Raw genomic sequence first — 57,671 nt, 5'->3', positions numbered from 1 at the left:
CGCGGCTCGGCTCAACCATCCGAACATCGTGGCGATTTACCAGGTGGGCCGCCAGGGAGAACAGTACTATATTGTCATGGAATACCTGGACGGTGTTTCTCTGGGCAGCCTCATGAAGCCGGGGCAAGGCCAGGGGGCGGAAAGAGTCGTCCAGTGGATAACCCAGGTCTGTGACGGTCTCGATTTTGCTCACCAACGCGGGGTGATTCATCGGGATATCAAACCCGACAACCTGATTCTCCTCAAGAACGGCACCGTGAAGATCACCGATTTTGGAATCGCCAGGCTCGAGAAATCCGAAATGGTGAGAACAAAGGACGAGACCTTCATGGGAACGATACACTACTGCTCGCCCGAGCAGTTGAGAGAGTTCCGCAGTATAGACAGAAGGACGGACATCTACTCCACGGGTGTGGTCTGCTATCAGCTCCTGACGGGCAGGCTCCCCTTTTACGGGGGTTCCATCGCCGAGACTATCGACAGGATCCTGAAGGTGGAGCCTGAGCCGCCGGGGAGGATCGTCCCGGGGATTCCGGTGAAGCTGGAGCGGGTTGTGCTCAGATGTCTTGCCAAGAACCCTGCCGATAGGTTTCAGACCGCCGGCGAGCTCAGAGAGGCCCTCTCGGAATCGATCGTGCCCGAAGCAGAGGGTGCCTGGCGGGAGGTCAGAGGGGCTGCGGTATCCAAGAGCCGGACCTGGAAGCCGGTCTTCTTCAGGCTCTCCATGACCATCGGGCTTATCCTGATGCTGGCCACCTTCCTTTTTGGCTATTTTGTAATCGAGTCGAAGAGGGGCATACTCCAGAGGGAAGCCTCCATCCGGGGGCGCCACATAGCCTACCTTCTCTCCCTCCTTTCAAATGACGCTGCCATTGGGAGAGATCCGAGTCTTCTCGGCCGGTATGTCGAGGAGATAGGAAGAGATGCGCACCTGGTCTTTGTGGAGTTGATGAGGGGGAATCAGGTGGTGGCAGGGTATCATGCGGAGCACGTGACCCCCGAGGAGGATGTATTGATGATTTCCTATCCTCTGGCAGTGGACAAGCCGGAGGAGGAGGGCCTGAAGATCGGGTTTTCGAAAGCCGCAATGAACCGGCAAATCAGGAAGATAAAGGTATCAGTGGGGCTGGCACTCGGGGGGATTCTTGCCTTTCTTGTGGGTGTCTCCATTGCAAAGCGATTCAGATTTGCCGAAAGGGCATGAGGCGGAGGTTCCGCGCATTGCTCAGCGGGGCCGGCTCTGGCTGCGGAGATATTGACCGAGGAGGGCCAGGTCTTTATCCGAGGTGTTCTCAAACGCCAGGCCCATCTCGTAGGCCTGGTCGTGCTGGGGATTGCAGTAAATAACCCGTGCCTGGGATTCGAACCGTTCGCTCCCTATCCTGAGAGAAACATGGAGGATCTCGCTCTTCCCGACAGGGAAATCCGTCCTTATCTTCATACCCCCGATGCTTATATTCAGGGTTTCTGTGATCGCCTCGATATCGAAGCTCTTGTAGGCAACCAGATGGGTGAGTTCCAGCCGCCTGTGTTTTCTCCGTTCTGTCTCACAGACCAGGTTCATTCCTTTTGTTCCTCCCCGGCTGCCTGGTTTTTTCAAGATAGAGCCGGATGATTCCCTTGTTGCGCTCAGAGATCTCTTTGAAGCTGATTCCCGACCGGAAATAGCCCGATTCTTCTTCCTTGCTGTAGACCACGGTGCCCTGGGCTCTGATCTGGCATTCTCCGATGACGATGGTTATCTCGAGCTGGTCACCTCTGGTGAGGGGATCCTTTGTTCTTATACCGATGCCCTCCAGCCCGAGGTCGAGGGGAACGGCATCCTTGTTGCCCAGTCTGTCTCTGTACAGGAAGATCAGGACGGGATCCTTGATACGGCGGGATCTTCGTCTATCTCGTCTCTTTGGCATGGCGAGCCCGGCAGAGAACAGCCGCTCCGCGGAGATAGGCCGGCTGGGTCTGACGGTTCCGGCGTCCTTCGGGGCGATATCGAATGAAATCCAATACCTTGTTCTCCCCCTGGAGCCCCGTGGGGGGGAGAATATTCATTCTGCTGTTTAGCAAGGTCTATGCCAGGTTTCGAGCGATCCCGAGGGATCGAAAGGAAGATGGAAGCGCCGGAGAAGTGAGAAATCGGGAGACAGGCTCTCACTGCCCCGTGCTGAGAGGCCAAGGGCAGAAGGACGAGGCGGACCTCGTGCAGGGTGAATCTCTTTGGAATCCTTTGAGCTAAGGGATCCCGTGAATCGGGAAGACCTCCTCCCTTATGAAAGAGAGGGCTTTTCTAACCTGGTCTTTTGCCTTCTCCTTGACCGGCCCTACTGTCGGGTGGGGCTGGTCCCGGAGGCTTCCAACCTCCTGCTCGGGCCCGAACATCATGCCTCCCACCAGCCCGGCAAATTCGTCTTCCGGTTCCACGCCGTTGAGAACCGACCAGGCAAGGGTCCAGCACCGGGCCGTCCGATAGACGTCATAGCCGCCCCCGCCCAGGGCCAGGATCCTTGGGCAGAGGGTGCTGAGAATCCTCACCGCTTCCTGATAGCCGTTGTTTGTCAGTCTGAGATGGGTGAGAGGGTCGGAGATCTGGGTGTCGGCACCGAGTTCCGCCACAAGGATGTCCGGCTGGAAGGCCGAGACCAGGGCAGGTACGACTTCCCGGAAAGCCGAGAGAAACACTTCATCATCGGTCCCGGGGGCAAGGGGTATGTTCACGGTAAAGCCCCGCCCCCTTCCCTTCCCGATTTCACTCGTTTCACCGGTACCAGGGTAAAGGGTTTTGCCGCTCTCATGGAGGGAGATGACAAGGAAACGATCATCCTCGTAGAAGGCCTCCTGTACGCCGTTACAGTGGTGGGCATCGATATCGACGAAGGCGACCCTGAACCCGCGGCCCAGGAGTTCCCGGCCCACCACGGCGACGTCGTTTATGTAACAGAACCCTTCGGCCCGGCTTTGTCTGGCATGGTGGAATCCCCCTAGAGGATTGAAGGCGACCTCGATCTGCTTTCTCGCGATGAGATCGGCCCCGAGGAAGGTACTGCCGCAAGTCATGAGAGACCATTCATAGATGCCGGGCAGGATTGGATTGTCTCGAGTCCCGAGACCGTGGGCGAGTATTTCGAGGCTGACCCTTCCGAGGCTGGCCTCCTTGAGAAGTTCAAGGTAATGCGGATCGTGGAAGAGGGTCAATATCTGGGGATCTATGGGGCCGGCGCTGAGAACCTCCATCCAGGGATAGTTGAGGACCCCGTACCTGGTACATAGGTCGTATGCCTTGATGGCTCTTTCGGGTTTGTAAGGGTGGTCGTATCCGAAGTCGAACCGGCCGAGTTCGTGAGAATAGATAAAAGCGGACTTCAAGCCCACTCCTCCTTCCTGCCTTGTACGGGGCATGGCCAGGCCGGCACCGGCTCCCGGATGAGAGCAACTGGTTCCTGAAAAGGCCGCCTGCCAAAACCGATCCCCTATCCGAAGGCTGCTCAGCTGGCCTCCCCGGTCGCCGAACCACCGGGTACCACCAAGGCAAAAATAGCACAATCCTGCCGGTTTCGCTATCGGCCCCCCCGCAGGCCCTCTCAAGAAAAGGAACCTCCCGGAGCCTGCGGGGGCATGATCCTTTCCGGGTTGCCAGGCGGAGGTACTCCGCCGCTTCCGCAAAGTCGCCCGGGGACAGGGGTTGTTCTCCGAAGGTCAGGAAATCCGGCTGCTGTTTTGATTGATTTTTTCTTGGGTTTCGAGTAAACAAGATCCCTCAGGGAGGGATACGGGGAGGGGGAGGCTGGGTCGTCTTGAATGCATCCTGGGAGGAGTCGTATGAAGTACTCGCCAGAGGGACATCCCATAGAGACAGATCATGCGGGAAGGATCCTTACTCCGGATGATCCGGTGATCCCTTTTATTGAAGGGGATGGTGTGGGCCCTGACATCTGGAAGGCTTCGGTTCGAGTCTTCGACGCAGCGGTCAGGAGGGTCTACGGTGAAAGGAGGAGGGTCGTGTGGCTGGAGGTTCTGGCGGGCCGAAAGGCTTTCGACAGAGTAGGTACCTGGCTGCCCGATGAGACGGTGGAGACCATCAGGCATTACGGGATAGGGATCAAAGGCCCGTTGACGACCCCTGTGGGGAAGGGGTTCCGGAGTCTGAACGTCTCTATCAGGAGGATCCTGGATCTCTACGCCTGTGTGAGGCCGATCAGGTATATTCCCGGGGTTCCGAGCCCTGTGAAGAACCCGGAGCGGGTCGACATGGTCGTCTTTCGAGAGAACACAGAGGATGTCTACGCCGGCGTTGAGTGGAAGGCTGGAACCCGAGAGGCCGGGCGAGTCATCGATTTCCTGAACCGGACCATGGGAGAGCGGATAAGGGCTGAGTCGGGAATCGGGATCAAACCTGTGAGCGCCTTCTGCTCCAAGCGATTGGTGAGAAGGGCGATCGCCTATGCTGTCGAAACGGGGAGGCCCAGGGTAACCCTGGTTCACAAGGGGAACATAATGAAATACACCGAAGGGGCTTTCAGGGACTGGGGCTATGAGGTGGCGGCAGAGGAGTTCCCTCAGGTGACCGTGACAGAGGAAGAGGCCATGACCAGATTCGGAGGAGATTGCCCGGCGGGAAGGATCTTGGTAAACGATCGAATAGCCGATTCCATGTTCCAGCAGGTCCTGCTCAGACCCGAGGATTACTCTGTCCTGGCCACTACCAATCTGAACGGAGACTATCTGTCGGACGCCCTGGCAGCACAGGTCGGGGGGATAGGCATGGCCCCGGGATCCAATCTGGGGGACGGGATCGCGGTCTTCGAGGCGACCCACGGAACGGCTCCGAAGTATGCGGGCAGGGACATGGTCAACCCCGGTTCCCTGATCCTCTCGGGCGGCATGATGTTCGAGTATCTCGGCTGGACCGAGGTCAGCCGGACGATCGAGAGGGCTCTGGCGAAAACCGTCGAGGATGGGTTCGTTACCTATGATCTCGCTCGGCAGATGGAGGGGGCCCGGCAGGTGAAGTGTTCCGAATTCGCCGACAGAATCATGGAGAACATGGAATAGCGCCCCAAGGGGATCCTCCTGCCCGCTTGTCCGAAAGGCCGAGGAGTTCGCCGGCCGCGAATCTCCGGAGGATCACCGCTCACCTTTCAGATGATCGGGACCGCATCCGAGACGTCCCTCTGGGACGGAAACTCTCTTCTGAGTCTCTCGATATCATCCGCCTCCATGTTCCAGCCGAGGGCACCGAGGTTTTCCCTCATGTGCTCGATCCTCCTCATCTTTGAGAGAGTAACCACGTTTTCTTGTGAGATCAGCCAGTTGATGGCGATCTGTGCAGGCGTCTTGCCGTACTTCCTGCACATCTCATCCATGAGAGGAGTTCCTTTTTTCGAGAGTATTCCCTTCTGGACAGGTCTCCAGGCGACGAACATGAGGTCCCTGGTCTGACAAAAGTGGAGGAGTCCCTTTCTTTCGGGTTCTCGGAATATGAGATTGAAATGGAGCTGGTTGACCACGATCCTGCTTCGGGTTTTTGATTGGGCCTCCTCCAATCTCTCAACGGAGAAGTTGCTGACCCCTACGCTCCGGATCAGCCCCTCCTGTACCAGGGTATCCATGGCCGCCATGGTCTCCTCAACGGGGATCTCGGGATTGGGAGAGTGGACCAGGTAGAGGTCGAGGTAGGAGGTGGAAAGTCTCTGGAGGCTCGCCTTGGCAGATGCGATGACATCCCCGTACCTCAGGTGCTCGGATCCGACCTTGGATACGATGAAAAGCCTGGATCTGTCGAAATCTCTGATGGCCCGGCCCACCAGCCTCTCAGCATGGCCTTCGGCGTACCTCTCGGCCGTGTCGATATGAGTGATTCCCATGCGGACGGCTGTCTTGATCGCCTCAATATCGGCCGCATCGTCATTGCCGGGATCGCGTACAAAGTCGCCGCCCATCATCCAGGTTCCCATCCCGAAGACGGGCATCTCGAACCCGGATTTGAGTTTTTTTGTCGGTATGTTCAGAGGCCGGTCAGCCATCTCTCTTCCCCCCGCTACCTGCTTCCATCTCATGGGCCCAATGGTCGACGACTCCGGCCGGCGAATAGACGAAGATCATGATCGCGTCCTCCTCGCCCACATTCTCCAGGGCATGCTCCGAATCGGGCTCGATGTAGACTCCGCTGACCGCTTCGACGGTTGTCTCTTCAGAGGCCACCACGAGTTTGGCCCTCCCCTTGACCAGGATATAGATCTCCTCGTTGGAATGAGTATGTGGCGGGATAGTACCCCCGGGGCGGATAACCACATAGCCTGCAGTGAAGTTCTGCGTAGGCAACAGATCCCGGCCGGTCAGAACCCGGGTCACCCGGCCTGTCGGGAAGGCCATTCCCTCGAGCTCGCTCAGTTTTACGATCCTCATTCTCCTACCTCCGATCAGGAGACTCCGATTGCGAGAATCCTTGACTGGCTGTGGTTTGCAGGTATTATATAACAAATCGGGACAGGAAGAACAGAAATTCCGGATTTTTCGGTCACAGGCAGGAGCCGTTGCCGGTCCTTCCAAGAGGTGGCAGGGGGGCAGGGGGTTGTTGCTGCCGTGGTCCGGTGGAGGAGACCGATGCGTGAAGACTCTCTCCGAGTAAGGAGCGTTTCCGGAAAGGAGCTGAATTTCAAGGTCTATCGGGTTCACACCCTCGTGGTCGGCAGTGGAGCGGCCGGGCTTAACGCAGCAGTCCAGGTTGATCGGGCGGGTCTGGAGGACTTGCTGATTCTTACCGAGGGGCTCGACAGGGGAACCTCGATCAATACCGGCAGCGACAAACAGACATACTACAAGCTGGGATTGTACGGATCTGACAGGGACTCGCCTATGGATGTTGCGGAATCGATCTTTGCGGGGGGCAGCATGCACGGCGATCTGGCCCTGGTCGAGGCGAGCCTCTCGGCCAGAGCTTTTCTCCACCTGGTCGATCTGGGCGTGCCTTTCCCGAGGGACCGGTTCGGGCAGTTCGTGGGATACAAGACTGATCACGATCCCCGGCAGCGAGCCACATCGGTGGGCCCTTATACGTCGAGGGAGATGTGCAGGGAGCTGATTCGAGAGGTGCGGCGGCGGAGAATTCCTGTCCGGGAAGGGCGGGTCGTGGTTGCCCTCCTATGCCTCGGAGAAGAAGACGAGAAGCGAGTGGCCGGAGCGATTGCTCTGAATCTCGAGAATTCGTCGGGGCGGATCGGGGATTGGCGAGAGGTTTTCGAGATCTATGCGGGCGAGAATGTGATTTTCGCCACAGGGGGTCCTGCCGGCATCTACAAGACACGGGTCTACCCGGAGAGTCAGACCGGGGGCATAGGCCTGGCCCTCTTGGTAGGGGCAAAGGCGAACAGCCTTCCAGAGTCCCAGTTCGGCCTGTCATCCATAAAGTTCAGGTGGAATGTTTCCGGGAGCTACATGCAGGTCGTTCCCAGGGTGTTCAGCACCGGGCCCGAGGGATCAGGACCTGAGGAGGAATTCCTCAGGCCCTACTTCGATTCTGTGGGTGCCATGAGCAGCGCCGTTTTTCTCAAAGGGTATCAATGGCCCTTCGATGCGGCGAAGATCGTGGGGGGGTCGTCTCTTATCGACGTCCTGGTTTACATCGAGACTATTGTCAAGGGCCGGCGCGTTTTTCTCGATTTCAGGAAGAACCCCGAGGGATTCAGCCTGGAGGAGCTGAGCGACGAGGCGCGCCAATACCTTTCCAAGTCCCGGGCGGTGGCCGATACCCCCCTCGAACGGTTGAAGGCCATGAATCAACCCGCCGCCGACCTTTACAGGGATCATGGTATAGACCTTGAGAGGGAGCCATTGGAGATAGCGGTCTGTGCCCAGCACAACAACGGTGGTCTGGCCGGCAACATCTGGTGGGAATCGACCAATATCAAGCATCTCTTTCCGGTGGGAGAGGTGAACGGGTCGCATGGGGTCACCCGGCCGGGTGGTTCCGCCCTCAACTCCGGGCAGGTGGGAGGATTCCGGGCGGCCGAGTACATTGCAAACCGTTACAGGGAATGGACCCTCCCCGTGGATCTGTTCAAGGACAAGGCCAGGAGCGAACTTTCGGATATTTTGAGGTGGATTGAGAAAGGGAGAGCCACAACGGTGGATTGGAAGGTGGAACGGGATGAGTTCCAAATGAGGATGACCCGGGCGGGTTCCCATGTAAGATCTCTCCAGGAATTGCGCCGGGCCGTCTCCGAGGCGTGGGGCCAATGGCGTACGATGGAATCGAGGGGATGCGGTTTCGAGACCTTGGGGGATCTGGCCGAAGCTTTGAGAAACCGGCAATTGTGCTACGCCCATGCCGTGTATCTCGAGGCGGTTCTCCATGCCGTTGAGAGTGGAGTCGGCAGCAGGGGTTCGGCTATGGTCCTCGACAGGGATGGTACGGCGGTTCATGAAAAGCTCCCTGACCGGTGGCGGTTCGCTCCGGAGAACCCGGAGTTTCGCGGGAGAGTCCTCGAAACAGTGGCAAGGTCCGGCGACAAGGTCGAGAACAGATGGGTCGACCGGCGGCCCATACCTCAGGCAGAGGGGTGGTTCGAGACCGTATGGGCGGCTTTCAGGGAGGGTGAGATCTACGAGCCGGGAGAGTAGAGGATATGACCGAGGCCCCGGCTTCCCGGGGAAAGGCACAGGACAGCCGCCTGGAAGCGTGGGCGTGGAGCGTGTTCGTGATCGTGGAACGTGTTCGTGGAGCGTGATCGTGTTCGTGGAGCGTGTTCGTGGAACGTGATCGTGTTCAAGGAGGGGGGACGAGGTGGGTTCGAAGACTTTACAGGATGCGTTCGACTATCTCTTTTTGTACAATACCCGGAGAGAAGACATAAGCGAGGGAAGGGTGCCGGTCATCGTCCGGGGTGAAGGCAATTCCGTCTATGACGAGGAGGGGAACTGCTACCTGGACCTGATCTCGGGGAATACACGGGCGAGCGGCATCGGATACGGCCGGCAAGAGGTGGCCCAGGCCATGTACGACCAGGCCGTAAAGATGCACTATTTCTCTCCCTCGAATTTCATCACCCTTCCAGCGGTGGAGCTGGCCAAGAAGCTGGCATCATTCCTCCCAGGGGAGCTTGCCACCACCTGTTTTGTCTGCGATGGATCCGAGGCGGTTGAAACGGCCTTCAAGATTGCCAAGCAGTACCACTACTACGAGGGAAGGACCAAACGCTTCAAGATCATTTCGCGTCATAACGCCTACCACGGGCAGACCATGGGCGCCTTGAGCGCCCTGGGCTTCCTCCATCCCATGCGGCATGTCATGGCCCCCCTGGTTCCGGGACACAGCTTTCTCATCCCTCCCTACTGCTACAGATGCCCTCTGAACCTGACCCATCCTGCCTGCGACCTGGCATGTGCGGATGCCCTCGATTCTCTGATCCAGTTCGAGGGGCCGGACCTGGTAGCCGCTTTCATAGCGGAAACGGTCATGCAGGCAATGGGCGCGCTTCCACCCCCTGAAGGGTATTTCGACCGGATCCGAGAGATCTGTGACCGGTACGGTGTCCTGCTCATCATCGATGAGGTCATAGTCGGCTTCGGCCGGACAGGCAGGATGTTTGCGGCCGACCACTATCACATCCGGCCCGACATCATGACCATGGCCAAGCAGTTGACAGGGGGATACGCCCCGCTCGGAGCGACCAGTACGACCCGGGAGATCGCCCGGGCCATCCCGACTTTCCTGCACATTCACACCTACGGCAACCATCCGGTCAGCTGTGCGGCCGCTCTGGCCAATATCGAGGTTCTCCAGCGGGAAAACCTCGTTGCCAACGCGGCCCGGATGGGCGAGTACCTGCTGGAGGGGCTCAAAGACCTGGAGAGACACCCCATCGTGGGTGAAGCACGGGGATTGGGTTTGTGGTGCGCTTTGGAGATAGTCAAGGAGAAGAAGAGGCGCCTTCCTTTCCCCCCTGAAGATGAGATTCCCTTTCGGTTGAGTCTTGCCGGCCGAAAACACGGGGCCATTTTCAGGAGCATGGGAAACGCCCTGGAGTTCGCCCCGCCTCTCACTATTACCCGGAAGGAAGTCGAACAGGGGGTGGGAACCATCGACCGGGCCCTTTGGGAGGTGGAAAACCGCCTCGGACTGTAGTTCTACCTGAAGATGGGCTGGTCTCTCCCTCATCCGTGCCTTGCCGGCTAGAGGGATCTCAGGTGGAATCCTCCATCCACGTTGATTATCTCTCCAGTAGAAAAGGGAAGGCACCCCTCCACCAATGCAACGACCGCCTTTGCCACGTCCTCCGGGGTGCCCCATCGTTTGATGGGTGTTATACCCTCTGCAATGAGACGGTCGTATCTTTCACGTACCGGGCTGGTCATATCGGTCTTGATGATGCCCGGCCTGATTTCATAAACCCTTATGCCGAATTCGGCGAGCCTTATGGAAAACAGAGCGGTCATCATGGAGAGGCCGGCCTTGGACACGCAGTAGTCTCCTCTGGAGACAGAGGGTGTATACGAGTTGAGCGACCCCATATTGATGATCATGGGATTCCGCAGGGGATCATCCCTTTTCTGCTCGATCATCCAGTTGGCCACGGCCTGTGTCAGAAAATACGGGCCTTTGAGGTTTGTATTGATGAGACGGTCGAAACTCTCCTCGCTCGCCTCCAGGATGTCTTCTCTGGGTTTAGGAGCCACGCCGGCGTTGTTCACGAGAATGTCGAGTCTGCCGAACTCCTGTCTTATCTGTAGGACGAGGCGCCTTCGGTCCTCCTTCTTTGCGATATCGGCCTGGATGTAGCGGCAGGGACATCGATTTGCCTCGATCTTCGCGATCGCCGCTGCGGCCTCGGATGGGGGGGAAACCCCATTGAGAATGATTGTGAAACCGAGCTCGGATAAGGCCTGGGCGATGCCCAGTCCGATCCCTCTCCGGGACCCTGTTATCAGGACCAGTTCTTGTGCTCGCCTCGAGTCGAGCGCCTTCCCGTTCACTCTGTCCGCCTCCTTATCATCCCCCGATGGCCTACGGGGCGATCCCCCTTTCAAGAAGGCTTCTGGCGATGATTATGTGCTGGATCTCACTGGTTCCCTCGTAGATCTGCGTGATTTTGGCATCCCGAAAGAGCCGTTCCACCCTGTGATCGTTGAAGCAGCCGTAAGCGCCGTGGATGTCCAGGGCGGCCCTGGTATGCCTCACAGCTACCTGGGAGGCAAAGAGTTTGGCCATGGAAGCATGCATTACCGCAGGAATGCCCTTGTCCTTGAGCCGTGCTGCATGGATGATCATCGCTCTGGCGGCGAAGATGTCGACGGCCATGTCGGCGAGCTTCCATCGATTCGCCTGAAAATCCGATATGGGCCGGCCGAACTGTTTCCGCTCTGCCGCAAACTCCAGTGATTCTTCCAATGCCGCTCTGGTAATTCCCACCGCGAGGGCGGCTATGCCGATGCGCCCCTTCTCGAGGACGATCATCATGTTCCTGAAACCCTCGCCCTCATTGCCCAGCAGGGCGTCCCGGGGTATGGGGCAATCGTCAAAGGCCAAGTCGGACAGTTGAGACGCCCGCTGGCCCAACTTGTGCTCTTTCTCACCCCTGGAGAAGCCGGGTGAACTCGACTCCACTATGAAGATTCCCATGCCCCGATGGCCCACCGAATCTTCCTGCGATCTGGCCAAGACCAGGGCGAAGTCACAGATAGGCCCGTTGTGGATAAGGGTCTTGCTTCCACTGAGCACGTAACCCTCAGGGGTTTTACGTGCCCGTGTGGTGATCGACGCCAGGTCCGAGCCTGCATCGGGTTCAGTAAGGGCAAAGGAGACCTTGGTCTCCCCCCGCAGGAGGGGCACGAGGAAGCGTCTCTTTTGCTCGGGAGTTCCAAGCTCAGACAGTAGAGTCGAACAGAGCTCCACGAGACCGCACTGATCCGCTATCGACGCATAGCCCCAGCCGAGTTCTTCCATGACCAGGGCATAGGATACCGTATCCAGGCCGGCCCCGCCCCAATCCCTGGGGATGGTGATCCCCAGAAGGCGTTGCTGTGCCATCTTCTTATAGAGTTCTTCCGGGAAGCGGGAGTCTTCATCGAGTTCCCTGGCAAGGGGGATAACCTCCCGCTGGGCGAAACGGCGTGCCTTCCCGCGTATTCTTCTCTGTTCCCTGGTCAGCGGCCAGGCGTCTATACTTGAATGCATAGCTCTCACCATGGTATCGATCCGGGATAGCGTCTCACATGAGCGGACTGATCAGAATCTTCACGTATCTTTCCGGGTGTTTTTCCAGGAGTTCCACGGCTTCGGTGAAGCGCTCCATGGGCAGTACCGCTCCAATAAGCGGTTTCGCCTCGACCTGCCCGGTCTCGAGAAGCCGGATCGCCTCCGGGAAGTCCTCAACGAAGTAAGTGCGGGATCCGACAACGTTCAGTTCTTTGGAGAAGACCCCCTGGTAAGGAATGGCCAATGTGGGTTGGTGCGGCATGGCCACAAGCACGAGCCGTCCGTCTGGCCGCAGCATCTCCTCACTGGCAGCCAGCGTCTCCTGTGTGCCCACCACATCGAGGACCCCGTCCACTCCATCTCCTGTCCTGCGGACAAAGGAGATTGGATCCGTCTCCAACGGGTTGCAGACCTGGTCGATTCCCAATCTCCTGGCCAGGGCCCTCCTTTCCGAGATGGGCTCGGAAAGAACGACCTGAGAGGCGCCATAGGCCTTGGCGACTTGAGCAGCGAGAAGCCCGATGGTTCCACCCCCGATCACCACCACCCTGGCTCCCCTGTCGAGTCCGGCCCGGCGGTTTGCATGAACGGCGACTGCCGTGGGCTCCACCATGGCTCCAACCTCATCCTCTATCGACGCCGGCAGGGTGAACACCCTCTGGTGGTGGGCTACGATACGCTCCGCAAAGTATCCTCTGGGTCTCAGGACGCCTTCGGTCCTGGCCTCGGGACAATGAGGGATGCGCCCCGCCTTGCAGGCGTCGCATTTTCCACAACCGTAGGCAGGGAAGACCGTTACCCTGTCACCCTCCTTCAGGGTCGAGTCTGCCGGGGCCCGCAAAACCTCTCCCATACTCTCATGGCCGGGCACTATGGGGTAAGGGACAAAAGGATTCCCTCCCCGGAGAAGAAGCAGATCGGTGCCGCATATGCCGACGAAGCGGACACGGATCTCCACTTCGTCCGGCCCAGGGGCGGGCTCTTCCACGCTTTGGAGAGAGAAGTCATTCGGGCCTTTGAGTACGATTGCTTTCACGAGCGGCTTCCTGTATCGCCCCGCCTTGTGGCGGCCGGGGGACAGCTCATAGGGATCAAGGCTCCCTGAGCACTTTCATCACTGTCTTTCCCTTCAATACGGCTTTTCCATCCTGGTTTGTAGAGAGGGCCTCGAAGACGATCTCGTTTCTTTCCGGGATCTTCTCGGTTACGGTCAACTCCGTCCTGATGGTGTCGCCAAACATCACGGGTGCGACGAACTTCACGTCATAACGGTAGGACACACCGCCCGGAGGGGGGATATGGCTGTTCATCTTGCCCATGACCGTGGAGACGAAGCCCACCAGGAGGGCCCCGTGGACAATCCGGGTTCCGTACCTGGTTTTCTTGGCGAACTCTTCGTCCATGTGAATCCCGTGGAAATCCCCGGTAAGTCCGGCAAACAGATAGGTGTCGGTCTCGGTAACCGTCTTGGTGAAGTGTTCCTTCAAGCCGATCTCCACTGCATCGATACCCTTCTTCTCCTCCATTCATTCCCTCCATGGCTCACGTTGTTTGAGTCCCATCCTCTCGGATCGGAAGATGGCCGGATCCATTTCCCGCAGTTCCCTGGCCGTTTGGAGTTCAAAACCGACGTTGGGGAGGATATCCCTTGCCGGCTCCAGCCCAGGAGCAACCTCTATGAGAACGGGTCCCTGAGGCTCGAGGCGGAAGACCGCTCTTTCCGTGATGTACACCACCCGTTGGCCCTTCTTCCTGGCAAGCCGGCCGTTGAAAGTTACCTGCTGAACCTCGTCCACGAATTTCCTGGTCCTGCCCTCCTGGAGGATGGTGAGCCGTCCTCCATCCATCCGCGCCTTCAATCCCCCGGCGGTCAAAGTCCCACAAAAGACAATGTTTCTGGCATTCTGAACGAGATCGATGAACCCTCCTACACCGGCGAGCACATGGGGAAGATCGCGGAGCTTGGTGACGTTCACGTTCCCCTCTCTGTCCACCTCGGCAAAAGAGAGGAACACGAAGTCGGGTCCTCCTCCATCGATGAAATCGAACTGATTCGGCGATTCCAGGAGAGCCCTCGGGTTGATCGATCCTCCGAACTGGATGCCGCTGTACGGTATACCCCCTATGCTGCCGTGTTCCGTGGTAAAGGTGAGCTTATCGAATACCTCCTCCTCCAGGGCGACCTGCGGGACCAGGGACGTGACGCCGAAACCGAGGTTGACCACATCACCGGCTTTCAGCTCAAGCAGGGCCCTCCGGACAAGGATCCGCTTCAACGTATCGATGGGGACCGGCTTGAAGGCATCCCATGGGATTCTCAGCTCGCCGCACGCGGCAGGATCGTGATCGACGCCGGTTGTCAGCTTCTGCTGTTCGTCCACGACAATGGCGTCGACGAAGATGCCCGGCACGCGGACCAGTTGTGGATTCAGGGTCCCCGAAGCGGCCAGTCTCTTCACCTGGGCGATCACCTTCCCACCGCTGTTGTGGGCGGCCATGGCGAGAGCCAGGACATCGGAGGCGGAGTATTCATGCTCCAGGGTTATATTACCCTCCTTGTCCGCCGTTGTTCCTCTTATCAGAGCCACATCGATCGGGAAGGAAGGGAAGAAGAGATACTCCTTCCCATGGAGTTCGATGACCTCCACCAGGGCGGGTGGGGTTGCATCGTTCATCCTCCCCCCCTCGCGCCGGGGATCCACACAGGTTCCGAGGCCCACCTCCGTTATGATACCGGGCCGCTTTGCCGCGATCTCGCGGTGGAGGTGCATGAGGACGCCCATAGGAAAATTGTAGGCTTCGACCCTGTTGTGGACGATCATTTCGTATATTTTGGGGGGTGGTTCAGAGGATCTCGCAACCGTGTAGGATCCTCCGATCAATCTCTTGATCATCCCTGGATGGGCTATGTGGTCCAGACCCTTGATGTCGTAGCCGTCACCTACAGCAACCGGAAAGACGACGGTGAGGTCTCCCGGCGAACCCTCGTCGAGGAACCTCTTGCCGAGGGCTGCCAGCACCTTGTCGGGGGTCAGAGCGGCGGATATCCCGCAAACCGTGATCGTATCCCCTGTTCTGACCATGTGGGCAGCCTCTTGGGCTGCCGCGACCTTCTTTTCCATCACCCCATCCTCCCTTTTCTTGCTTTCTTGGCCGCAGGACCGTAGGTCCAACCCCGCCGCGGCAAAGGGCGAATAGCCCTGGGATCCCGTTGCGCCCGGGAGAGGTCTTCCTAGCCGGATAGCTTCCTCTCCTTCACCTCTTTCCCGTAGAAGCCGAGATCCTGAGAAAACCTTTCCGCTGCCTCCTTGAGAGACCCTGCAAACTTGACAAGCCTCTCCGGTTCGGATCTGTTAGTGGGTACGGCTATGCTCATGGCCGCTACGGTCCTGCCCGTCAGATCCCTCACCGGACATGCCACACAGCATATTCCGGGGGTGGCCTCCTCTTGGTCTGTAGCCACGCCGGAGGCTCGGACTGCCTCCAGCTCCCTCTCCAGGGCCCCCAGATCTGCGATGCTCCTGGGCGTCGATCTGACCAGTCCCCGGCCCTGCTCGTAAAGCTGGAGCAGATCCCTTCTGCTTAGGTCGGAGAGCAATACCTTGCCCAGAGCCGTGCAGTTAGCGGGGCGACGATCTCCGAGTCGTGCACCGATCCGGAGCGGTTTTGATGACTCCCTGACATTGACGTAGAAGACCTCGGTCTTCTCCAGGATGGCGAGATTGACCGTCTCATCGTAGAGGGAATGAAGCTCAGCCATGTAACGGCTTCCGATGGTAATCAGAGGGAGCTGTGCCCGGAGCCTGTTGGATAGCTCCAGGAACTTGAAGCCCAAGCCGAACCGGCCGTCAGAGGACTCCTGCCGGACAAATCCAGAGGACTTCAGGGTGGACAGGATCCGGTATGTCGTAGTTATCCCGAGGGAGAGTTCCCGGGCCAGGACCTGTGGCTTAGCCGGTCCGTCGCCCAGCCTCTCGAGGATCCGAAGGGCCTTGGCGAGAGACCTTATGTGGTATGCCGGAGCATCGAATGGAGCGGGTTTTCTCATCACAGGGTCCTCGAAGATCGATCGCCGGAGGTTGGGATTCATCCGCCTTCGGCAGATCCCCCGGGGGCTCTCCTTTCTTCTTGTCCCCTCAAATGGAAACAGAGGGCATTGAGTGCCCTCTCATAGTCGAGCCGGGCATGAAGGTTGGTATGGATCGAAGCCCTTACAGCCTCCTTTGCCAGCCTTAAGACTTCCAAAGGGTTCTCCGCGATCTGCCGGGCGAGCTTTTCCGTTTCCGATTCCAAGAGGTCAGGGGTAACCACCTCTTCGACCAAGCCGATCCGTTTGGCTTCCACGGCCGGTATGGGTCTTCCCGAAAGGATCAACTTCATCGCCATCCCTTCCCCCACCAGCCGACCGAGAACCTGCGTACCCCCTCCGCCTCCGGGGAGCCAGCCCAAGCGCACCTCCGGAAAGCCCAGTTGGGCATCCTCAGAGGCGATCCTGATGTCACAGGCCAGGGCGAGTTCCAGGCCACCTCCGAGGGCGTAGCCCCTGATCATGGCTATAACAGGCTTTGTGATCTTCCTGATCGTATTTGCAGCTTCGATCCTCCGTCGAAGCTCCAGGGGCGCCGTCTCCCTGAGTTCGGTGAGGTCCGAGCCCGAGCAAAAGGCCCGGTCTCCTGCTCCTGTAAGGATGACGACCCGAAGGGTGTCATCCCTCTCCACCTGGTCAACCGCCTCGATCAGTTCCGAGTTCATCCGACTATTCAAGGCATTCAGTTTTTCCGGGCGGTTCAGGGTGATTTTGGCCACCCTGTCTCTTGAGGCGAGCAATACACCCTTCATCTGGACCATCCCCCTCTCATCCATGCCTCCGAACCTTACCGGACCGCTCTGCAGAGAGTTGCAACGCCTACCCCTTGACCGCTCCCATGCCCCAGCCCTGGATCAGGAATTTCTGGACTATCAGGAAGAAGATGAGAGCGGGAATCGTGACCACCACGGCCCCTGACATGAGCAGCCCCCAATCGACTATTGTCGACTCGTAGATATCCTGGAGCCCGATGGGCATGGTCTTCAATTTGGGAGCGTTGAGCAGAACACGGGCGAAGAGGTAGTCGTTCCAGACGACCACAAAGGCAAAGACCGACGTGGCGATGATCCCCGGCAGAGCCTGTGGGAGGACGACGTAAATCAATGACTGGAAGCGGTTGGCCCCATCGATGTAAGCCGATTCTTCCAACTCCATGGGAAAGGATTGGAAAAAGGCTCTCAGCAGCCAGAGAGTAAAAGGGAGAGATATCGACGTATAGGCCAGTATGATCCCGAGATGGGAGTCGGTCAGATTGAACTGTTTCAGCAACATGTAGACAGGGATGATGATCATTATCGGGGCGAACATGTAAGTGAAAAGAGTGAGGTTGGCAAGAAGCTCCTTCCCCTTGAAGCGATAACGGGTGAGGCCGTAAGCACCGATTGTTGCCACGACGATATCCAGGAGAACCGTCATTCCGGCCACAAAGACGCTGTTTCTGAGATAGATCAGGAAGTCCGTATCTCTGAAAAGCCGATGGAAGTTGGAAAGGGTATAGTGAGTGATGATCCTGGGTGGATACGCGAGAATGTCTCCCGGGCCTTTGATGGATGTCAGGACCATCCAGAACAGAGGAAGCCCGCAGAACAGAAGCAACAGGGCGCCTGAGGCGAAAATGACCAAATTGTAGGATACCTTTCTCCGGACCATGTTCTTCCCCTTCTATTCCTCCTCACCTCTCCGGTAAACCCCGAAGAATATAACCGTAAGGATGACCAGCATTCCGAACAGAACTACCGATATTGCGGCCCCCTGCCCGGCCTGGAAAAACCCGAAGGTCTTTCTGAAGGCGTAGACAGGGAGATTCTGAATGAGCTCCTGCAGCCCGCCTCCCGTAGCCATCAGCCAGGGCACGTCGAACTTCGTAAACATGAAGAAGGTGCGCAACAGAACTACGACAAAGAGGACATTTCGCAGTTGCGGCAGGGTGATGTGGATGAAACGCTGCCATACGTTCGCACCGTCTATCTCCGCCGCCTCGTACAGGGTGAGATTGATTGTCTGCAGCCGTGCCAGCAGGCTGATCACGACGAAGGGAAAGAATTGCCAGACCCCGACCAGTATGGTAGAGGCCATGAGCCACTTCGGGCCAAGCCACACGATAGGGACCTCTGCAACCCCAAGAGTCTCCAGCACGTAATTTACGGGTCCATACGTGGCGCTCAGCATCCATTTCCAGAGAAGAATCGTGACGATTGTGGGCAGCATGTAGGGAAAGAGTGTGAAACCCCGGATGATACCTCTTCCCGGGAAGGACTGGTTGAGCAAGAGGGCAGCTCCAAGGCCTAGAATGACTTGGAGAGCGACGGTACTGACCGCCCAAAAGGTGCCCGTCCAGAAACTCGACCAGAACCCCTGCTCGCTAAGGAGCCGAGTGTAGTTGCTGAGACCCACGTAGCTGTATGCCTCGTGGATCAGGTGTTTGTTCGTGAAGCTCAACCAGACCGAGTATCCCACCGGGAAGAATATGAACCCGAAGATGATCACAATGGTCGGAAGAATCAGGAGAAATCCCTGCAATGCTTTCTTGGACTGCATCTGGCTCCTCCGGCCCACCCCCTCAAAGCCCCGAAGAGGGGAGGGCGGGCCAGTCTGCGGATGTACCTGCCGGTGGCAGAGACACATGCAGAGACATCCTCTCCCCGCGGAATGCGGAGAGAGGATGTCTCTTTCGATCCCGAACTCCTAAGCCTTCTTCTCGGCTCTAATGGGATCAGGAACAGGATAGCCGAGATCCGTTAGGAGGGTGTTCACTCGGTCAGAGATCCTCCGTCCTGCCTCCTTGGCTTTTCGCCTGCCCTGGACGACGGACATGATCTCGTCGACGATGATCCCCGAATCGAAGACCTCGGCGAGGAAGGGGATCTGCAACTCATGAGGAGCATACACCCCCACGGGCAGGGCCTCTCCTCTTTTTATGTACGCGGCTTGCTGGCTTACCCAGTGGGGCCATATCTTCAGTTCAGGGAGAGACTTGTATCCCGGGTCGCTTGCAAGAGATTTGGTAATGGGATACATGTGTACCGGGTATGCCGCGATATAGTTAAGGTAGAGATCTCGGCTGTAGAACAGCTTGAGCCACTCCATGGCCAGATCTTGAACCTTGGACTTGGAGAAGATCACCCAGAGTTCAGCATCGAGATCTGTATAGGGCTTTGTGCCCATGGGGCCGACAGGGCGCCAGATGGGGTAGAAATACTCTTCCGATGCCTTGCCGGGAGCGTACTTGTTGATGGAACCGGCAATTCTCCCATAGCCGTGATCGATCAGGGTGGTCTTTCCTGTGCAGATCTCGACGATCATGCCCAGCCAGGATTGACTCAGCCAGTCAGGGGGTACGACTTTCTTGTCGGAAAGGGTCCTTATGAATTCAAGCACTTCGATAAAAGGCTCTTTGTGGAAAACGGGGTTCCACTTCTCGTCGTAGAAACTCCCGCCGTTCGAGCCGACCCACCTTCCGCAGTGCTCCTGGAGGAAATACCCGGTCCCGGGGAGACTCATCCCCCACTGCCGCTTCTTGGGTTTAGTAACGGCTTCCAGGTACTCTATCTCCTCGTCCCATGTCTTGAACATCGGCTGAGTGACGTCCTCGGGTACCTTGAATCCCGCTTCGGTGGCGATGTCCTTCCTAATAAGCAGCACGGGACAGCCCACCTCGTGCGAAATGCCCCACCAGTGGCCGTCAAAGTACGGGATATTCCTTACGGCTTCGAAGATGTTATCGACCCCCAGATGGCGGTAGACGTCATCCACTGGCACCAATTCACCCTTCTTCTGCAAGGACCTGTAGTGATACGGCTGGATTTGGCAGATATCAGGAGGGTTGCCGGCCGCAATGCTGGTGTAGAGCTTGGGTCCCAGGCTGCTCCATCCGATTCCCTGCTGGACGGCCTTGACCCCGGGATGCAATTGCTCAAAACGGTCACAGACCTTCTGGACCGCCTTGACCGAAATGTCGGAAGCCTCGGTATGCCATATGTTGAGTGTACGAGTCGCGGCCTGCGTACGCTTCGGCAACAGGGTAGAACCCATCCCAACGACCGCCGCACCGGCGGCACCCTTCAGAAAGTCTCTCCTGTTGATTCCCCTTCTACGAGCCATGGTTACACCTCCTTTGTAGGTTTGCTGTTGGGAGGAGCGTACCTCCTCGTCCGATACGCTCGGATCCTTCTCACCTCCTTTCCGTTTTGCTCCTTTTGTTACCCAGTAGAGTAGTGTCCGTGGCCTCTCTCTGCCCACCCGCCCGTTGGAGTACCCTCATCGGTTCTCCGATTTGTTTTCACAATGGAAACTGTCATTTTCGAGTGGTAAAATTTCTAGCACGAGTTTAGTCAGGGTGTCAAGCGAAAAATCCACGACACGCCGCGAAGGGCCCTCCATGCAAGGATGCAGGCAAGCCCCGGTCTTCCCCGAGCCGGCATGGCTTGACATGCGGTAGTCCGGTTTCATAAATTGAATCGCCGGTGGATGTAGGATCGGCGGCAGTCCAGATGGAATCGAGAGGGAGCCGAGGACGTCATGAGAGATCAAAATGGGAAGCACGAGTTCTTGCAGTCCGTTGAGAATGCGCGGGCGAGGGCCTTGATCAAGGCCATGGGCTACACAACGGAAGATCTCAGGAGGCCGCGAATCGGCGTGGCCAATTCGTGGGGTGAGACCAGCCCGGGCCACATACATCTGAGGTCAGTTGCCGAATCCGTCAAAGCCGGCATATGGCAGGCTGGAGGGGCCCCTTTCGAGTTCAACAGCTTTGCCATGTGTGTCATGTCGGTGGGCAGACACGGGATCAGGTACGACACGCCCACCAGGGACATCATCGCCGCCGAGGTGGAGGCTTCGACCTGGCTCCACATGTTTGACGGCCTGGTGTTGATATCCGGGTGCGACAAGAACGTTCCGGGCCACCTGCTGGCTGCGGCAAGGCTCGGCATGCCGGCCATCATGGTTCCCGGAGGCCCGATGAACGCGGGAAGGTTCAGAGGGCAGGATGTCGATACTACCACCCTGGATGCCGAATGCTGGGCTTACGGTGTGGAAGAGCCCCGGGTTTCCAGGCAGGAGATCGATCTGCTGGAAGATGCGGTGTGCCCGGGGGCCGGTGCGTGTGCGCTTCTGGGAACAGCCAATACGATGCAGTGCCTGGCGGAGGGGCTCGGTATGGCTCTGCCAGGAGCCGGGACCGCTCCCGCGGTTTCGGCAAAACGGCTGTGGCTTGCCAAGGAGTCAGGGCGGCAGATCGTTCGACTTGTGGAAAGGGGCACCACCTCTTCGGAGATCATTACCAGAGAGAGTCTTGTCAACGCGGTGCGCCTTCTCCATGCGATCGGGGGTTCGACCAATGCCATCGTCCATCTTCTGGCTCTGGCTTATGAGATGGGACTGGATGAGGAGGTCGATCTGGCACTTTTTGAGCAATGCGGCCGGGAGACCCCCTGTATTGCGGCCGTACGGCCGAGCGGGCCCTATACGGTGACTGATTTCGACGAGGCCGGGGGTGTCCAGGCTGTGATGAAGAGGATCGAGCCCCTGCTCGACACGGGAGTTATGACGGTCACCGGGAAGACTCTGGCCGCCAATCTGAAGGGCCTTGTCGTGCCGGACTCTCCTGTCATAAGGGAGATAGACGACCCGGTGGCCAGAGAAGGACTTGCAGTCTTGCGGGGGAATCTGGCCAATTCCGCCGTGGTGAGACCCACCGTCATTCCTGAAGACATGATGCGACACAGGGGGCCGGCCAGGGTTTTTGACAGCCAGGAGGAGGCGCTGGAGGCCCTGAGGCTCAAGAACGTCAGGCCCGGTGATGTGGTGATTGTCCGCTATGAAGGACCGAGAGGCGGCCCGGGTCTTACAGAGGTCTTCAAGGTCATCGGCTACATGAGAGCATTGGGCCTGGAGAAGCAATGCGCCCTGGTAACGGACGGTAAGATATCCGGTTTTGCAAAAGGTCCCTTCATCTGTCAGGTCTCCCCCGAGGCGGCCGAAGGGGGCCCCTTGGCTGTGGTCCGGGAGGGCGACACCATAGAGATCGATATCCCTGAGCGGAGACTCAATATCGATATAGAACCCGAGGAGCTCCGGCGCCGGATCGATCGGTGGCAGCCTCCTGCTCCTCGTGTAGTCGATGGTTTCCTGACGGTCTACGCGCGACTTGCGAATCCCGTGGAGAAAGGGGCAGGCATCAATCTGCGCCTCCAACCGTAACCCGATGATCTCGCCGGGAAGATTGGCATCCTGAAGGATGTTCTCAGCTTGGCCTTTTGGCCCTGCCCGCGGTTCTGGCCCCGGGGAGAGAAGAGATCCGGCGAGCGGTTCCTTCCCACCTTCCGGGCAGGGGGGCGGTGAATTTCGGGTTAGAATCGTCCGAAGATCTTACGGTACCAGGGCTTTTTCATCTCTTCCTCGATGAGCCTGGGAAGAGAGGGGAGGGGTGGCTGTTCGGAAGGCACGGGTCGGGACTCCTTTTCTAGCTCCTTCTCTTCCAATCCCTCCAGCTTGTCTCGCGTGACAAACTCCAGAACGTATTGATCCGGAGCCATCTCCCACTGGCCCGTAAACCAGATATGGAGGTGGAACTCCTTTTCAATGTCGCTGAGTTCCTTCCGCTTCTGGTTGAGCAGATAAGAGGCCACAGGCCTGGAGAAGATCCCCTTGACTATACCTACATCGCCCTCGATAACGCGGTCCAGTATCTTTCTCAAGACCGTGAGGGAGAGGGATTCGGTCGATTTCACCCTGCCCCTGCCGTCACAGTAAAGGCAGACCGTGTAGCTCTCCTCGGCAAGAGGGGTCTTCAGCCTCTGCCTTGACATCTCCAAGAGGCCGAACTTGGATATCTTTGATACATCGGTCTTGGCCTTGTCCTTCTTCAACGCGTTGCGAAGACATCGCTCCACGGCCAGGTTATGCTTCCGGTCCTTCATATCGATGAAGTCGATGACGATGAGTCCCCCCAGATCCCTCAGCCTGAGTTGACGGGCTATCTCCTCTGCAGCCTCCAGATTGGTGTTCAGGGCGGTCTGTTCGATGCTTTTGGATTTTCCGAGCCTGCCCGAGTTGACATCGATAGAGACCAGAGCCTCAGTCGGATCGATGCAGATGCTTCCTCCCGATTTTAGGGGAACCTTCCTTGCGTAAATCGCCTCGATCTGCTCTTCCAGGTTGAATCGTGCGAAAAGAGGTTTCTTTTCCTGGTAGAGTTTTACCCTACGCTGGTATTGGGGCATTACCTGGCGGAAGAAATCCTTTATCTGCCGGTATACCTCCTTGTCATCCACCAGGACTTCCATATCCTTGGTGAAGTACTCCCGGATGGATTGGATCATGAGGTGACTCTCCTGGTAGAGGAGGGAAGGTACGGGAAGTTCTCGCATTTTGGCCTGTATGCTCTCCCAGAGACGTACCAGGTATCCACACTCCCTGAAAAGCTCCCGCTTGCTCTTGTCCGCCCCAGCAGTCCTCACGATAAAGCCGATACCCTCGGGATGGTTGAACTCTTTAAGAATGTTCAGCAGGCGTTCCCGCTGCCGTTCGTCCTCGATCTTACGAGAAACCCCGTAGCTTTCTGTTCCGGGCATGAGGACGACATACCTGCCGGGAAGGGAGATGTTGGTCGTGAGGGCGGCCCCCTTGTTCGACATCTCCTCCTTGACCACCTGTACGATGAGCTTCTGGCCGCGGCTGAGAACGTCCTGGATCCTGGGCCTCTCCCCGGGTGGGACCTGCTTCTCGTAGTACTGGGGGTTTACCTCGGAAAGGGAGAGAAAACCATGGCGTTTTGCCCCGTAGTCCACAAAGGCCGCCTGGAAGCTCGGCTCGATGTGGGTGACAATCCCGCTGTAGATATTGCCCTTGGATTTCTCGCGGACAGTGGTCTCTATGTTGAAATCTACCAGGTTTTCACCCTCGACGATGGCCACACGGCACTCCCCCGTCTGGGCGGCGTTAATAAGCATCTTTTTCTGCATGATTCTTCCTTCGTGACTCTCCGTGTTCCTTCACCTCCGACCCAGTCCGGGCAGGGGGGTATCCGGGACTCTCAGCCCTGATGCAACCGAGTCCGCTGGTCATCTGATCGATCTGGCTCGTTATCGAGGAGGCAATGGAAGCAGTGCGGAGAAGAAAGGGTCCCAGAAGGGGTGAAGAACACTTCCTAACCTCTTGGAGGGTCACATCAGGGTCCTCCAGGATCACAGATTCCGAAACGATCCTGATCTCTTCTTCAATCAAGGGTAACCGTTTTTCGCACCGTTGTCAACGAAGGGGTCTGGGGTTCTCTTCTTCTCTAGCCAGGCGGGTATCCCGGCCGACCGAGGTCTCCTCCGTCCCTTCAGAACGCTCTGGCCCGGAGCATGTGAGTCAGCAGGATCTCGAGAGGCGGTGTTCATGGCCCTTCCCGGGGGATGAATCAAGGAAGCCGCCCACGACACAAAGGGCATTTCTGAGAAGAATATCTGCCTTGGCCATAGGGAGCCTGTTAAGCTCCTCCCCTGTCACCCATCTGATCCTGTGGCAGTGGAGCGGCCGGGGTTCACCGCGGACCAGGCGGCAGAGATAGCTCATGAGCAGGATCCTCATGTCCGGGTATGGCTGGTATACCATCTCAAACCGCCTGCCCACCTCCACCTCGATCCCGACTTCCTCCTCGAGCTCCCTCTTGAGAGACTGCCTGGGATTTTCGTCCGGTTCGACCTTTCCCCCAGGAAATTCCCACAAAAGCCCGCGGCGAGAGCCGGGTCTTCGCTGGACTACGAGAACCCTGTTATCCCTGAGAATAATCCCTGCTGTGACGGGCAGAATCATCGACTTCTGTTCTATCGATTTCGCCTTGATCTTCCACCGTCCATGTGGGCATCTCGGAGATGGCGGATTGGCTGATGGCCACCCGGTTTCTTCCCTTCCTCTTGGCCTCGTAAAGGGCCTCATCGGCGGTCTCGATGAGCCCCTTTACAGAAGAAACCTGGGACGTTAGGGTGCTGATCCCAATGCTGACGGTCAAGCGGCCCGCTGGTTGGCTGCCCTCGTGTTCAATGGTACGGCTTTTTACGGCCCTTCTGACCCGCTCGGCGATCTGGCAGGCCTCGTCCAGCTTGGTTTTGATGAGGATGCCGGCGAACTCCTCACCACCATACCGGGCAAGTATATCGGTGTGGCGAACCGTGGCCTTCATAACCCTGGCGATCTCCCTCAGGACCCTGTCGCCTGCCACGTGCCCATGGGTATCATTGTAAGTCTTGAAATGGTCGATATCCACCATCATGAGGGAGATGGGATACTCGTACCGGATTGCCCGCCTCAACTCCAGATCCAGGGCCTCCATGAAATACCGGTAATTGTAGATCTCGGTCAGGTCGTCCGTTATGGAGAGTTGCTTCATTCGCTCCCTGGCAGCCTTGAGGTCCCGGGCAGTCTCCCTGTAATGGTCCTTCAATTCCTCCAGCTCCTTCATCGTTTGCCGGAGCGCCCGGTTCTCCCGTCTGAGCCGGTCTATTTCCTCGAGAAGCTCTCTTTCTTCCATCGGTCTCCCAGCGAGCCGGTGATTCTACAACAATAACGATACGAGATTTCCCCCGGGAGTGACAGCTCCCTATATGTTGTATTCAAATAGTCTTATATACCTAGATATAGAAGAAGTCAAGTGATATCTGGGGGGACTACCCCGGTCTTTTGACCAAATTCCCGGTACTCCCCGGGCAATTCAGGCGGTTTTTCCTCAGTGTGACCCGGGTCCGGCGTTTTGAGGCGAGATGCTTTTCAACTCGAAGTCATTGAACCGGCCCCTCAAACGATAGCAGAAAGTGAGGATGCTCCTATCTTTGCCCGCCAGGAGCCAACCGGCCACCGGGACGTTGCTGAGAATCCTGTCCATTGTCTGAAGGGGGCGAACCCCGATACGGAGGTCGAGGCTCCGACCGTTGAGGTCGACCCAGCCGCCCAGGGTCATGCTGACCACATCGCCGTCGAGATAGAGGTCTCTGGTGGAGGCGATTCCCTTCTCGATGAGAATTCGACCGGTTACTCGGTTGTAAGGAATGCTCTGGTCGGGGTGGCCCCTGAGTCCGTGGAGGCTGCCGTCTTCTGCCATTAGCCTGAGGTCCCCGGCGAGAGACCGTACTATCCCTTCCGCCGAATCTCCCCTGCCTACCAGCACTCCTTCGAGGTTCAATCTTCCCGAGAGAAAGCTCCTCCGACCCTTGGGCGAAGGGACGGCTCCGGCAAGGTCCATTCTGTGGATCGTCGGGGTTACCTTGAAAGAGATTCCCCCTCCGGACTTCAGACGGACCCATCCTCCGGATCTGATGAACCCGCCGGGTATCTCGGCCTGGAACCTCCGGAATCTCAGGAGTCCCCTTTTCAAGGTGAAGGCGGTGATGAAATTTGCAAAGTGGAGTCCCCCAAGGGATCCCCGTGCAATGCTCATTTTGGCGGTTACCGTGGAGTTCAGCCAGATCGAGTCCGGATCGATCCGGATCTTTCCCCCTCCGCCCTTGGGGAGAAGCTCATCGACCTTAAGCTCTTCGGATCCCATGTCGAGGGAGATCCTCATCCCCCTTGAGACGGTAACCCTGTCGTGGAATCTCTTCACATAACCCCGCACCGAGGCATGACCATGACAGGGAGCACCTCCCATTCTCCATTTGAAACGGGAGAAGAGAATCTCTTTCTCGGTGCACCGGATCTCTCCCTCCATATGGGTGAGCGGGGAGGGGATGCCGCTTATCCTGAGTCGGGCGCCTTTAAGGGAGATCCGTGTCTGGTATGCCAGGTCGGAGAAACGACTGAACCTGTGCCTGATTTTCCCTTCTATTCTGGCCCTTCCGTGGATGGCGGCTATTGGTTGGAGAGCCTTTCTAACCTCCTGGGGCATGGCTTCTCCCTTGAGAAGGGGAAGCAGGCCCTTGAGATCCAGATCTCCTTTGAAGGCGACGGCCATTGCCGGGTCAGAGTACAGGCGGGAAACAGATCCATCGAGTGTCAGCCGGGACTGGCGAAACCTCCCATGAAAGCCGCTAAGACCGAGCCGGTCTCTCCGGAGGGTGATAAGACCCGAGACGTCCCTTAAGGGGGGGAGCTTCGAATCGACAGGGACGCTCGCGCCGCTGACCTTCAGGCGGAGGGAGAGCGTGCCGGGCCTTTTTCGGATCGTCCCTGGGGCCAAGTCGGTCCACACGCCATCTAGTTTGACCTTTTCCAACCGGAAAGACCCGCGGAACCTGCGGTCCTTCAAGAGACCGAGCACCCTCCGGGGAATCAGGAGGTCTGGTAGATAGGGCCTGAGGGCTCTCAACGGGGTCTTCTTCGTGGTAAATACCAGTGAGACGGCCGGAGCACCGCGACGGCTCTTACTGATCGATCCTGCCCCGCTGACCGAAATGTGTGGTACCTTGAGGACCAATCGGGAGATATGGGCGACCTGCTGTTTGTATTCGAGATCGTAGCGGAGCGATCCCTCCTTCAGCCTTATCGGGGCCGTGTAAAGAGCGGGCAAGGTGAAGCGGCAGCTTCGAATCTTTACCTCTCCTGAGGATTGGAACGATTCAGGCCTTCCTTTCCACTCGAGCTTAAGATCGAGAAGGCCCTTCATCGTTTCGAAAGGAACAACCCTCCGGAGGTAGGGCCACATTCGGCGTAGATCGATGGCCCGGGCCTGGAAGGAGACGGCAAATCCCAGCCGGTGTATGTCCAACGGCTCCTCTATGCCGCTGATCCTTGTTGATATGGAGAATTCCTCCCTCCTGCCCCCTGCGACCCTCCCCTTGATATGGAGAGAGAGGGCCTTTCCCTGAGAGATCCTCTGGGAGGTGGCTTCGATGTTCTCCACTTCCGTCACAAATGCTTTCCCCGCGAGTGCATGATCCGTGAAGAGGATTCTGCCCCCTTGAATCGAGAGTTGAGAAGGCAGATGACTCACCGCTGCCAGGAGTTTTCCGCAAGGGTCCTTCTCTCCGGTTTTGCATTCTTCCCTGCCTTTTCCCTCGGGGGTGATTTTCCCCTTGGAGGTCCGAACCAGGCGGATCGATGGGTTCCTGAGGACGATGCGCTTCCACCTGAGCCTGCCCAGGATCAAGGATCTTATGGAAGGCTGGAGGCGAAACCTGCTCACACGGAAGAAGTCCTTCCCGTCAGGGCCGGGTACCCTTACGTCTCGGTACTCGATCCCGAATCCTCCTAAGATGGTGAGGCCCGAGCGCCCGACTTCGGCCTTTTTCTGGAAGAATTCCTCGATCTCCTTCTTGAGGATATTCTGGGTGATCCTTGGGGCCAAGTAGTAACCAAGGAAGAGGGGGATCAGGGTGACAAAAAGAAGAACAAGACAGGTAATGAGAAGAAGGAGATTGATGGTCTGTCTTCTCAACGGTGGGCCTCTATATAAGTCTCCTGAAAGACGGGTCCTATGCTTGTTCGGGCAATGGGTTGTTCAGTCTTTCGATTCCTTTATCGGCAGTTTGGGAGCCTGGCTTTACGGTTGTCAGGTCAGGGGGCCGATTCTTCGGTACACGGAGGGATCCGGCCTCCTGCGTGGTCGCCGGCCGAAAAGGGTTCTGGAAACAACAATACGGGATGTTCCGGAGAGCCGGCTTCACTCAAACGGCTCTGGCAACGGTAAAGACGTCCACCGTCCTGGCCCCACCCTCGAGTAGGGTTCTTGCACATTCGTTGACCGTGGCGCCTGTGGTCAAAACGTCGTCGACCAGCAGTACGGCTCCTTCTGCCCGCCCCCGCCCGAGGGAGAAGACACCCTTCACGTTTTTCTCCCTCTCGGTCCCTGTAAGTTCCACCTGAGGGGCGGAGTCCCGGGTTTTCCTCAGCACCCTCTCGCCCACGGGCACGGCAAAGAGGCGGCCGAGTTCCCTGGCGAGTAGCAGGGACTGGTTGTACCCCCTTTTCCTGAGGCGGTTCTTGTGGAGAGGAACGGGTACGAGAATGTCGTACCGGTCGATATGGAAAGGGACGGGGCTTTCCTTGGTGAGGCCGGCCAGGGCCCTGGCAAGGTAGGTCTTGTTTTCGTACTTGAAGGCATGAATGGCCGTTCTCATAGGGCCCGAAAAGAGAGCCAGGGCCCTGGCCCTGCGATAGAGGATTTTCCCTCTGAGACACCGTCCGCAGAGGTGACTCTCCTGTGCGGGGGAGGAAAAGGGGACGCCGCACCTGACACAGAGAGGTGGAAGAACGAAAGCGATCTTTGACAGGCACGAGGGGCAGAGAGAGTGGGGGCAGGCAGGGTCGACCGGGCAGCCACAGATGGAACACTCGGGGGGGAATACAAAATCGACGAGACCCTTGACGGCGAGCCTCAAGGTGCCTGTTGATCCTGGGTGAGGGGGGGCTCTATGGTGTGCCACTGCCGGTCATGCCTCGCCCGGGCGGGCTACATCCTCTTCTCCGTGAAGCCGATAGGTACCCCATTGATTACACGAAGGGCAGCGGCCCATCCACTGTCTGGACTCTCGACCGCAGGATTCACACACAAAACCGGGAACAAGGCAGCCCGTGAGTTCCAGCACCCTTCTGTATTCCTGGACCGCCGCCTCGGCCTGTCCCTTCTGTGCATAAACCTCGGCCATCAGGCCTTGAAAGGACGGGTCGCTCTCTTGACGTTTCCCCATCTCGACGAGTTCATCCATCGCCTCGTCCAGCATGTTCAGCTTCAGGCAGAGCCGGGAGTAGAGGAGGGAGATGATCGCCCTTCCAGGGTTGTTTTCCAGGATCCGCCTGTAGATCTTGAGGAGCGTCTTCGAGTCGTTCCTTTTCAGGTAAAGATCCTCGAGGTGGAGGAGAAACACGGCACCGCCGGTTATGCGAAAACCCCTGCCCAGGACTCTTCCGGCATCAACCCACCGGCCCTGCTTCTGGTAGATCTCTCCAAGCAGGAGGTAGGCCGGTTGGAATCCCCTGCAGGCCTTGATGATCTCCTTGCAGAGCCTGGCGGCCCTTTCCAGCCCTTTCCCGTCTTCACCCTGCGTCAGTGATAGGGCGTACTCATACTTCAGCCCGGTCTGGAGGCGCCTCTCCCGGGGAAGATCTACTCCGTTCTTGGTATGGCTCACGATCCGCTTTTGTACCTCCATGAGCCGTTTCCAATCTTTCCCGTCCAGAAAGATCTCCCTCAGATTCCTCCAGGCAGTCAGGTTGCTCGGATCTGCAGCGAGAATCCTTTCAAGGGCACCGACGGCCATGGCCGGATTGCCCATCTGTTTGTAAAGTCGTGCCTTCTTGAAAAGGATCTCTTCGTTTTCCGGATCCATCACCCCTGCTTTCTCAAGGGTCCCTACTGCCTTCTCCAACATCTCCTCGGCGGCGTAGGTGTCGCTCAGCCTGGCATAGAGCTCGATATTTTCAGGGTCCCTTTCCAGGGCATTGGACAGATGGATTCTGCTACCCTGAGGATCACCCTTCGCAAGGAGATTCAGTCCCGTGGCAATTTCTGCCTGAAGGCTCTCCTCCTTTTTCACTCTCTTGCCCTTTCTCAGGCCCTTCCAGCCTTCAACCATATCCCGAACAAGGCCCACCATGAACACTACAAAAGCGCCTGAGGCAAAGGAAGCCATGATGACGGCCGGGAGAGAAGCAGGCAGTGGTCTTCCCTTAACGAGAAAGAGGGTGACAGAGGTGTCATGATTCAGGTATGCCACATACCCGAGAAAGGAGATCAAGAGAATCGCCACGAGCAGGATGAATCTCAGTAACACGGATTTGCCTCATCAGAGCCGGCCGGTGTTCACTCCTTTGACGGAAGGCCTCGTTTCTTTTCGATGGCATCCTGACATTGCACACAGTACTTGGCAAAGGGTTTGATCTCCAGGCGCCTGACGGCGATGGGTTTGCCGCAGCCCTCACAGATGCCGTAGGTTCCCTCCTCGATCCGGTCGAGGGCCTCATCCACCTCCCTGAGCATGCCCCTCTGATTCTCGTTGAGGCTCATGAGAACCTGCTGGGTATAGAGGTTTGAGGCCTCGTCCGCCGTATCCTGAATGCCATTTTGACCCATCTCCTGAGAAGAGGCGCGGATCTGCATGACTCCCCCGATGATCTCCTCACGCTTGTGCAGGAGGATCTGTTTTAGCTTTTGGATTTGCCGGTGACTCACCTTGTCCTGTTTCAAGGGGTCATCCTTTCGCCTTTTTCCCTGTCTTCCCCGGTTCCAGCCGGTCGGCGAGGTCCACCCTGGGAGCCTCGATCCACAAGCCTTCCAGGTCGTAGAACTTCCGCACCGATTCCTGAAAGACGTGGACGACAACGTCTCCGTAGTCTATCAAGACCCACCGGCCCTGACTCATTCCCTCTATACCCAGGGCGCGGTGTCCCCTCTTCTTCATCTCCGTCTCGATCGATTCAGCAATGGCCTGAACCTGGCGGTCCGACCTGCCGCCGCAGATTAAGAAGTAGTCGGCGTAGGAGACGATCCCCCTGATCTTGAGCAGAACCACGTCGACGGCCTTCTTTTGAAGTGCGGCGTCCACACAGGTAAGTGACTTCTTTTTGGAACTCTCGGCCATACCTCCCCGGACAAACCTCAGGACGCTGAGGTAGAAGGTTTATAGCAGAAAATGGGAAAAATTGGAAGAGCCATCACCGAGACTCCTCTCCGGCTGGATCAGGCTTAGCGTAAAACCCTTTGCTGAGAACAAATGCCTCCACTTTTTCCCGCATCATGTAGCGGACCGATCTGCCCGTCCGGATCCTCTCACGGATCTCCCGGGAGGAGATGTCCATAATCGGCCGTTCCAGGAAGTACGTTCTGAACCCCGAGGGTTCGTGGACCCACTCGTTGGCATCCTTGCCGGAACGGAAGTTTTTCCAGAATTCGTGAGGCGTGAGATCGGCCAGGCCGCACGGCTTCCAGCCTGGCCGGCTGAGGACTACGAAATGGCAAAGGGAGAAAAGATCCTGATACCTCTTCCATGTGGTTACATCGAGGAAAGAATCCATCCCTACGATGAAATAGAGGTCAGCCCCTGGAGACTCGTTTCTGAAGTAGAGCAGGGTATCGATGGAATAGGACTTGCCCGGCCTGACAAGCTCCACGTCGGAGACCATAAAGGCCGGATTGTCCTCAATGGCCAGACGTACCATTTCGAGCCGCTGGGCCGGAGAGACTTCGATGCTGTCGTCCTTGTGCGGAGGCACGGCAGCCGGAACGAAGTAGACCCTCTCCAGACCAAAGGCCTCACGGGCTTCTTCGACCCCTCTCAGATGGCCGAAGTGGATAGGGTTGAATGTTCCTCCTAGAAGTCCCAAGCGCACCTTCAGCCTCTCCCTCGGGTATTGACGGCCGTCCATGGGGGCTACTGTCTGATCTGGCCGTCTCCGCGGACGATGAACTTAGTGGTTGTCAACGCCTCAAGCCCCATGGGACCGAAAGCATGGAGTTTGCTGGTGCTGATTCCGATCTCGGCTCCAAGGCCGAGCTCGTGGCCGTCGCTGAAACGGGTCGATGCGTTGACAAACACACAGGAGGAATTGACATCCCTGAGAAACTGCTCAGCCCTCGCATAATCGGATGTGACGATCGACTCGGTGTGCATGGATCCGTACCTATGGATGTGGTCGATGGCCTCGTCAATACCAGGGACCACTCTTATGGCGAGGATCAGATCGAGGTACTCCGTTTCCCAGTCCGTCGGCTCGGCCTTCTTGATACGGGGGAGGATCTTCAGAGTCTTGGAGCATCCCCTGAGATCGACTCCTCTCTGCTCCAGGGCCCTGGCAACCCTGGGAAGAAACCTCTCCGCGATCTTCTCATGGACAAGGAGAGTCTCCATGGCATTGCAGACACCCGGCCGCTGAACTTTCGCGTTGAGACAGATTCTTTCGGCCATTTCGAGCTCTGCGCTCTCGTCTACGAAAACATGGCAGACGCCTTTGTAGTGTTTGATAACCGGGATTCTGGATCTTTCCGCAACAGACCGGATGAGCCCCTCGCCGCCTCTGGGAATAATGACGTCAATATAATCCTCGAGGCGGAGCATTTCATCGACTCCTTGTCTGTCGGTCACAGGAATCAACTGGATGGCGTTGACGGGGAGGCCTGCCCTTTCCAGGACAGACCGGAGAACGGCACAGATGGCCTTGTTGGAATGGATGGCCTCGGATCCTCCCCTCAGAATGACGGCGTTGCCGGCTTTCAGGCAGAGCCCGGCAGCGTCGGAAGTCACGTTGGGGCGAGACTCATAGATCATCCCGACGACGCCCAGTGGAATCCTTACCTTCCCCACCAGAAGGCCGTTAGGCCTCCTCCACATGCGGACCACTTCGCCGACTGGGTCTGGCAGGGAGGCGACCTCTCTCAGGCTTTCAGCCATATCCCTGATCACCGACTCCCTGAGGGCGAGCCGATCGATCATGGCGCTGGACAGCCCCTTCTCCCTGGCCAACGTCAGGTCCTTCTCGTTCTCCCCCTGAAGCACCATTGACGATTCCAACAAGGAGTCAGCCATCATCATCAAGGCCCGATTCTTCGTCCCGGTGTCCAGTCTGGCCGTTTCGAGGGACGCCTCTCTTGCACGCCTCCCAATCTCCACGATCCGCCCTTTGAGATCCATCCGAGCTCCAGTGGTTCCTCTAGAGGATGACGAGATTGTCGCGGTGGATTATCTCGTCGGAGTACTTGTATCCGATGGTTCCTTCGATTTCTCGACTTCTCTTCCCCTTGATGGATTCGAGTTCCCTGCAGTTGTAGTTGACCAGGCCCCTTGCAAACTCAAAACCCCAGGGGTCGAGGCAGCCTACGGCATCGCCCCTGTCGAAGTCTCCCGATACCTCTCTGACACCGGTAGGCAGGAGGCTCTTGCCCTTTGAGACGATCGCCTCCCTGGCTCCTTCGTCAACCACGATCCGGCCGGCAGGCTTCAGACCGTATGCTATCCACTGTTTCCTGCTGCTCAACCGATCTGCAAGAGGCAGAAAGAGGGTGCCCACCACCTCCCCCTGGAGAATACGGTTGAGGATGCCCTCCACTTTGCCGTTCGCAACAACTGCGGGAACGCCGAACCTGACGGCCTTGCTGGCAGCCTCGATCTTGCTGGCCATCCCCCCGACGCACCAGGGGCTCCTGCTCTCCGTGGCACACTCTACAATATGGCGGTCGATATTTTCCACCAGATGGATCAGTTCCGCCCTGCCGGAGTCCTTCGGGTCGTGGTCGTAGAGTCCGTCTATGTCCGAGAGGATGATCAACAGATCAGCACTCACCAGGGATGTGACCAGGGCGGCGAGGTTGTCGTTGTCACCGAATTTGATCTCATCCACTGCCACGGTGTCGTTTTCGTTTATGATGGGGATATAGCCCTGATCCAACAGAGTCAGCAGGGTGTTTCTCGCATTGAGGTACCGGTGGCGGTCGCCGAGGTCATCGTGTGTCAGCAGCACCTGGGCCACCTTCCTGCGGTAGTTGGAAAAACAGTCTTGGTAGATCTTCATCAACCTGGGCTGGCCGATCGCTGCGGCCGCCTGGACATGGGGTATGGTCTGGGGTTTTCTTGCCCAGTGGAGTGTTTCTATTCCTGCGGCGATTGCGCCCGATGTGACGAGGACGACCCGTCTGGAGCCGCTGTGGATCTGGGAAGCCTCCTTGGCCAGTTTGGAGAAGGCCACCAGGTCGATGCCGATACCCTTTTCCAGGAGGACACTGGAGCCCACTTTGAGGACGATGAGCCTGGCCTTTCCCAGAAGATTCTGCCTGAGGGTCCTCTCCGTCAACCGATTCTCTCCGTTGGGCAGTGGATTCTACCCTCCGAGTCGTCTTGCCATCTCTCTGACAAGGCGGCTGAGGCCCTGCCCCGTCAGACCGGAAACCGGAAATGCCGGGATGCCCCGCTCACCGAGAGCCGCCTCCAACGTTTCCAGGTGCTGGGGATCCTTTATGAGGTCGACCTTGTTTATCGCGACGATCTGCGGTTTTTCTCCGAGTCGGGGGTTAAAGGCCTTCAGTTCTGCCATGATCATCTGGTGGTCATCAACAGCGCCTTGCTCGGAGAGACCGGCAATGTCGATGACATGGACGAGAAGTCTGGTTCTCTCGATATGCCGGAGGAAGCCGATTCCCAGGCCACGGCCCTGGCTGGCGTCTTGCGCAATGCCCGGGGTATCGACTACCGTGAAGCTCTTGTATTCGTCATCAGTCACCACTCCGACGTTGGGGGAAGTGGTAGTGAAGGGGTATTCGGCTATCCGGGGGCTGGCCGAGGAGATTCTCGAAAGAATCGTGGACTTCCCACTGTTGGGCCGGCCGATGAGGCCGACCTCCGCGGGGAGCTTCAGTTCAAGCCTGATCCATCGGCTTTCTCCCATGCCCCCCTTTTCCACACGTCTCGGAGCCCGATCTGTCGGCGTGGTGAACCGAGCGTTCCCACGGCCTCCCCTTCCACCCTTTGCAGCTACGAAGCACTCTCCCTCCCTGTCGAGGTCCTTGAGTACCTTCCCGCTGTCTACGTCGACCAATACGGTGCCCACTGGAACTCGGACGGTCAGGTCGTTCCCACTCTTTCCCGACTGCCTGTTTGCCTTGCCGGGATGACCGTCCTCGGCGACGAACCTGGGGTTGTAACAGAGGGGAAGGAGACTTGCCACCCCGGAATCGCCGACAAAGAAAACACTCCCGCCTCTGCCCCCGTCTCCTCCGTCAGGGCCGCCTTTGGGGAGGAATCGCTCTTTCCGGAAACTCAGGCAACCGGGTCCCCCGCTACCGCCTTTCACAAAGACCCTGATGCTGTCAACCCATTTCATGAGGTCGATACTCGAAGGAGGATCCGGGTGAGGGGAGATCAAGGGGCAACTATGCTGACAAAGGTTCTGTCTTTTCCTCTCTTCTCAAACCGAACCAGACCATCCACCTTGGCAAAGAGAGTGTAATCTCTGCCCATTCCGACATGGTTACCCGGGTGAATCCTTGTCCCCCTCTGCCTCACCAGGATGTGGCCGGCCCGCACCAACTGGCCTCCAAAACGTTTTACCCCGAGGCGCTGTCCTGCGCTGTCTCTTCCGTTACGGGAACTTCCGCCAGCCTTCTTATGTGCCATAAAAGGACCTCCTGATACACCGGAGCTGTTTCAGACCTCGATCTTGTCGATCCGCAAACAGGTATAGCCTTGTCGATGCCCTGCCTTGCGGCGGTAACCTTTGCGCCGCTTGTGCTTGAAGACGATGATCTTGCCGGCCTTGCCCTGTTCGACGATCCGGCCGATGACCTCTGCCTCTGCAACCAGGGGAGTACCGATTCGAATCTCCTCCTCGTCCCTGGTCATAAGGACCGCCTTGATCCTGACCTCGTTCCCGACCTCGCCTTCCAGCCGTTCCACCCGGATCATGTCTCCTTCAGATGCCCTGTACTGCTTTCCACCCGTCCGAAATACCGCGTACATTCAATGACCTCCCTGGAACCCGGAAAAACCATACAAAAATCTATGCCATTTTCCCATAAAAGTCAACGGCTAGGGAGGGGGAGTTCCCCCGTTTTGTGGGAGCCTCTCGTTCCCTCCCTCCTGAGCTCACGCGGTGACCCACTGGAGTTTCGCAGGCGGTGAATTCTTGCCCCTTCCCCACGAACACGACTCACGAACACGAATCACAAACACGATCTCTCCACCCCCTCACTCCCGATCGGTGCCCTTTACACCTCCAAGACCTCGAATTCCTCCTGGTGGAACCTGTCGATTCCTTGGACCACGATCCTCTTGCCGAGTTTTTTCTCGAGTCTCTCGATGCCGGCCCGTTCTTCGTCGGAAAGCATCTCGGCCACCTCGGGGCTTGCATTCACCACTATGGCCTTACCCCAAGCGTCCGACGAAACCCGTTCGATCTGGCGAAAGATGTCGTAGCAGACCGTGGCTTTCGACTTGACGTATCCGAGGCCGTCGCAGACCGAGCAAGGTTCGCCGAGCAGATGGGTAAGACTCTCCCTGGTCCTCTTCCGGGTCATTTCCACAAGACCCAGCTCGGAAATCTTCGAGATGTTGGATCTGGCCCGATCCTTTTTCAGAGCCAATTCGAGGGCGTTGTAGACCATGTCCCTGTTTGTCTCTTTTTCCATGTCGATGAAGTCGATGATGATGATTCCGCCGATATTCCTCAGCCGAAGCTGGTAGGCGATTTCCTTTGCAGCCTCCAGGTTGGTTTTTACTATGGTGTTCTCCAGATTCCTCTTGCCCACGAACTTTCCGGTGTTGACGTCGATGGCCGTAAGTGCCTCTGTGATTTCGATGACGATGTATCCTCCAGACTTGAGCCAGACCTTTCGCCTGAGAGCCCTGTCGAGTTCCGGTTCGATGCCGTAGACGTCGAAGATGGGCGTATGCTCGCGATAGAGTTCGACCTCGCACCTGGTGCGGGGCATGTAGGTCTCCATAAACTTGATTATCTTCCCGTACTCCTCTTCTGAATCGGTGACAATCCGCCTCACATCGGCCGTAACCAGGTCCCTGATGGCTCTCAAAACGAGACTGAAATCGCTGTGGATCAGGCTGGGAGCCGCCGCGGTCTCGTTCTTGCGCTGGATGGTCTCCCAGATCCTCACCAGCAGATCCATGTCGTTCTTGAGTTCCTCTTCCCGGGCCCCCTCACTCGCCGTCCTGACGATGACCCCAAATCCGGGGGGTCTGATTCCCAAAACAAGATCCCTCAGTCTTCGGCGCTCCTCTTGGTCAGCGATCCGCCTCGACACCCCCACGTGGTCGACCGTCGGCATGACGACGAGATACCGGCCGGGAAGACTGATATGGGCGGTCACACGGGTTCCTTTCGTCCCAAGGGGTTCCCGCGAGACCTGGACGAGGAGTTCCTGGCCTTCGCAAACCAGGTCTTCGATCTGGGGCGGGCCGTCGAAAAGGGAACCTCCTGCCTCGAATTCGAATCCGTCATGTTCCTCCCAGCCCCCCTCGAGCATCTGGTGGTACTCCTGGATGTTGCTGTACACGTCTGTCACGTATAGGAAAGCCGCTCTGTCCAGGCCGATATCCACGAAGGCGGCCTGCATTCCGGGCAACACCTTCACCACTCTGCCTCTGTAGGTATTGCCTATGATGCTCCGTTCCTTCTTTCTCTCTATTTGAATTTCCACCACGGTACCCTCCTCCAGGAGGGCCACCCGGTTTTCATGGGGTGAGGCGTTTATGATGAGTTCAGCCGTCATGGGGAGAGGTCTTTCCGACTTTCAGAATCCTCATCTGTCTTCTCTCTTCATCCGAGAGCCCTAAAATCGATGCGAGAGCCCTGTCGACCCTTACGTGTCCGCCCTCTGTGTCAAGGAGTATCAACTCCAAGAGGCAGGCTCCGGAACAGGCCGAATCAGACCACACCTGCAGGACCGGGTCGCCGATACGGGAGGGTTCCAGCCTCCTCATGATCTCGATATGGGGGCGGATATCCGGGCCGTCCTGGTCGACCGACCCGGTGAGAAACCAGTGGCTCTGTTCCATGAAACAGCGGATCCCCTGCTCGATGTTCCCGGGTGATTTGCCGGTGATGGCAACGAGATAGCGGGTCCCCTCGGGACTCTCATCCGGACAGGAACGGTTCCGGCCGGCAGGTTGAACTCCCCTTATGCGCAGCCCCTGGGGGAGGTGATCGTTCAAGGTGCTGGCAAACCTCTTCCCACTCACCGGGGACTCCAGCCTCCATTCCATCTCCTCGGAGAGGCTCTCAAAACCCAGGGGCAGAGCCCTCCTGAAACTGATTCTGGGAGCAGGATGGAAGCCCTGGGAGTAAGACAGGGGGATGCGGCCACGCCTGGCAGCCCGATGGAAGGCCCTGGCCATATCGAGGTGGCCCAGGAACCTGGCGGGTCCCAGCTTTTGGTACTCCACGCGGAATTTCACGGCTCCTGTCTTGCCGGGCCGGGACCGTTTCGGAGAGAGGGGAGGCTCTTGATCGGTCTTCCGCAAGACTACGCCGATCCGTTCACCATCGCATGATCCGCAGGCGGTACATCTCTGGTGGCATGGGGGGGTTGGGATCTCTTTCCTGGCCCGGTCCCTTTCCCTTTGCAGAAACTCCTCGGTTATCCCACACCTGATATGACTCCATGGAAGGATCTCGGAGAGATCCCTAGCACGGGTATAGAAGGTCATGTCCATGCCGTTCTTCTCGAAGGCCCTCCGCCACAGGTCCCAGCGGAAGGATTCGGTCCAGCCGTCGAATCGGCACCCCATCCTGAAGGCATCGTACAGTACCCGGGACAACCGCCTGTCGCCTCTGGAAAAAACCCCCTCCAGAAGGCTCATCCTCGCATCGTGCCACTTGAAGCGGATTCTTCCCCTGGAGAACGCCTTTCTCAGGATCTCTTGTCTCGCCTCGGTCTCCTTGAGACTGAGCTGGGGTTCCCATTGGAAAGGGGTGTGGGCCTTGGGCACGAAAGTGGATAGGCTCACGTTCAGACGTGGTGGCCTTCTGGACCCCTTACCCTGTTGGAGGACTCTCCTGGCCAGTGGAACGATCTCCCGCAGATCTTCCTCACTTTCCGTGGGGAGGCCCGTCATAAAGTAGAGCTTGATGAGGTTCCATCCGTTCCTGTAAAGAGAGTCGGCTGCCTGGAGCAGCCGCTCCTCGTCCATCTCCTTGTTGATCACCCGCCGGAGACGGGACGTTGCCGCCTCCGGCGCAAGGGTGAATCCCGTCTTTCGGACCCTCTTTACCAGGCTCAACATCTCCGGTTCGAGTGTCTCTACCCGGAGAGAAGGGAACGAGACGGCTATGTTTCTGCCCTGATAGCGGTTCACCAGCCTTTTCAGCAAGGTCCCCACGGAAGTGTAATCTCCACTGCTCAGGGAGAGCAGGGAGATCTCTTCATAGCCCGTGGAGGCCAATGCTTCCTCCACTATGGCTTCGACCCGCTCGGGCTTTCTCTCTCGATAAGGCCGATAGATGAATCCGGCATGACAGAACCTGCAACCCCTCTTGCACCCGCGGGCGATTTCGACGCTGAGCCGGTCGTGGATCGTCTTCAACCAGGGCACAACAGGAGCGCTTGGGTAGGGTGGCAGGTCCAGGTCCGGAAGAATCCTCCTTCTCACAAAGGGGCAACCTTCCATGAGGGGAACTATCTCCTCGATGGTGCCGTCCTTACGGTATGCGACCTCGAACAGGGAGGGGACGTATACGCCCTCTATCTTCGAGAGGTTTCGAAGGAGAAGGGCCTTCGGGAGTCTCCTTTCCCTCGCCTCTATGACGCAGTCGCAGATCTCCAGGACCGCCTCTTCCCCTTCGCCGATCAGGAAAGCATCGAAAAAATCCGCAACCGGTTCCGGGTTGGTTGTGCAAGGCCCGCCACCGATGACCAGAGGGTACCTCTCGTCCCTGTCACGAGCCCAGGCAGGGATCCCTGCAAGCTCGAGCATATTGAGAACATTGGTGTAGCTGAGTTCGTACTGGAGAGAGAAGCCGAGGACATGGAACTCTCGCACCGGGAGAAAAGACTCCAGAGACACAAGGGGGATCCCCCTGATCCTCATGTGGTGTTCCAGATCAGCCCAGGGTGCGAACACCCTCTCTGCGGCAATGTCCTGCCTTGCATTGAGAATGTGGTAGAGTATCCCCAGCCCCACGTGGCACATGGCCACCTCATAGAGATCGGGAAAGGCGAGGGCAAACCGGAGACGTACCGAATCGGCCTTCTTGGAGACGGCGTTTCTCTCCCCTCCCAGATATCGCGCAGGGGAGGATACTAGGGGGAGAATCTCACAGATCCGTTGTTTCACGGTTCATACCTGGGCCTGCCGGCCCGTGTTGGTCTGCCCTATCACCCTCTGGAAACTCAATGTCGACCCTGAGACGGGCCTCCTGTCCCGGCGTGCCAAGAGAATCTAGCACAGGGGTTGGCGATTTTCAACGGTCTTACCTGTCGTAGGCCCTATCCAGCCGGGTATTGGGGAAATAGTGGCGGAGGATCTCGCCATAGGTCTTGCCATGGATCGCCATGACCGCCGCACCTATCTGGCACAGCCCGACGCCGTGGCCCCACCCGGCCCCCAGAAGACGGAACCTCTTGGGGACTCCCCCCGGGGTCGCTTCTTTTTCGACGAAAAAGGCGGAGCTGTACAGGTGGGTCGGCGAGAGAACCCGGCGGATTTCGAGTTCCTTGCCCACATCCAGGGTGGATCTGGTCCCCACCACACGGAGACGGATGATCCGGCCTGATCCTCCTCTCTGGAGAGGAAGGAGATCGCGAATCTGTCCCAAGTCCCTGCCCGTCTTTTCACCGAGGATCAGGGAAAGCTCATCCTGGGAGTAGAGCCTTTCCCAGCGGAAGAAATCCCCCGTTTCCCTGTCCGAGGGAGGAAGCACCGTCTCGATGATCCCCCTGTCTGTGGTCCGGCAATATGCCTCGGGAGAGCCCGTGATCCACCTCCGGGCATTCTCCTCCACTGAGAGAGGGAATGAGAATCCCCGGGCGGGACTCTCATTATCCGGGAGGGACCTGAGATAGGGGATATCCAGGTCTTCCCAGACGCTGTTGAAGTCCTCCGTCATACCGCCGCAACACTTGGAATAGCGTGTGTCGCAGATCTCGCCTCCGTAGGTGAGTATCTGCCCCCGGGTCTCTCGGACGGCCTTTTCGAGGACCGAAGCGGTCTCACGGAGAATCCCACGGTAGCGCTGGCAGTGATCATCGGCGCAGACGTCGAATGTCTCGTGAATCTCCGCACCGGTCCAAGAGAAGATCTCCCCGTCGGGGGCCGGCCTCCGGGTTGGAGGGGGGGGATCGGCGGGCCGGTCCTTTCCCGTTATTCTTCTGATGGCCCAGCTTCTGGAGATGACCGCGTGGGCCTTCAGGAACTCCAAGGGCGCCGCTGCGCTCATCTCCGACCCGACGACACTACAGAGATAGGCTTCCAGGGGGAGAGTATTGATCACCTGGAGCCCTTCCGGGGGGAAAGGCCGGATACGAAGCTCTCCACGAAAGGAGAGATCCTGCGTGTACTCCCAGTGAAAGCCTTCCCCCACAGGTACCCTTGCCAGTCCGAAGCAGGACCGTTCCGGCACCTGTGGAGACAGAGCGATTGAAGGCTGTTGGAGTATCACCCTCCCGCTGTCGTCGATAACGGAGATGCCACCTTCTCCCAGACAGGCGGTGTACCGGCCCGAAGAGAGGGTGGCTTTCGGAAGAGACGTGAAGGTTCCTGTCAGCCGGAAATGGAAGATTTTCTTTGCAGTCGTTATCCCTACTGAGATATTGGGTTCCTTCGACCCATGCCTTCCCGGTGAATCAGACATAAGGAACTCCCCGGTTCCTTTCGAGCCTTTCCGTTTCTTATTTTAACCGATCCTGGCAGAAGGACAAGGAGACGGGCTTCCCACCCCCTTGGGCCGAGGACCTCGAAAAGTGCCGGAGATTCTCCCCGGTAATGTGGAGTTTCCCGAGTTTTCGACCGAGTACTCCTGCAACCAGTTGACTTTAGAGTCATTTTTTCCCTCTGAATGGCGGCACTCTTATCCCTTTGCTCCCAAAGTCACGGGAAGACACCTTCGGGGCTAGCGGGCGGGGAATTCCTGCCCCTTTCCCACGACCGCGAACCACGAACACGAACCACGAACACGAACCACGAACACGAATCACGAACACGAATCACGAATCACGAACACGAATCACGAACACGACCCAAAAGTCAGGAAACTCCACAGACGGATCCGTTGCTTTGTCGGTCCCTGGTGTTATAATGGGGAGGAAATCCAGGGCGGAGGTGAAGGAATCAGGACAATAGTGCTTGCAGCTGTTCTGGCATGGGTTTTCGTTGCCCCGGTCTTTGCCGGCGTGAGGGGAACTCAGTGGGGTATCTCAAAGGCAGAGGTCGAGAGGATTGAGGAGAAGAGGCCAAAGGAGCAAGCCGATGACAGGCTCGTCTATGAGGACGTCCTGGCCGGGTTGGAGACGGAGGTAACCTACCTGTTCAACCATCGGGGGGAGCTGTACTCCATCGAATATGATTTTCATATGGAACTGCCCTTCATGACCCATGCCATCAGACAGTTCGACAGGATAAGCAGGATTCTCCGTGGGAACTACGGCCCTCCCACCGGCGGCGGGGCTTATCCGGACAAGGAGAAGAGGATAGGCGCACTTGCCCTGGAAAGACCGATCGTGGAAAAGTGGACCAAAGACGGTGTGACCTCTATCGTCCATACGCTCAAGACACTTAAGGGGAGCGGGGGCTACAAGCACACCCTCGCATACGCTCACAAGGGACTGAAGGACGAGTACCAGAGGTTCTGCAAAGAGAAGCAGATGGAGAAGTTCTAGTCGGATCTGAAAGATGACGGAAAGGCAACCCCCTCTCCATTGCCTCTCTGCCTAGTCCATGAGAAACCCGCCGTTTACGTCGAGTATCTCCCCTGTAATAAAATCAGCCTTGTCCGATGCGAGAAACAGAACCGCCTCGGCCACGTCTTCCGGTTTTCCCAGTCGTCCCAGGGGGATCGCCTCGATGATCGATCTCCGTTTCTCCTCTGACCATTGGGCGCTCATCTCCGTCTCGATCGCATGAGGGGCAACGGCATTGACGTTGATCCCTTGGGGTGCCAGCTGCCTCGCCAGGGTCTTGGTGAGTGCATCGATTCCAGCCTTGGAAGGCCCATATCCGGGAGCGGAGGTGATGTCACCCGTCTTCCCAGCCACGGATGAGACGTTGACGATCTTGCCCCTTCCCTGACGTTTCATGAGGTCGACCACGGCCTTGCAGCACGTGAAGGTTCCCCTGAGGTTGACCCTTATCACCTCGTCCCAGTCCTCTTCCGTCACCGTCTCTATGGTGCCCCTTCGAATAGTACCGGCATTGTTGACGAGAATGTCGAGTCTCTGGAAGGTCTTCTCCACCCGGCTTACCATCGCTCTCACCTGGTCGGACCGGCTGACATCGGCCCTGAAGGCGAGGCTCCTCACTCCCATTGCAGAGATCTCTCTTGCCAGAGCCTCGATCTCCTCTTCCGGACAGATATCGTTGACAACCACATGGGCCCTCTCCCGGGCAAAACAGAGGGCGATTGCCTTGCCGATCCCTCTGCCAGCGCCCGTCACCAGGGCTACAGAGCCTTCGAATTTCATAGGATCCCCCCTTCGGTTATGGGTCACTCCTTGACGGCCCCTGCCGTGAGGCCTTGAACCAGAAGCCGCTGGAGAAATATGTAGAGAATGATCGCCGGCATTCCCCCGAGTAGGGAACCGGCCATCAGCATGGGCCATATGATCCTGAATTCTCCCACGGTTCGCGCAATGCCCAGAGTTACGGTAGTCATGGGTTCACTGCTGGTAAGGCAGAGGGCCCAGAGCAGGTCTCCCCATGCGAGGAGAAAGGCGAACAGAACGGTCGCAACCATTCCCGGGGCGACCACTGGCAGGACGATCTTGAAGAAGACTCCTAATCTGGAGCAGCCATCCACCATCGCAACCTGGTCGAGCTCGACAGGAACCTTGTCGATGAAACCCTTCATCATCCAGGTGGAAAAGGGGAGGCAGATGGTCAGAAAAGCGATGATCAGGCCGGTTCGGGTGTCGTAGAGGCCGACTCTTGTGAGTATCTTGAAGTACGGACCTACCAGCAGTACTCCGGGCAGCATTTGGGTTGCCAGGAAGAAGCCGATGAGAAACCGCCGGCCGTGGAAGACGAATCTCGAGAACCCATAGCCTGCCAGAGCGCCGAAGAAAGTTGAAAGCATCGCCGTTGCCAGGGAGATGACGGTGCTGTTGAAAAAATAGATCCCGAAGTGTTTTCTCACCCAGATCCCGATGAAGCTGTCGAGGGTAGGCTTGAGGGGTATCCATGTAGGAGGCATCCGAAAGGCCTCGGCCTCTGTCTTGAGCGATGTCGAAAGCATCCACGCGAAGGGAAACAGACAGTAGAGGCAAACCACTGTCAGAAAGATCCAGATGAGGATCTTCGAGGCAAGGTCTCGCGGAGCATAGGGGCTGACTTCCACTGGCGTCATTCCTCTTGGCTTATCATGAGAATGTAGGGAAGACTCACCATCAGGAGAACGGCGGTCATAACCACGGAGATGGCCGAAGCATACTCGAATCGGAAAAACTGGAAGTACTGCTTATAGGTATAGGTGGAGAGGACCTCGGTAAGGACACCCGGCCCTCCCTGGGTCATGGCCTGAATCAGGCCGAAACGCCGCACCTCCCAGACAATGTCCAGGGCCAGAGCCACGATGATCATCTTCTTCAGTCCGGGAATCGTGACATGGCGGAAGAGCTGCCACCTGGTAGCGCCGTCGATGGCGGCCGCCTCGTAAAGGTACCTGGGGATCGCCTGAAGACCGGCCAGAAGGATCAACATCACAAAGGGGAAACCCCGCCAGAGATTGACAAGGATCACACTCAAAAGGGCGAGCTTCGGGTTTGATAGCCATTCCACAGGCGAGTCGATCAACCCCGTTCTGAGCAGGAGATCGTTAAGGGCGCCGTATATCGGGTCGTACATCCATTTCCAAATGATTCCAGCGACTACATCGGGGACCACCCATGGCAGCAAGGCGATCACACGGAAGAGGGGTTTTGCCGGGATGGCACTGTTGAGCACCATGGCGACGGCCAGCCCGAGGAGCATATGGCTGGCAACGCTGAGGGTCACAAAGACGCCTGTGTTCCAAAAGGTTCGTGCAAAAAACGGGTCCTTAAGGAGATTTCTGTAATTGGAAACGGTGTATGCGGTGCTGCCGGCCTCTTCGGGCCTGAGGCTGTACAGAAGGCTTTTCACTGCTGGAAAGCCGAGTACCAGCACCAGGAGCAGAACCCCCGGACCCACGAAGAGGATCCACATGTGGCGGTCCCTTATGCGGAGTCTGATGTTCAACGGCCCGTCCTGTTCTTGGAAAGGGGAGCAGAGCGCTCCCCTTTCCCGTTGTCCGCCCCGATTCGCCCCTGCGGGCTTTTCTCACCTGGCAAGGATGGCATTGATCCTCTCGTGAGCTTCATCCAAGGCCTTATCAGGGGTCTTCATCCCCACAATGGCCTCCTGGAGGGAGGTCGTGAAGGTGTCCATGATTTCGGGCCATTCTTTGATCTGGGGTTCCACCTTTCCATAGGGGAGCTGAGAGGCGATGACACTGGCAAACTTGTCATTCAGAATCTCTGGAGCCACGCCGCTCACATCCTTCCGGGAAGAGGTGACCCGGTTGTCCACAAACCACTTGAGCTCCATTTCCCTGCTCGTGATGAATTTCATCAGCTCCCAGGCCTCGTCGGGATGCTTTGTATTGGGGCTCATGACCCACGAACTCAGCCATATGGCAGTGGCTTTCTTTCTCTTGATCGGTGCTGGGGCGCACTTCAGGACCTCGAAAGCCCTCAGATTCGGGTTTATCTTGTTTACGATGGGAGGTGTCCACCCGGAGCCCAGGATCATGGCCACCTTCTTCTGGGCAAGCTGGGTTCGAACCTGCTGGGGATTCATGGCCGTCAATCCGGGCGGGACGACCTTGTGTTTCGTATAGAGCTCCACAAAGAACTTGAAGGCCTCCCTGGCTTCGGGCCTGTCCAGAGCGGATCGCTTCATGTCAGGGGTGAGGTAATCCCCGCCGAAACTCCAGATAAAGGGGCCGAATCGGAGGGAGAAGCCCGGGCTCTTGGCACCTACCGTACCGAATCCCCATTGGTCGACCTTTCCGTCTCCATCGGTATCACGGGTGAGGCGCTTGGCGTACTCGAGAAACTCGTCCCACGTCTCGGGAGGCTTGCTCGGGTCCAACCCGGCGGCCTTGAAGATCTCGGTGTTGTAAAACAGGACCATGGTCATGTAGTCTCCGGGCATGGCATGCACCTTGCCCTTGTATTTCATCAGCCTTATCGGCAAGGGATACCAGGCATCCAGGAACCCGGGACCCTCCCTGTCGATGAAGGGGGTAAGATCCTTTGCGTAGCCCTTGCTGAAGAACATGGGCAGAGAGAAGGCGTGGACGTGAAAAACATCGGGAGCTCGACCTGCGGCCGACTCCACGGTGTATTTCGTCTCCTTCTCTTTGTAAGAGACCGGTTCAAGGACCACCCTGATATTGGGATGCTCTTTGTGGAAGATGTCCATGGCCTCCCTCAGTGACTTGTTCCAGACGTCTTCTGTGAGGTGCCAGTCTGAAAATCTCAAGGTGACTTCGGCCTGGGTCTTCACATGGAGGCCTGATGCGAGGAGCAGCAAAACCACGGCGGTTCCGATTGCCAGAAATCTTCTCATTTCTCTTTCCCTCCTTTCCTATCCATTGCGTTTCAGGACAAAATCCCACCTTCGGGGTCCTCCCTTCCGGGTTCACCTCCTTTCTCGACGGGCTTCCCTTTGAGGGCACAGTATTTCTGGAAAGCCTGCCTTTTCTGTCCTAGGCAAGAATTCCGAAGCAACCGAAGATTCGGAGGACTGCATGATCGTGGGCCTGGATACTTCCGGCCTCTGGGTGAGATCGCCAACGCCGTATGTCTGCTTTCCGCGGCCCCGGATGTTTTGGATTCTGCGCCCCCCCCTGTAATGAATTGGATATTGCTTGTTTTTTTCGGATCTTGAGTCAACCGTTGGTTCTCCATGATGGAATGGTCGCCTTCCAATCTAGGCTTAGTCGGTTTTTTTGTCAACCCCAAGGCCGGCCCGAGTTTCCTGACTTTTGGAAAACGCCCCTGTCCCCGGGCGACATTAAGGAAGCGGTGGGGTACCCATCAAGGGTGAGCGGGGAGGGGAAAGGTCGTGTTCGTGTTCGTGATTCGTGTTTGTGATTCGTGGTCGTGGTTCGTGTTCGTGATTCGTGGTCGTGTTCGTGATTCGTGTTCCCGGGGAAGGGGCAGGAACTGTCCGCCCGCGAACCTTGACAGGGTCGCCCCGTGAGCTCAGGAGCGAGGGGACAAGGTGTTCTCCTGCCAAAACAAAAAAATCGTGAACTCGTATACTTGCAAGAATCCTCGGCCGAAAACTCAGGAAGCTCCACAGAATGAGATCTCTTGACAGGCCGGACCCGCGGGAATAGAATGGGGTATCTTTTCGCATTGTGGAACGAATGGGGACATTGAGGATCGATCGAGGCGGAAGGGTGGTTTGCTGCCGTGGGGAGGGGAGGTGATGAGATAGGAGGAAAATGAGCATCTGGTAAGGCAAAAAGGACGATGAGGAATGAGAAAGGAGGAAAGCCATGAAAGCCATTAAGATTATCAAAGGGAAAAGGCTTTGGATTTTCTTCATCCTCGGTATCTTTCTGCTGTGGGCCCATTCTGCGGGGGCGGCAACGGTTTTGAAATACGGCCACGCAAATGTACCGATCTATTTCTACCATACCGCTGGAGTGGCTTTCGGCCAGTGTCTCGACAAATCGACGGGTGGCGCCTTGAAGGTCAAGATCTACCCCCAGGGCCAACTGGGCGGGGAGAGAGACATCACCGAAGGCCTGCAACTCGGCAGTGTCGATTTCCAGGCCACATCTATCGGAGTGACCGGGACTTTTATCCCGGCCCTGCGGATCTTGAATCTCCCCTTCCTTTTCAAGGGGCCCAACCACTGGATGGCGGTCATGAACGGTAGCGTGGGACAGCTGATTTTGGGAAAGGCTCGGGAACAGGGAGAGAAGGTGGGGCTCAAGGTACTGGCCATCGCAGCCCCCGACTTCCGGCTTCCCATGAACAACAAGCGCCCCATCAAATCGATCGAGGATTTCAAGGGGTTGAAAATCAGGACCATGCAGGTTCCCCTTCACATGAAGGCATATAGCGCCATAGGGGCCAGCCCGGTACCCCTTCCCTTTGGCGAGCTCTATACGGCTCTTCAAACGGGTGTGGTCGATGGGAATGAGAACGGTCCCCTGACTCTCTATGGCAAGAAGTTCTACGAGGTTCAGAAATACATGACCCTCCTCCCCGTCGTTTCCAATGGTGGAATCTTTCTGATGAGCAAGGCAACATGGGATAAGCTCTCCAGAGAGCACCAGCTTGCCGTTACCAAGTGTATCCCGATTTGGCGGAAGAAGATGGATCAGGACGCCCTTGAAAAGGGAGGATGGGCTATCGAAAAGATGAAAGAGCATGGTCTGCAGGTCAGTACCGTGGCAGATCTTACCCCTTTTATAGAGGCTACAAAACCGGTCTATGAGTGGCTGTACAACGACCTCCCGAAAGATACGGCCGAGTGGACGAGGGAGATGGTTGTAAAGATCCGTGAAGTGGGGGCAGGGATCGAAAGGGAGGAATGGTACGTGACCAGGTGAGAGACTGGGTCCTTGGATGCAGGCGGTTCGCTGCAGGCAGGTTTCACAGGTAGTTCAGAGCCTGCCTGCAGTCGTTTCTCTCCGCTTTCAGCTTTCTCCGGTTGTTTTTTTGGTTCCTTGCCGGATCCAGGGGAAGAGGAGATCTGCAGATGCTGATCTTGAGGATCGCGAGTAGGTTCAGCGACGTACTTGAGAGGGTCATCAAGGTCTCCATTATTCTAAGCATGGGGGGAATAGTCTTCTTCGTGAACCTAGCCGTGTTCTTCCGATACGTTCTGTCTGATCCTCTTACATGGACCAATGAGATCTCCGGATATCTTCTTGTCTTCTCAGTACTCTTTGGGGCTTCCATCGCATTGAGGCATAATCAGTTCGTAAAGGTTGAGGCCCTCTCCAACGCGTTGCCCCCCCGGATACGGATGTTTGTGACGGTAGGGTCACAGGTACTGATCGGCCTTTTCCTGCTCGTCTGTATCGATTCCCCCTCCCTGCTGATCCAGAAGGCGGTCATAACAAAGACCGTGAGTCCGGCCTTGGGCATACCTATGGCTCAGCTCTATCGGCTCCTGCGGGTGGGCTTTGTCTGCATGCTCTTTTTCGTGGTCATAAACACCTTCGATCTTCTCCTCCAAGGCGCTGCAGCCTCGAATCTTCAGAGGAAGGACGGATGATCGCCGCTGTTTTCACCCTTCTTTTGGCCATCGGCATCCCCATCGCCTTTGTCCTGGGGATAAGCAGCGTTCTCTACCTCTGGAGGACACAGATGCCTTTTGTCTTGGTCTCCCAGAGGGTCTTTGTCGGTCTCGACAATTTTCTGCTCCTGGCCGTTCCCCTTTTTATTCTTGCCGGCAAGCTAATGAACGCCTCCGGAATAACCAGACGGCTCGTCGACTTCTTCTATATCCTGATCGGGCACATCCGGGGAGGGCTGGCCTATGTGAATATCATTGCCAGCATCTTTTTTGCCGGCATTACCGGAGCGGGAGCTGCGGACACGGCGGCTATCGGATCTATCATGATCCCGGCCATGAAGAAGGAGGGTTACTCGGCGGAGTACAGCGGGGCGGTGACGGCCATTTCCTCCACCATCGGACCTACGATTCCTCCCAGTATTGCCATGGTGGTCTACGGAGCTATGGCGGAGACTTCCGTTGCGAGGCTGTTTCTGGCCGGTTTCATCCCGGGACTTCTGCTGGGACTTGCCCAACTGGGTGTGGCTGCTTACTTTGCACGGCGTCAGAGATTTCCCGTACGGGAGAAGATCCTCTCGATTCGCACGGTGACCGAGGGGTTCTTCAACACGATTTTGGCCATCCTCATGCCGGTCATCCTGCTCGGAGGGATTCTCAGCGGTGTTTTCACTCCTACCGAGGCGGCGGGAGTCGCGGTCTTCTATGCCCTGATCGTGGGGTTTTTCATTTACCGGGAGCTTAAGATCCCACACCTCCTGCACGTCCTCTATGAGACGAGCGTGTTGACCGGGAGCATTCTCATAATTTTGGCCATGGCTCACCTCTTCGGGTGGATATTGGCGGCCGAGACGGTTCCTGAGATCGTCGCGAAGGCAATGACCTCGATAACCGGCAATCCCATCCTGATCCTGTTGCTCATCAACGTCCTTCTCCTGTTTGTAGGTACGATTATGGAGACTCTTGCAGCCATCATCCTCCTGACCCCGATCCTGCTGCCCCTGGCTCAGACGATCGGCATCGATCCGGTCCATTTCGGAATCATTCTGGTGGTCAACCTCAATATCGGACTCGCCACCCCGCCTCTCGGTGTCTGTCTGATTGTGGCTTCCCCCATCGCCGAGGTTCCCCTGGAGAGGATTGCCCTGGCAACGGTTCCTTTCCTGATTGCATCGATCGGGGTATTGTTTGTCATAACCTACATTCCTCAATTGGTGATGTTCGTGCCCGAGCTGTTCATGCATTGAGGTTTCCCACTCTTGGTCGTGATTCCAGGGATGAATCCAACGGCTTGCAAGATACAGTCTGAAACACGGTGTTGAGGAGGTACCATGCCAGAAAGAAGATTGAGAATCGGCATCATCGGGTTCGGAAGGATCGCCTTGGCCCACGCCAATGCTGCCATGGATCTAAAGGATCTGGTGGAGCTCGTGGCCATCTCTACCCGCCGGGACGATCGGGCCAGAGAGGGCACCGAGAGGTTCGGCGTAAAGCGGGTCTATTCAGATTACCGCAGGCTTCTCGAAGACCAGGAGATCGAGGCGGTCCTTGTCTGCCTGCCGAATCATATGCATCATCCCGTCTGTCTGGAGGCGGCCCGGGCGGGGAAGCATATCCTCGTGGAGAAGCCCATGGCGTTGAATTTCAGGGAAGCGGATGAGATGGTGGAGGAGGCAAGGACAAACGGGGTGACCCTGATGGTAGGCCAGAGCAGGCGTTTCTCGGACGCCATGGCTGAGATACGGGCTAGGATGGACGAGATCGGCCACCCCTTCCGGATAGACATCAATTTTCTCGTAAGCTTCCCCCAACCCCCGACGGACTGGTGGAGGAGTTCCCAGGAGGCGGGTGGGCTCGTCATCCTTCTGCAGGGAAGCCACTCCGTCGACACCATTCTGTGGCTTCTCGACAAGACCCCCTCGACCGTTTTTGCTCTTTCCCGCTCTCGAAACCCTCTTTGGGAAGGAGAGGATGAGGCCGATATGATCCTTGGGTTTGACTCCGGCGAAATGGCCTCTGTCCACCTCTCCTTGAACACAACCCCCTATCTCCACGAGACCATCATCGTGGGACCCCGAGGCACGATGAGGCTCTTCGAGTTTCCCGCCGGAGGGGTTTTCGGGTTTTCATACCGTCTGGAGATAAACGGCGAGACGGTCATGTCCGGGCAACAGGCTCCTTCCCTGTATACGGTCCAACTGAAAGAGTTCTCGGAGGCCATTCGGGACAAGAGGTCCCCTGTGGCTTCGGGCGACGAGGTGAGAAGGACCATGTTTGTGCTCGACGGAATTCGCAGATCAGACAGGGAAGGGATAGTCATCCGGTTGAATCCTCCGCAGACATGAAGAGACATGGCTTCCCGCGTTCAGGGGTCTGCAGAGGCCGGAATCGGCCTTTTGGCTTTGGATGTCGGTGGGGAGATGTCCTCCCCCGATTTTTACCCGAGGGTTTGACATCTACCGTGCTCCGGCCTTTACTTCCCGTGAGCGATGGGTTATATGAAGAGGGGAAAAGGGGAAAACCGGGCCATCGCCGGCAGGAGGCCTCTCCTCCGGTATTGGTGAGATGGCTGCCGCAGGGTATAGCCCTCTGTCCCCTTGGTCGGCATTTCTTCCGGCCGGGGGGACATCGGCTGGCCTGTCCGGAGAGGGGTGTTTCCCCATGGCGGCTGAGTCGTCCTGATGAGGAGGTTTGACGATGGCTGAGAATAGACCGACTCGAGAAGAGGCGTGGGCGCTTCTGACCGAATTCAACCAGAGTGAGAGCCTGATCAAGCATGCCCTCTGCGTGGAGGGGGTGATGCGCTATATCGCGCGGAAGAGAGGGGAAGACGAGGACAAATGGGGAGTCATCGGTCTGGTTCACGATCTCGACTACGAGCGGTTTCCGGAGCAGCACTGCCGCAAGACCCGTGAGATTCTAACCGAGAGGGGATGGCCTGAAGAGTACATCCGAGCCGTCGTATCTCACGGGTGGGGCATCTGCTCGGACGTGGAGCCTAAGAGCGACATGGAGAAGGTCCTTTACGCTGTCGACGAGTTGACAGGGCTTGTCACTGCCGTGGCACTGGTGCGGCCTTCCAAGAGTGTCCTCGATCTGACCCCGAAATCGGTGAGGAAGAAGTGGAAGGACAAGGCGTTTGCAGCGGGTGTGGACCGCTCGATTGTCGAAAAGGGAGCTGCCATGCTCGGTGTGGACCTTTCGGAGCTCTTTGAGGATGTCATCATGGGAATGCGGGAGGTTGCCGACTCCATCGGCCTCAGGGGGACCATCTGAGAGGCTGGATCCTTCTCCCTCCTGTGGTTCTCCTGGGTCACAAGTCCCGGTTTTGAGAGAGATACCCCTTTCTCCTTTTTTTCCCCCCGATCTCATCTATGAGCCCTGAGAACCGGCTCTCCGACAGGGTTACTTCCCGGTATATGCCTTTCAGAATCGAGGCGTCGGCCCGGAGGTAATCCTTCCGGCGTGGTATCACGAAGACGCCCGCCATATCGATGGCCCCGGGACTGATGAGGAGCCGGTCCTGCCCCCGGGCATAGTAGGCCTCCGGGCGGTGTTTCTCTCTCGGAAAGAGGGTCATCTGCCATCGACCCTCTCTGTAGGCCATGACGAGATTGATCATGGGCTCGCCTGTTGCTCCTCCCAACTCGGCCAGATCATCGAGGATCTCGCGAAACCAGGAAGAAAGCAGAAGAGGATCTCTCGTCTCAAAGGTCAGCAATGGCCGGTAGAAGCCCTGGGGGGCGGAGATGAGTATTCCCCTTTCGTCTATCAGGGCCCTCCGGGATCTTGGGGCCGGGGAGGTCCAGAGCTGTTCCTCCAGGGGGAGGTTGTTCGCTGGAAAGGCCTGGAGGTGGAAATGATCGGGTATGGAGGCACCGCAGCTGGGGCCGTTGTATATGACGGCGAAATCGGGTGAGCAATCACGGGCCAGGCTCAGGGCCGTATGGAAGTGGTCTTGGATCTGTTGAGGAAGATGGCGGCGGTGGATGATGACCAGATGAAACTCGAAGATGGGTGCAATATTGCAGAGGATCAGATAGTTCCGGCCGTACCGGAGAGCTTTCTGTTCGGGATAGAGGTTCTCGTTACAGAGAAAGCAGGGCCGCATGCGGATGGAGGCAGGGTCCATGCTGGCCGAGACGTTGGCCAGGCGGTGAGGCGTATGTTGGCAGAGAACCGTACACCCTCCCAGCTCAATCCTCCGGGTCTCTGCTCTTTTCAGCGCACCGTGGGCCCGGCGCAGTTGGGGCCAAGTCCGCCTCTGCTGTTCGTAAAGAGCCCTCATCCGAGAGGAGAGGGTACGATCGCCGTCGCGGGGGAGATAGGGGACGAGGTCTTCATCCGGGATGATTCTCCCCTGCTCCACGGGTCAGACCCCTCCACGGTTCATCTGTTGGCGGGCTAAGATTTCCAGAGTTCTCAGGCGGTCCTTGTAGAGGTTGTGCCGGTTCGCCGTTTCCCTGGAAAGGCCGGCATCGGAGTTGCCCTCCCACCTGCGGCAGACATAGACCGGCTCGAAGATCCTCCCGATCTGGTAGTACCTGGAAAGGCGGAGTCCCATTGCATAGTCCTCTCCATAGCTGACATTCGGAAACGGGTGGCGCCTCACCAGGGGAGCAAAGAAGGCCCTGGGAGCGCCGAGGCCGTTGACGCGGAGCAGGTTGTTCCTGCCATTCTCCCGGGTCCATTCCCGGTGATCCACAACACCGGGGGGGATCTCCCTCTGGAGGAGGTCTGCTGTTCTGTATGCACCGACGACCATGGCGTAATCGCCCTCTCCGAAAAAGTCCACCATTGTTTGAAGGGCCTTCGGGCCTGCGTAGAGATCGTCCGAATCGAGCTGGACAGCGTAGGTGCCGCACCAGGGAGACCGGATCGCCTCGTTCCAGCACCCGCCGATTTGGAGATCCTTTCTGGGTGGGACGAGGCGAACAAGCCGGTCATCCGTTCCGGCCAGGCCATCGAGGATTTCCGGAGTCCTATCAGTAGAGTGGTTGTCAACGACGATGACATTGAAATCGAAATCCGTCTCCTGGGCCAGAGCGCTCCTCACGGCGTCACCGATCGTTTTCTCCCGGTCTTTTACCGGGATGATGACGCTCGCCGTCTTCGGAAGACCGGAAGGCCGGATCTTTTCGAAACGAGGTCCAAGGAAGGCGCCTATCCGCTTCAGATGAGCCGTCAGGACCCTCTCCATTTCGAGTTGGGCCCGCTGGTTTTCAGGGCGGAGATAGTGGAAGAGCCTCTCTTCCGCCCCTTGATCCTCAGAGTCTAGTGTGGAGCAGAGCGGCTCGGGTATACGGACGATCCGTGAATCGGTTGAGATCTTCAACCTCAAATCGTAGAAGGCCGACCACCTGCCCTCATCCAGGGGGCCGTGGCGACGGAGCGCGCTGTCGATCGATCGCCTCGATAGAAAGACCAAGGGCCCGAAGTCGAAATCGTCCCGCACCGATCCGAGCTGGTAGTCGATGACCGGACACTCGACGGTCCCCCCGCCCTTTTCGGATGCCACGTGGAAGTCCGCGTAGAGAAGGCCGGCTCCCGTATCGAGGGCCACTTCGAGGAATCTGTCGAGAGCGCCGGGGGCAAGAGAGATCCTCTGACTGGAAAGAAGAAAGATGACAAGATCGCCCTGGCACCGTGCGATGGCTGCCGTGAGACCCGGTCCGGCGGTCAGGTTGCGGAAACCAAGGGATTGAACCTTCGGGGGGGGGAGACCGCCTCTGCCAGTGTGTGGAACGATCACCGATCCGATGAGGTTCGAGTTCCACTGCCTGACATTCCAATCGAAGCCGGGTGCCGAAGAGTCTGGCACGATTACGTCGATTCGTGGCACTGCCTCCTCCGCGTCTATCTGTTGAAGGTCCCACTGGAATAAGCTCTCCCATGAGTATAAGATAGGGTGACGGCAAGGTCAAACCGGAGATTCGAGATTCCGGAGAGATCCTTTTCCATGCTGAAAGGAACGAGCCATGCTGAGAAGAATCGACGCCAAGAAGGTCAAGTCCGTTCTATGGAACTGCGGCATTATTACCCTGGGGAGTTTCATCTGTGCTGTGGCGGTCAACGGTATCCTCGTGCCGAAGCACTTCCTGAGCGGTGGTTTTACAGGTCTTTCCCTTATCATCTACTACTTCGTTGAGAGAATCGACTTGGGGTGGCTCTACCTGATCCTTAACGTTCCCCTTTTCGTGCTCGGCTGGGTCAGGGTCAGCCGGCAGTTTTTCTTTTACAGTCTCTTCGGGATGGGTGTCTTCTCCTTTGCCCTTCTGGTCACTAAGGTGACCATAACGGTTCATGACCAATTGCTGGCCGCCATCCTGGCGGGGATTATCGGGGGAACGGGTTCTGGGATTATTTTTCGCTCCTACGGGTCGGCAGGAGGCCTGGACATAGTCGCCATCTTTTTTCAACAGAAGTATTCTGTGCGTTTGGGCCAGACGATTCTGGCGTTCAACGTGATGGTCCTGCTGGGCTGCGCCTTCCTCTTCGGGATCGACCTGGCCCTTTACACTCTGGTCTATCTCTTTGTGAGCACCTACATAATCGAGCTCGTTCTGGTGGGTTTGAATCAGAGAAAGACGGTCTTTGTGATTTCGGAACGTTCCACCGAGATCACCCGTGGGATTCTGGAACAGATGAACCGCGGGGTGACCCTGTTCAAAGGTGAAGGCGGCTATACCCGAGTGCCTCGGGACATAGTCTATACGGCGATCACCATGAAGGAGCTGACGAGACTCAAGGACCTCGTCTTTTCAATCGACCCCGACGCCTTCGTGGTCGTCAACGATACCAAGGAGGTATTGGGAAGAGGGCATGAGATGAGAAAGATCTATTAGCCCCCCCGACCGAGGCAGACCCCGGCCGGAGCAGGGCAGGATTACCGGCCGGGGCCTTATGAGACTTCTCCTCGCGGGAGAGCTATTTCTTACCCATCAGGACTATCTGCTTTGCCACCATACCCGAGTCGCCGTCCGGCTCTGCCTGGACCGAGACCCATTGACCGGGTCTCAGCTCCCGGAGGCTGAGGGATCTCCCCTTTTCGTCCATGATCTGTGTGGACGAATCGACGGTGATGCTCCTCTCATTGACGACGATGATCCCTGAGGCCCGGGCCATCTCCATGATGGGGCCCTGGGTGGTGAAAAAGGGTTCTGCCGCCCATGCCAGTGAGATTTGAATGAGGAGAATGAAAATCACCAGGGACCATTTCTTCATGGATTCTCTCCTTTCGTAACAGGACGTTCCATACGATGTTTCTAAAACAACTGCCGCCAGTACATTCGAGTGATGGCTGCCCGGTTGATCACGTCGGAGGTGAATATGCCGCCACCCACGCCGATGTAGCTCGTCCCCATGCCCCTGATGATGGCGATGACCACGCCTGAGGGGATGGCTGAGCCGATGATTTTGGATCGGTCGTTTTTGTCCAGGATGTCGTTTGTTGTATCGAAGTTGAGTACGGCTGCGGCGGTCTTGTAGTTGAGGGCATAGAGTCTGGCTGTTCCCTCTCCCACGTAGCATGGGTCTACGGCACTGCCTGCCGTGG

At 57.5% G+C, this 57,671-nt stretch carries 52 protein-coding genes (1 of these 52 running past the window's edge); 12 read left to right on the top strand and 40 right to left on the bottom strand.

From position 1 onward, the window contains the following. Nucleotides 1-1,204, top strand: partial view of a serine/threonine protein kinase gene (locus JRJ26_05705; GenBank protein ID MBW2056975.1) — the 3' portion only. The gene continues 191 nt to the left of window position 1, outside the view; the window shows 1,204 of its 1,395 coding nt (coding positions 192-1,395); its start codon lies off the left edge, out of view; it ends in the stop codon at nt 1,202-1,204. Between the two features lie 21 nt (nt 1,205-1,225). Here JRJ26_05705 and JRJ26_05700 read toward each other — a convergent pair whose 3' ends face one another. From JRJ26_05700 to JRJ26_05690, 3 genes are all read right to left on the bottom strand, one after another. Then, a complete protein-coding gene (locus JRJ26_05700) occupies nt 1,226-1,564 on the bottom strand; it encodes a PilZ domain-containing protein (GenBank protein ID MBW2056974.1) in 339 nt (112 codons plus the stop codon). After that, nucleotides 1,548-1,910 (bottom strand): PilZ domain-containing protein, encoded by a 363-nt coding sequence (locus JRJ26_05695; protein ID MBW2056973.1) that lies wholly within the window; start codon nt 1,908-1,910, stop codon nt 1,548-1,550. The genes JRJ26_05700 and JRJ26_05695 overlap by 17 nt, the downstream gene beginning before the upstream one ends. Nucleotides 1,911-2,229: 319 nt before the next feature. Continuing rightward, nucleotides 2,230-3,360, bottom strand: a complete 1,131-nt coding sequence (locus tag JRJ26_05690; protein ID MBW2056972.1) for an acetoin utilization protein AcuC — start codon at nt 3,358-3,360, stop codon at nt 2,230-2,232. Nucleotides 3,361-3,813: 453 nt separating this feature from the next. On the opposite strand from JRJ26_05690, the gene icd reads away from it, so the two are divergent. Further along, nucleotides 3,814-5,046 carry an isocitrate dehydrogenase (NADP(+)) gene (icd, locus tag JRJ26_05685; GenBank protein ID MBW2056971.1) on the top strand — a complete coding sequence of 411 codons (1,233 nt, stop codon included), beginning with the start codon at nt 3,814-3,816 and terminating at the stop codon, nt 5,044-5,046. Between the two features lie 86 nt (nt 5,047-5,132). Here the strand turns inward: icd and JRJ26_05680 are convergent, their stop codons facing one another. Both JRJ26_05680 and JRJ26_05675 read right to left on the bottom strand, forming a co-directional pair. Then, nucleotides 5,133-6,017, bottom strand: a complete 885-nt coding sequence (locus JRJ26_05680) for an aldo/keto reductase (GenBank protein MBW2056970.1) — start codon at nt 6,015-6,017, stop codon at nt 5,133-5,135. Beyond that, nucleotides 6,010-6,399 carry a cupin domain-containing protein gene (locus tag JRJ26_05675; GenBank protein MBW2056969.1) on the bottom strand — a complete coding sequence of 130 codons (390 nt, stop codon included), beginning with the start codon at nt 6,397-6,399 and terminating at the stop codon, nt 6,010-6,012. The genes JRJ26_05680 and JRJ26_05675 overlap by 8 nt, the downstream gene beginning before the upstream one ends. Before the next feature lie 198 nt (nt 6,400-6,597). Between JRJ26_05675 and JRJ26_05670 the strand changes: the two genes are divergently transcribed. Further along, complete coding sequence (locus tag JRJ26_05670; protein ID MBW2056968.1) at nt 6,598-8,613, top strand: FAD-binding protein; 2,016 nt, start codon at nt 6,598-6,600, stop codon at nt 8,611-8,613. A gap of 163 nt (nt 8,614-8,776) precedes the next feature. Further along, nucleotides 8,777-10,117 carry an aspartate aminotransferase family protein gene (locus tag JRJ26_05665; GenBank protein ID MBW2056967.1) on the top strand — a complete coding sequence of 447 codons (1,341 nt, stop codon included), beginning with the start codon at nt 8,777-8,779 and terminating at the stop codon, nt 10,115-10,117. Nucleotides 10,118-10,164: 47 nt separating this feature from the next. On the opposite strand, the gene JRJ26_05660 is transcribed toward JRJ26_05665, so the two are convergent. The 10 genes from JRJ26_05660 to JRJ26_05615 all read right to left on the bottom strand — a co-directional run bounded on the left by JRJ26_05660 (nt 10,165) and on the right by JRJ26_05615 (nt 20,375). After that, entirely contained in the window at nt 10,165-10,965 is an 801-nt protein-coding gene (locus JRJ26_05660) for a 3-ketoacyl-ACP reductase (protein MBW2056966.1), read from the bottom strand. A gap of 31 nt (nt 10,966-10,996) precedes the next feature. Then, nucleotides 10,997-12,166, bottom strand: coding sequence for an acyl-CoA dehydrogenase family protein (locus tag JRJ26_05655; GenBank protein ID MBW2056965.1), 1,170 nt, complete (start codon nt 12,164-12,166; stop codon nt 10,997-10,999). A gap of 34 nt (nt 12,167-12,200) precedes the next feature. Then, the gene (locus tag JRJ26_05650; protein ID MBW2056964.1) at nt 12,201-13,223 is read right to left on the bottom strand and encodes a zinc-binding dehydrogenase; all 1,023 of its coding nucleotides are present in this window, start codon (nt 13,221-13,223) and stop codon (nt 12,201-12,203) included. Between the two features lie 55 nt (nt 13,224-13,278). Then, a complete protein-coding gene (locus JRJ26_05645; GenBank protein ID MBW2056963.1) occupies nt 13,279-13,713 on the bottom strand; it encodes a MaoC family dehydratase in 435 nt (144 codons plus the stop codon). Continuing rightward, nucleotides 13,714-15,309 carry a hypothetical protein gene (locus tag JRJ26_05640; protein ID MBW2056962.1) on the bottom strand — a complete coding sequence of 532 codons (1,596 nt, stop codon included), beginning with the start codon at nt 15,307-15,309 and terminating at the stop codon, nt 13,714-13,716. A gap of 110 nt (nt 15,310-15,419) precedes the next feature. Beyond that, on the bottom strand, nt 15,420-16,277 hold the full coding sequence (locus JRJ26_05635) for an IclR family transcriptional regulator (protein MBW2056961.1): 858 nt from the start codon (nt 16,275-16,277) through the stop codon (nt 15,420-15,422). Then, nucleotides 16,274-17,026 (bottom strand): enoyl-CoA hydratase/isomerase family protein, encoded by a 753-nt coding sequence (locus JRJ26_05630; protein ID MBW2056960.1) that lies wholly within the window; start codon nt 17,024-17,026, stop codon nt 16,274-16,276. The genes JRJ26_05635 and JRJ26_05630 overlap by 4 nt, the downstream gene beginning before the upstream one ends. A 67-nt stretch (nt 17,027-17,093) precedes the next feature. Then, nucleotides 17,094-17,924: a carbohydrate ABC transporter permease gene (locus tag JRJ26_05625; GenBank protein ID MBW2056959.1), complete on the bottom strand. Its 831-nt coding sequence runs from the start codon at nt 17,922-17,924 to the stop codon at nt 17,094-17,096. 12 nt (nt 17,925-17,936) lie between these two features. Beyond that, nucleotides 17,937-18,812 (bottom strand): sugar ABC transporter permease, encoded by an 876-nt coding sequence (locus JRJ26_05620; GenBank protein ID MBW2056958.1) that lies wholly within the window; start codon nt 18,810-18,812, stop codon nt 17,937-17,939. 147 nt (nt 18,813-18,959) lie between these two features. Continuing rightward, nucleotides 18,960-20,375 carry an extracellular solute-binding protein gene (locus JRJ26_05615; GenBank protein ID MBW2056957.1) on the bottom strand — a complete coding sequence of 472 codons (1,416 nt, stop codon included), beginning with the start codon at nt 20,373-20,375 and terminating at the stop codon, nt 18,960-18,962. Between the two features lie 417 nt (nt 20,376-20,792). Between JRJ26_05615 and JRJ26_05610 the strand changes: the two genes are divergently transcribed. Further along, a complete protein-coding gene (locus JRJ26_05610; protein ID MBW2056956.1) occupies nt 20,793-22,475 on the top strand; it encodes a dihydroxy-acid dehydratase in 1,683 nt (560 codons plus the stop codon). 149 nt (nt 22,476-22,624) lie between these two features. Here the strand turns inward: JRJ26_05610 and JRJ26_05605 are convergent, their stop codons facing one another. The 17 genes from JRJ26_05605 to JRJ26_05525 form a co-directional block, all read right to left on the bottom strand. After that, nucleotides 22,625-24,226: an Rne/Rng family ribonuclease gene (locus JRJ26_05605; GenBank protein MBW2056955.1), complete on the bottom strand. Its 1,602-nt coding sequence runs from the start codon at nt 24,224-24,226 to the stop codon at nt 22,625-22,627. 403 nt (nt 24,227-24,629) lie between these two features. Continuing rightward, entirely contained in the window at nt 24,630-25,073 is a 444-nt protein-coding gene (locus JRJ26_05600) for an NUDIX domain-containing protein (GenBank protein MBW2056954.1), read from the bottom strand. Further along, on the bottom strand, nt 25,033-25,788 hold the full coding sequence (locus JRJ26_05595) for a GGDEF domain-containing protein (protein MBW2056953.1): 756 nt from the start codon (nt 25,786-25,788) through the stop codon (nt 25,033-25,035). The genes JRJ26_05600 and JRJ26_05595 overlap by 41 nt, the downstream gene beginning before the upstream one ends. Before the next feature lie 195 nt (nt 25,789-25,983). Further along, nucleotides 25,984-28,626, bottom strand: coding sequence for an AsmA-like C-terminal domain-containing protein (locus JRJ26_05590; GenBank protein ID MBW2056952.1), 2,643 nt, complete (start codon nt 28,624-28,626; stop codon nt 25,984-25,986). Between the two features lie 229 nt (nt 28,627-28,855). Beyond that, the gene (locus JRJ26_05585; protein ID MBW2056951.1) at nt 28,856-29,569 is read right to left on the bottom strand and encodes a ComF family protein; all 714 of its coding nucleotides are present in this window, start codon (nt 29,567-29,569) and stop codon (nt 28,856-28,858) included. Between the two features lie 51 nt (nt 29,570-29,620). Continuing rightward, on the bottom strand, nt 29,621-30,961 hold the full coding sequence (locus tag JRJ26_05580; GenBank protein MBW2056950.1) for a tetratricopeptide repeat protein: 1,341 nt from the start codon (nt 30,959-30,961) through the stop codon (nt 29,621-29,623). A gap of 29 nt (nt 30,962-30,990) precedes the next feature. Further along, nucleotides 30,991-31,374, bottom strand: coding sequence for a TraR/DksA C4-type zinc finger protein (locus JRJ26_05575; protein ID MBW2056949.1), 384 nt, complete (start codon nt 31,372-31,374; stop codon nt 30,991-30,993). A gap of 4 nt (nt 31,375-31,378) precedes the next feature. Then, a complete protein-coding gene (gene rsfS / locus JRJ26_05570) occupies nt 31,379-31,768 on the bottom strand; it encodes a ribosome silencing factor (protein ID MBW2056948.1) in 390 nt (129 codons plus the stop codon). A 73-nt stretch (nt 31,769-31,841) separates the two neighbouring features. Continuing rightward, on the bottom strand, nt 31,842-32,516 hold the full coding sequence (gene nadD, locus JRJ26_05565) for a nicotinate-nucleotide adenylyltransferase (protein MBW2056947.1): 675 nt from the start codon (nt 32,514-32,516) through the stop codon (nt 31,842-31,844). A gap of 41 nt (nt 32,517-32,557) precedes the next feature. Next, nucleotides 32,558-33,814: a glutamate-5-semialdehyde dehydrogenase gene (locus tag JRJ26_05560; protein ID MBW2056946.1), complete on the bottom strand. Its 1,257-nt coding sequence runs from the start codon at nt 33,812-33,814 to the stop codon at nt 32,558-32,560. 19 nt (nt 33,815-33,833) lie between these two features. Next, the gene (proB, locus tag JRJ26_05555; GenBank protein MBW2056945.1) at nt 33,834-34,970 is read right to left on the bottom strand and encodes a glutamate 5-kinase; all 1,137 of its coding nucleotides are present in this window, start codon (nt 34,968-34,970) and stop codon (nt 33,834-33,836) included. Between the two features lie 27 nt (nt 34,971-34,997). Beyond that, the gene (gene obgE / locus JRJ26_05550) at nt 34,998-35,996 is read right to left on the bottom strand and encodes a GTPase ObgE (protein ID MBW2056944.1); all 999 of its coding nucleotides are present in this window, start codon (nt 35,994-35,996) and stop codon (nt 34,998-35,000) included. Between the two features lie 38 nt (nt 35,997-36,034). Next, nucleotides 36,035-36,289: a 50S ribosomal protein L27 gene (rpmA, locus tag JRJ26_05545; protein MBW2056943.1), complete on the bottom strand. Its 255-nt coding sequence runs from the start codon at nt 36,287-36,289 to the stop codon at nt 36,035-36,037. 30 nt (nt 36,290-36,319) lie between these two features. Further along, nucleotides 36,320-36,631, bottom strand: coding sequence for a 50S ribosomal protein L21 (rplU, locus tag JRJ26_05540; protein ID MBW2056942.1), 312 nt, complete (start codon nt 36,629-36,631; stop codon nt 36,320-36,322). 248 nt (nt 36,632-36,879) lie between these two features. Then, nucleotides 36,880-38,397 carry an Rne/Rng family ribonuclease gene (locus JRJ26_05535; protein ID MBW2056941.1) on the bottom strand — a complete coding sequence of 506 codons (1,518 nt, stop codon included), beginning with the start codon at nt 38,395-38,397 and terminating at the stop codon, nt 36,880-36,882. Then, nucleotides 38,387-40,960 (bottom strand): TIGR03960 family B12-binding radical SAM protein, encoded by a 2,574-nt coding sequence (locus JRJ26_05530; GenBank protein MBW2056940.1) that lies wholly within the window; start codon nt 40,958-40,960, stop codon nt 38,387-38,389. The genes JRJ26_05535 and JRJ26_05530 overlap by 11 nt, the downstream gene beginning before the upstream one ends. Nucleotides 40,961-41,096: 136 nt before the next feature. Continuing rightward, complete coding sequence (locus JRJ26_05525) at nt 41,097-42,476, bottom strand: SpoIID/LytB domain-containing protein (protein MBW2056939.1); 1,380 nt, start codon at nt 42,474-42,476, stop codon at nt 41,097-41,099. A gap of 487 nt (nt 42,477-42,963) precedes the next feature. On the opposite strand from JRJ26_05525, the gene JRJ26_05520 reads away from it, so the two are divergent. Further along, on the top strand, nt 42,964-43,500 hold the full coding sequence (locus JRJ26_05520) for a hypothetical protein (GenBank protein ID MBW2056938.1): 537 nt from the start codon (nt 42,964-42,966) through the stop codon (nt 43,498-43,500). A gap of 51 nt (nt 43,501-43,551) precedes the next feature. Here JRJ26_05520 and JRJ26_05515 read toward each other — a convergent pair whose 3' ends face one another. The 4 genes from JRJ26_05515 to JRJ26_05500 all read right to left on the bottom strand — a co-directional run bounded on the left by JRJ26_05515 (nt 43,552) and on the right by JRJ26_05500 (nt 47,425). Then, the gene (locus JRJ26_05515; protein MBW2056937.1) at nt 43,552-44,301 is read right to left on the bottom strand and encodes a 3-oxoacyl-ACP reductase FabG; all 750 of its coding nucleotides are present in this window, start codon (nt 44,299-44,301) and stop codon (nt 43,552-43,554) included. A gap of 23 nt (nt 44,302-44,324) precedes the next feature. Further along, the gene (locus tag JRJ26_05510; GenBank protein ID MBW2056936.1) at nt 44,325-45,182 is read right to left on the bottom strand and encodes a carbohydrate ABC transporter permease; all 858 of its coding nucleotides are present in this window, start codon (nt 45,180-45,182) and stop codon (nt 44,325-44,327) included. Continuing rightward, complete coding sequence (locus tag JRJ26_05505) at nt 45,179-46,051, bottom strand: sugar ABC transporter permease (protein MBW2056935.1); 873 nt, start codon at nt 46,049-46,051, stop codon at nt 45,179-45,181. The genes JRJ26_05510 and JRJ26_05505 overlap by 4 nt, the downstream gene beginning before the upstream one ends. An 81-nt stretch (nt 46,052-46,132) precedes the next feature. Next, nucleotides 46,133-47,425, bottom strand: coding sequence for a sugar ABC transporter substrate-binding protein (locus tag JRJ26_05500; protein ID MBW2056934.1), 1,293 nt, complete (start codon nt 47,423-47,425; stop codon nt 46,133-46,135). Nucleotides 47,426-48,362: 937 nt separating this feature from the next. Between JRJ26_05500 and JRJ26_05495 the strand changes: the two genes are divergently transcribed. The 5 genes from JRJ26_05495 (at nt 48,363) to JRJ26_05475 (ending at nt 53,392) form a co-directional block, all read left to right on the top strand. After that, the gene (locus JRJ26_05495; protein ID MBW2056933.1) at nt 48,363-49,427 is read left to right on the top strand and encodes a TRAP transporter substrate-binding protein; all 1,065 of its coding nucleotides are present in this window, start codon (nt 48,363-48,365) and stop codon (nt 49,425-49,427) included. Between the two features lie 149 nt (nt 49,428-49,576). Continuing rightward, nucleotides 49,577-50,098, top strand: a complete 522-nt coding sequence (locus tag JRJ26_05490) for a TRAP transporter small permease (protein ID MBW2056932.1) — start codon at nt 49,577-49,579, stop codon at nt 50,096-50,098. After that, nucleotides 50,095-51,363, top strand: a complete 1,269-nt coding sequence (locus JRJ26_05485) for a TRAP transporter large permease (GenBank protein MBW2056931.1) — start codon at nt 50,095-50,097, stop codon at nt 51,361-51,363. Before JRJ26_05490 ends, JRJ26_05485 begins: the two co-directional genes overlap by 4 nt. 84 nt (nt 51,364-51,447) lie before the next feature. Beyond that, on the top strand, nt 51,448-52,461 hold the full coding sequence (locus JRJ26_05480; GenBank protein ID MBW2056930.1) for a Gfo/Idh/MocA family oxidoreductase: 1,014 nt from the start codon (nt 51,448-51,450) through the stop codon (nt 52,459-52,461). Nucleotides 52,462-52,813: 352 nt separating this feature from the next. Beyond that, nucleotides 52,814-53,392, top strand: coding sequence for an HDIG domain-containing protein (locus JRJ26_05475; protein ID MBW2056929.1), 579 nt, complete (start codon nt 52,814-52,816; stop codon nt 53,390-53,392). A gap of 37 nt (nt 53,393-53,429) precedes the next feature. Here JRJ26_05475 and JRJ26_05470 read toward each other — a convergent pair whose 3' ends face one another. Together JRJ26_05470 and JRJ26_05465 are read right to left on the bottom strand one after the other, a co-directional pair. Continuing rightward, on the bottom strand, nt 53,430-54,485 hold the full coding sequence (locus tag JRJ26_05470) for a DUF4922 domain-containing protein (GenBank protein ID MBW2056928.1): 1,056 nt from the start codon (nt 54,483-54,485) through the stop codon (nt 53,430-53,432). A 3-nt stretch (nt 54,486-54,488) separates the two neighbouring features. Next, nucleotides 54,489-55,958: a glycosyltransferase family 2 protein gene (locus JRJ26_05465; protein ID MBW2056927.1), complete on the bottom strand. Its 1,470-nt coding sequence runs from the start codon at nt 55,956-55,958 to the stop codon at nt 54,489-54,491. Between the two features lie 136 nt (nt 55,959-56,094). Between JRJ26_05465 and JRJ26_05460 the strand changes: the two genes are divergently transcribed. Beyond that, a complete protein-coding gene (locus JRJ26_05460) occupies nt 56,095-56,961 on the top strand; it encodes a YitT family protein (protein MBW2056926.1) in 867 nt (288 codons plus the stop codon). 82 nt (nt 56,962-57,043) lie between these two features. On the opposite strand, the gene JRJ26_05455 is transcribed toward JRJ26_05460, so the two are convergent. Beyond that, nucleotides 57,044-57,340 carry a hypothetical protein gene (locus JRJ26_05455; GenBank protein ID MBW2056925.1) on the bottom strand — a complete coding sequence of 99 codons (297 nt, stop codon included), beginning with the start codon at nt 57,338-57,340 and terminating at the stop codon, nt 57,044-57,046. Nucleotides 57,341-57,381: 41 nt separating this feature from the next. Next, nucleotides 57,382-57,671 (bottom strand): hypothetical protein (locus tag JRJ26_05450; GenBank protein ID MBW2056924.1); only part of this gene is annotated, 290 nt, incomplete at its 5' end.

The sequence above is a fragment of the Deltaproteobacteria bacterium genome (assembly GCA_019308905.1).
In the GTDB taxonomy this organism is placed as follows: domain Bacteria; phylum Desulfobacterota; class BSN033; order WVXP01; family WVXP01; genus JAFDHF01.
This window is presented reverse-complemented; position numbering and strand designations above follow the sequence as displayed.

Excerpts from the sequence above, each read along its gene's own strand:
- JRJ26_05700 (MBW2056974.1), bottom strand. The coding sequence starts at position 1,564 with ATGAACCTGGTCTGTGAGACAGAACGGAGAAAACACAGGCGGCTGGAA.
- JRJ26_05695 (MBW2056973.1), bottom strand. The coding sequence starts at position 1,910 with ATGCCAAAGAGACGAGATAGACGAAGATCCCGCCGTATCAAGGATCCC.
- icd (MBW2056971.1), top strand. The coding sequence starts at position 3,814 with ATGAAGTACTCGCCAGAGGGACATCCCATAGAGACAGATCATGCGGGA.
- JRJ26_05680 (MBW2056970.1), bottom strand. The coding sequence starts at position 6,017 with ATGGCTGACCGGCCTCTGAACATACCGACAAAAAAACTCAAATCCGGG.
- JRJ26_05675 (MBW2056969.1), bottom strand. The coding sequence starts at position 6,399 with ATGAGGATCGTAAAACTGAGCGAGCTCGAGGGAATGGCCTTCCCGACA.
- JRJ26_05670 (MBW2056968.1), top strand. The coding sequence starts at position 6,598 with ATGCGTGAAGACTCTCTCCGAGTAAGGAGCGTTTCCGGAAAGGAGCTG.
- JRJ26_05655 (MBW2056965.1), bottom strand. The coding sequence starts at position 12,166 with ATGCATTCAAGTATAGACGCCTGGCCGCTGACCAGGGAACAGAGAAGA.
- JRJ26_05645 (MBW2056963.1), bottom strand. The coding sequence starts at position 13,713 with ATGGAGGAGAAGAAGGGTATCGATGCAGTGGAGATCGGCTTGAAGGAA.
- JRJ26_05640 (MBW2056962.1), bottom strand. The coding sequence starts at position 15,309 with ATGGAAAAGAAGGTCGCGGCAGCCCAAGAGGCTGCCCACATGGTCAGA.
- JRJ26_05635 (MBW2056961.1), bottom strand. The coding sequence starts at position 16,277 with ATGAATCCCAACCTCCGGCGATCGATCTTCGAGGACCCTGTGATGAGA.
- JRJ26_05630 (MBW2056960.1), bottom strand. The coding sequence starts at position 17,026 with ATGAAGGGTGTATTGCTCGCCTCAAGAGACAGGGTGGCCAAAATCACC.
- JRJ26_05625 (MBW2056959.1), bottom strand. The coding sequence starts at position 17,924 with ATGGTCCGGAGAAAGGTATCCTACAATTTGGTCATTTTCGCCTCAGGC.
- JRJ26_05620 (MBW2056958.1), bottom strand. The coding sequence starts at position 18,812 with ATGCAGTCCAAGAAAGCATTGCAGGGATTTCTCCTGATTCTTCCGACC.
- JRJ26_05615 (MBW2056957.1), bottom strand. The coding sequence starts at position 20,375 with ATGGCTCGTAGAAGGGGAATCAACAGGAGAGACTTTCTGAAGGGTGCC.
- JRJ26_05610 (MBW2056956.1), top strand. The coding sequence starts at position 20,793 with ATGAGAGATCAAAATGGGAAGCACGAGTTCTTGCAGTCCGTTGAGAAT.
- JRJ26_05605 (MBW2056955.1), bottom strand. The coding sequence starts at position 24,226 with ATGCTTATTAACGCCGCCCAGACGGGGGAGTGCCGTGTGGCCATCGTC.
- JRJ26_05600 (MBW2056954.1), bottom strand. The coding sequence starts at position 25,073 with ATGATTCTGCCCGTCACAGCAGGGATTATTCTCAGGGATAACAGGGTT.
- JRJ26_05595 (MBW2056953.1), bottom strand. The coding sequence starts at position 25,788 with ATGGAAGAAAGAGAGCTTCTCGAGGAAATAGACCGGCTCAGACGGGAG.
- rsfS (MBW2056948.1), bottom strand. The coding sequence starts at position 31,768 with ATGGCCGAGAGTTCCAAAAAGAAGTCACTTACCTGTGTGGACGCCGCA.
- JRJ26_05560 (MBW2056946.1), bottom strand. The coding sequence starts at position 33,814 with ATGGATCTCAAAGGGCGGATCGTGGAGATTGGGAGGCGTGCAAGAGAG.
- obgE (MBW2056944.1), bottom strand. The coding sequence starts at position 35,996 with ATGAAATGGGTTGACAGCATCAGGGTCTTTGTGAAAGGCGGTAGCGGG.
- rpmA (MBW2056943.1), bottom strand. The coding sequence starts at position 36,289 with ATGGCACATAAGAAGGCTGGCGGAAGTTCCCGTAACGGAAGAGACAGC.
- rplU (MBW2056942.1), bottom strand. The coding sequence starts at position 36,631 with ATGTACGCGGTATTTCGGACGGGTGGAAAGCAGTACAGGGCATCTGAA.
- JRJ26_05535 (MBW2056941.1), bottom strand. The coding sequence starts at position 38,397 with ATGACGGCTGAACTCATCATAAACGCCTCACCCCATGAAAACCGGGTG.
- JRJ26_05525 (MBW2056939.1), bottom strand. The coding sequence starts at position 42,476 with ATGTCTGATTCACCGGGAAGGCATGGGTCGAAGGAACCCAATATCTCA.
- JRJ26_05515 (MBW2056937.1), bottom strand. The coding sequence starts at position 44,301 with ATGAAATTCGAAGGCTCTGTAGCCCTGGTGACGGGCGCTGGCAGAGGG.
- JRJ26_05510 (MBW2056936.1), bottom strand. The coding sequence starts at position 45,182 with ATGACGCCAGTGGAAGTCAGCCCCTATGCTCCGCGAGACCTTGCCTCG.
- JRJ26_05500 (MBW2056934.1), bottom strand. The coding sequence starts at position 47,425 with ATGAGAAGATTTCTGGCAATCGGAACCGCCGTGGTTTTGCTGCTCCTC.
- JRJ26_05495 (MBW2056933.1), top strand. The coding sequence starts at position 48,363 with ATGAAAGCCATTAAGATTATCAAAGGGAAAAGGCTTTGGATTTTCTTC.
- JRJ26_05490 (MBW2056932.1), top strand. The coding sequence starts at position 49,577 with ATGCTGATCTTGAGGATCGCGAGTAGGTTCAGCGACGTACTTGAGAGG.
- JRJ26_05485 (MBW2056931.1), top strand. The coding sequence starts at position 50,095 with ATGATCGCCGCTGTTTTCACCCTTCTTTTGGCCATCGGCATCCCCATC.
- JRJ26_05480 (MBW2056930.1), top strand. The coding sequence starts at position 51,448 with ATGCCAGAAAGAAGATTGAGAATCGGCATCATCGGGTTCGGAAGGATC.
- JRJ26_05475 (MBW2056929.1), top strand. The coding sequence starts at position 52,814 with ATGGCTGAGAATAGACCGACTCGAGAAGAGGCGTGGGCGCTTCTGACC.
- JRJ26_05460 (MBW2056926.1), top strand. The coding sequence starts at position 56,095 with ATGCTGAGAAGAATCGACGCCAAGAAGGTCAAGTCCGTTCTATGGAAC.
- JRJ26_05455 (MBW2056925.1), bottom strand. The coding sequence starts at position 57,340 with ATGAAGAAATGGTCCCTGGTGATTTTCATTCTCCTCATTCAAATCTCA.